Raw genomic sequence first — 40,716 nt, forward strand, 5'->3', positions numbered from 1 at the left:
GATTTGCTGCTGCTCATAAATGCAAACGCTACAAAAATCCCCAACAATCAAAAAGACGGCCCTCACCGGAGGAATACCATTGAGGTCATCTAACCCAGGAAAAATGCTGTAAGATGCACGAAGGACCGCGTGGACACGCCGCATCGCAGGCGCGGCTGGATGCCTGTAATGTGTCCATTCGCGACAGCCGCCTCTGATCACTCGACCAGATTTGCTGCGATCAGTGTAACTGCGTTAGAGAGCTCTCTTTACGGATGCTGCGCGATGCACGGATGTCTGCTATCAGGCCAAAAACTTTCAAAAACTGGCTCGTTTTGATCGGCGGTTCTGGTGGCTTCGATCAGGTTGTTTTGCGCGTGCGTCTCAAACGAAGATTTGGGAGCAGTTGGGAAACCTTTAATCTGGTGTAGAGACGCCCCTGCGTTGTTTTGCACGCACGCGCAGATTGCGAAGTCCTGGCAATATGATGAGGATCAGCGCAAGGATCAGCAGGCCCATGGTCATTGGGCGCTCCCAGATGAAGCGGATGCCATCGTAGAGTTGCATGGAGCGTGCAAAATTATCTTCCAGCATACCGCCCAATATGAACCCGATCAAAAGAGGCGGAAGCGGAAAGTCGGCAAATTTCAGGATAGTGGCGAGAACACCGAAACCCACCAGCAGCAACAGTTCGGTGGAATTGTTTTGCCCGATATAGGCCCCCATCAGTGTGAAAAACAAGATAAACGGGATCAGGAAATTGCGCGGCACAGAGAGGATCTTGGCAATGTAGGGGATCAGTGGCAGGTTCAGGAAGAGCAATACAAGGTTGCCCAGATACATCGAGATGATGACAGACCAGAAAATTTCCGGGGTATCGATCATCAGGCGCGGTCCCGGCGTGATATTCAGGGCCAGCAACGCACCAAGCAGAATAGCTGTCGTCCCTGACCCCGGTATACCAAGCGTCAGCAAAGGCACGAAAGATCCCGTAGCCGCAGCATTGTTGGCGCTTTCAGGCGCGGCCAGCCCTTTGATGGAACCCTTTCCGAACATCTTCTGATCTTCGGCAGAGGCGATATTGCGTTCGACCGCGTACCCCAAAAACGACGCAATCGTAGCACCCGCCCCCGGCAGGACGCCGATGAAAAACCCCTGGATCGACTGACGTCCGATGACGGGCGCGATCTGGCGCGCTTCGGAACGGTTGATCCTCAGGTTCGTGATCTTTCCGCTGTCTCCTGAACGTTTCGATCGTTCAGGGTCGAGAACCAGATAGAGCGCTTCCGGTAAGGCGAACATGGCCATGGCAAGCGTGATGAAGCCGATCCCAGATTGCAGCTCCATTATACCGCCCGTAAAGCGCGGTGCGTTAAACAGTGCCGATGTCCCGACCGTCGCCAGCATCAACCCAGCGACAGTCATCAACATCGCCTTGGCGACGTTTCCGGTCCCTGCAAAGGCCGCAATCGCTGAAAGTCCGACAACCATAAGCGCGAAATATTCAGCAGAATGAAAAAGCAGCGCCACCGACGCCAGCATCGGCGCGAAAATCATGAGCAGAACCGCGCCGATCGTACCGCCGGCAAAGCTGGCGATGGCCGCAATGGTCAGCGCCTTGCCGGCCATGCCCTGACGTGCCATCGGGTACCCGTCGAAACTAGACGCAACCGTGGATGCCACCCCCGGCGCATTGATCAGGATCGACGAAGTCGACCCGCCAAAGATGGCGCCGTAATAGACGCCTGCCAGCAGGATCAGCGCCGCGGCGGGATCGCCGATCGTGATCGCGATAGGGATCATGATTGCGATGATCGACATCGGACCAAGCCCGGGCAACATCCCGATGAACGTGCCGATCAGGCAACCGCCGATGACCATTGCGATATTGGTGAACGAAAAGGCGGTCGACAGACCAATAAGAAGACCTTCGAGCATTGTTTAAAATCCCATCAGTGCAGGCAGCGGACGAAGGAAGATACCGAGCACTTCCTGAACCAAATACCAGATGCCGCCGCTCGCGATGCCGGATGCAAGAATCATGGCGACCCATCGCCGCTCCCCGAGGGCAAGGCTGCCCAACATCAAAAACAGGAACGTCGAGGCGAGAAACCCGAGCGGCACCAACAAGAACGCATAGGCCACCATAAGGGCAAGCAGGCCGATTGCCTGCCCGTAGTTGTAGTCCGATATCCGCGACAGATCGATGTCGGGATCGTCCTTGGGCTTGTGCGGTGAAATCAGAACGAGGATCGAGAAAAACGCCCCACCGATTGCAAGTATCTTGGGAAAGGACGATGGCCATACCGGGTTGCGCGCCATGAAGGGCGGGATCGTCGGATCCATTACGAACCATGCCGAATAGCCATAAAGGAAGCATACCAACAGCATGAAAAGAGCGATTGAGCGATCAAGAGTCATGACTGGATGTCCTTACCGAACGTGACAGGTAAAGATCTAACCGCCCCAGCAGGGGCGGTTAGATTCAGGGTATTTTACTGGATGAAACCCATTCCGGTCATCAGTTCCTGCATCTCGGCTTCCTGATTGGTCAGGTATGCCGAGAAATCTTCACCCCGATTGAAGATGTCGATCCAGCCGTTGCGGTCACGCACGGTGGCCCAGGCTTCTGTCGTCGTCATCTCTTGAAGGAGATCGGCATAGGCCGTGCGCTGTTCTTCGGGCAGGCCGGGGGCGGCAAAGAAACCACGCCAGTTGACGAACTCGATATCGACGCCGAGTTCCTTGAAGGTCGGCACGTCCGGCACTACGTCCACGCGCTCTGGCGCAGTCACGGCGAGGATACGGACTTCGCCTGCTTCAGCCAAGGCAATCGCTTCGGACAACCCCGTGGACAGTGCGGCAATCTCTCCGGACAGAAGCCCGGCCATGGCTGTTCCACCGGCGTCATAGGCCACATAGCGCATATCAAGCGGGTCGCTGCCCGCTTCCTGCATGATCGATGCTGGTACAAGGTGATCCATGCTGCCCGGTGACGAGCCGCCGCCGATAGCAACACTGCCCGGATCGCCCTGATATGCAGCGTAAAGCTGATCCCATGTTTCGAAATCACTGTCCTTGCCGACGACAACGGCTGCATAATCGCCGATAATGCCTGCAACCGGCGTTACGTCGCGAAAGCCCATATCGACGGTCTTGTTCAGGGCCCGCACGATAATCGGTGTCGAGTGAACCATCAGCGTCCCGGCGTTGCTGGACGCGTTTTCGACGATATAGTTCAGCGCCTTGCCACCGCCGCCACCGGACATGTTCTCGAACGTAACAGTCTCAACCAAACCGGAGTTCTTCAAAGCCTCCCCGACACCGCGTGCGGTGCCGTCCCAGCCACCTCCTGCCCCGCCAGGAATCAAGAAGTGGACTTGCTCCATCATTTGCTCGCGCTCCTGCGCAAAAGCAGTCCCCACGCCGAATGAAAGAAAGGCCGCGGCTGCGGCAGCCGTAATTCTTACTAATTTCATAATTATCTCCCTTTATGAGGCAGATCATCGTCTTATGTTGACAGTTCCGCAACCAAAAACACAGCTATCATACAGCATATCTGAATGAGGCGTTTTGGCATTCCAAGTTGGACCGGTTGTTGAACGATCTCGAACGCAGACATCGGCGCAGCCGCAACGAAGGCACAATTTGTCCGCACCTTTCCAGTCTGTGGACTGCGCAGCGAACGGCGGTGTTTCCCGAACCAGCCACTCGTGACCAGCACGGCGAAAACGTCGTCAAAGCCAATCTGACTGACGAACATGTGGACGCCGATGTCCGCGCTTCGGCGCTTGACAGAAGATTGCTTCCTTTTCGATACTGCATACATATTGTCAATTTTTCGCAGGCCGTAGACCAGCCCCGTCGGCGGACTTCAGAAAGACAACGTTATTGCGCAGACCGCTAAAATAGATAGGCCTTCCATTATGTTCCGTTCCGTCTCAGTGATAGCCAGCTTGCTTTTGACCTGTCTTGCAAACCTTGCATCCGCATCGGAACTCGCCAACCCTGCCGCTACATTTTGCGCTGACCAAGGTGGCACATATAACATCGTGGATGAGGCCGATGGTCAGCGTGGTGTCTGCACGCTTGCCGACGGCAGTGAGGTCGATGCGTGGACGTATTTCCGCGAGCAACATGCCTCTGCCACCCAAAACGATGCCGGGACTGTTGTGGCCGACCGCATCTGGGTGGGTGGACCGATCCTGACGATGGTTGATGACGCGATGCGGGCCGACGCTCTGGCGGAAAAAGGCGGCGTGATCATCGCGGTGGGCGACACAGATGACGTGATGGGCTTTCAGGGCCCTCAGACCGAGGTCATTGATCTGGCAGGCCGCACCATGATCCCTAGCTTCGTGGATGCGCATGGTCATGTGTTCATGATCGGCATTCAGGCGCTTTCGGCGAACATGCTGCCCGCGCCTGATGGCGCGGTCAACGATATTCCCACCTTGCAACAGGTGCTGCGCGACTTTGCAGAGGCCCAGCCCGAGCGTGTCGGCGCGGCGGGTCTGATCCTTGGCTTTGGATATGATGATGCCCAGCTTGCCGAGCAGCGCCACCCGACGCGGGACGAGCTTGATGCGGTCTCTACCGACATCGCCGTTTATGTTGTCCACCAGTCCGGCCACCTTGGCGTGGCCAACTCAAAAGCCCTGGAACTTGCGGGTATTTCTGCCGAAACGCCAGACCCGGCAGGTGGTGTCATCCGGCGGCGCGACGGCAGCATGGAGCCCAACGGTGTGCTGGAAGAGAACGCCGCGACCATGGTGATCAGCGGCTTGCTGGGCGGGCTTGATGCACAGGCCAACCGTGCGATTTTCCGCGCGGGCGTCGAATTGATCACCTCGTTTGGATATACCACCGCGCAAGAGGGGCGATCCGTTCCCGCCGTGGCGGACCTGATGCAGGCGGTCGCCACCGAGGAAGGGTTGGACATAGATGTGGTGACCTATCCCGATGTGCTGGTGGACCGCGACTATATTCTGGCGAACCAAACCCGCAACTATACTGACCGTTTCCGCGTCGGGGGCGCAAAGCTGACCATCGACGGCTCGCCGCAGGGGTTTACCGCGCTGCGTGACCGCCCCTATTTCAACCCGCCCGAAGGCTTCCGGGCTGACTATCGAGGCTATGCGTCGGCGTCGAATGATCAGGTCTTTGACGCCGTGGATTGGGCGTTCGAAAACGAGGTGCAAATCCTCGTACATGCCAATGGCGAGGGCGCGTCCGATATTCTGATCGGTGCCATCGACACGGCAACGCAAACGCATGGGCAAGCCGACCGGCGGCCGGTTCTGATCCATGGCCAATTCATGCGAGAAGATCAGGTGGATGCCTATAACCGCCTTGATGTCTTCCCGTCCCTTTTTCCCATGCACACGTTCTACTGGGGCGACTGGCACCGTGATCGCACGGTCGGTCCTGCGGCTGCGGATAATATCTCACCCACCGGATGGGTGCGCGAACGGGGCATGATGTTCTCAAGCCACCATGACGCGCCTGTGGCTTTTCCCGACAGTATGCGCATTCTTGATGCCACGGTGACCCGTCGGTCACGCTCGAACGATATCATCGGTCCGGCGCAGCGGGTCGATGTGCTGACGGCCCTCAAATCCCTGACGATCTGGCCTGCCTATCAGCATTTTGAAGAGGATCGCAAAGGATCGCTGGAGCCGGGCAAGCTTGCCGATCTCGTGATCCTGTCCAAAGACCCCACGGCCATAGACCCCGAAACACTCGACAGCATAGTCGTGTTGGAAACGATCAAGGAAGGTCGGAGCATCTATGCGGCCAGTCATCGCGAGGGCCGTCTGAACTATCTCCCGCGCAAGGATGGCACGGACCCTTATGCCGATTTTCTCCGCTTCTTCACTGTGTCGCTGGAAACGCGGGGGGCATCAAATTCGTTCGGCGCGGGGCGTCCTGCGCTTTTCGCAAATGCACCGCATTCCAGCGCCTGTGTTGCGCGCACGCTGAGCAATATCATGACCGCCTCGCTTGTGATGGATACGCCTGGAACAGAGTAGCGAGAGAGTAATCCTCAGAGCAAAGCCAACATTGGTTGAATGTGTGGGGCGGTCCGCAAAGTCACGCAGACTGTTCGTTTGACCATTTCCCGATTTTGCACGTGCGGCGAAAGTCCGGTCTGAAGGGCCGCACCGCAGCATCTGGACAGTTTGACTAACGGCAGCTCAGCGCCTTCCACGACAGCGGCCTCGCTGCGCAACGTTTTCACGATTTCCCACAGGACCCCATGGCCATTCCGGGCCCAGTCCGCCATTACGATTTCGTGCTGCGAGCGCGCACAATTCGATGAATGCGGCATGAGCGACAAACGCCGTGCCGCCGCGCAGCGGGACAAGCGGCCATTCGTGCAAATGGCAGCATGGATCAGGAGTGGAGTTCACAAGTTGCGCTCTCAGCGGGCCTATCTGCTCCTGCGTGGTCGCATCAATGCGCGGACGTCCTTGGCCAAAAAGCACCTCAACCTGCGGTAACTTGGTCACAATATCTTCCGGCTTGTGTCGCTTGAGTCCCATATTTGAACCTTCGTTTGCTAACCAAAGGGGCGGACCAATTCAAAGGGGGAAGATCAGATCCTGACGGCGTTGTTTGGCTTTGTGATCGCACTGTCGTTTTTCTTTGTTGTGTTTCTTCGGCTCGTGGCGAAGGCGACCTGGGCGCGAACAGTGGTCCAGACATCCCTCAGCCTCATCGGATTGCTTTTTCTGACCGGCATTCCAAAATCGCAACTTCCCATAAGGCCTGCTGCAGGCGTTGCCGGAGCTTCCCCGGCCGTTTGTTGGTCCCTAACTAAATGCGTTTCAACAATCGAGATGATCAAAGAAAGGGCCGTATGGGATGACCTCTACAACATTGCCCGCGAGATGGGTGATTGGTCCAAGATCGACAGAAACCTTACCGGTTTTCACGACCGCATGCCAGGCGAAGCCCTGGTCGAGGCAATGCGCCCGTCAATTTTATCAGCCTCATGAGAGAATTGACTCCCATGCCGAAGGGGATGATCGTGCCTCCTTCCAAACTCAAACTGATCGGAACCACGGAACGTCGCAACTCCAGCATTGACATTACCGCGGCGGAAAAACGTGGGATCGTCGTTTGTGCTACCAAAAGCGATATGCCGCTACCCGCGCACCACGCGGTTGTGCTCATATTGGCCGCTTCGCGTGGTCTGATGACACAAGCGAACTTCGTTCGAAATGGCGGTTGGCAACCCGTTCAAGATCAGCTCTCGGGAAGCCAAGCCGAACGATGACGGAACCTATACCTTGCATTTCAACTGTGGTGCCGAAGCCGAAAACAATCTTCAGGCATCAGAAAACTGGAATGGATTGTTCAGATCTTATCCGCCAGTGTCGCTGAGCGGCATTATCGCCTTTGAAAAGGACTTTTTGGTGAACAGAAAGGGTGTCGCGGTCGACAAATGCCCCGCGCCTTTCTCGCCATGACAAACCAATCAAGTGACCCGTCCGGCAAAGAAGCTGCGTCTTTCAGGTGCTCGAAAAGGCAAAGCAAGGAGAAGTGAATCTTAACTTTCAGATATAGTCATGAAATACATAATCGCTTTTGCGTTTGCCCCTCAGGCGCACGCTCAGGATAGCGATGCTCAGGCAAACAACCCGCTTGCCAACACGACGGCGCTGACCTTCCAGAACCAGTACACCGGAGCGCTGACCGATAGCGATGAAGATGCCAACCAGTTCTTTCTCCGCTACGCTCGTCCGTTCGATGCCTTCGGGTGTACCTGGTTGATGCGGGCGACCGTGCCGCTCAATGCTTTCCCCACCACAGGCGGCGGTAGCAACACGGGGCTCGGAGACATCAATGTCTTCGCCGCTTACCTGCTAGATACCGCCAACCCGGCCATCAGTTTTAGCATTGGTCCACAGATCACCTTGCCGACAGCCACCGAGGACAGTTTTGGCTCCGAGAAATGGTCGCTTGGGTTTGCGAATGTACTGTTCAATGCGACGAACCCGAAGTTTCAGTGGGGGTACCTATTGACGTGGCAAGCGAGTGTGGCGGACGATGATGATCGCGCTGACGTCAACATCCGGGCCTTGCAGCCTTTCGCCTTCTATCAATTGGGCGATGGTTGGTATCTGCGGTCCGCTGCGGTCTGAACCTACGAATTTGAGACCGACAATCATGCAGTGCCAGTCGGTTTGGGTATTGGCAAGGTCACGAAACTCAATGACGCGGTGATGAACGTATTCACCGAGCCGCAGTATACGGTCGCTAACGATGGACCCGGCCAGCCTGAATGGGGGATCTTTGCGGGGGTGAACTTCCAATACTGACAGAGAAACAGAGCGATCTGCGCATCTCAACTACGTGACAGCTCCAATGATCCCCAGCCGCATTGTTTCAGGCGTTTCCAGCGCGGGTATGCGCCAGGCGCGGTAGCAGAGTTTCGATATCATTGTCGATGGATCGTCGTGAAAGCGTTGGACTACAGCGCGACAGGCCCGACAATAGCTGTGAGACACATGCCGCCTGTCTGCTCTGGTTGCAGAGTGCGGTCCAAGGCATCCCGTATCATCTTTTCCCCGGCCAAGCTGCTGACCCATCGAGGTGGGCGATTGCATCATTTTCGCAAGGCCGCCTTCTTTTGGCTTTCGCAACGGACTTGCCCTTCTCTGAGCGGAAGCGCGTCATCCCAGCAACGGGAAGCGTTCCAATTGATGAAACATGCCTGCACAGTCCTCGCCCAAAAGTGTCAATCCGGTCATGCGGTACGGCGAAAGCTCCAGTTCTGAGACAACAGATTGCAGCGCCGAATATGCCCCGGCGCGCACATCTTTTTGCAGCGGACCGGTCAACGTCATGTGAAACCGGAACTGATCCAGTACATAGGGATAGCCCCAGGTAACCAGATTGGCATCTTGTGCAGGGCTCAGGCGCGATGCGCGCCGTTTGGCCAGTTCTGCCTCATCCGCGGGGGCGCGGAAACTGTCCAGCCGTTGCACCACAGTGGATGCGACGGTGGCCAGTTCTGCGGCATCCCCAACGGGCACCAGCGCCAGAAAGCGACCCAACCGCGCCAACACCAGTCCGTCGAGCGTGACCGGCGGGGTTTCATTGCATATGGTGGCCAGCGCTTTGGTCAATGTGTCTGGATCGGCGCCATCGGCGAGCCGAAACGGTGGCTTGATCGTGCCATGAAACCCATACTTGCGGGGCGTCTTTGTAATGGCGTCGATGTCGAGACTTTCAATCTGACCGTGACGGCGCGACTGACCCGAAGCCGAGTCCCAGCCCAGCCAATTGGCGCCGAATTCGGCCAATGGCGTGCCGATGTCCGGCGTGTAATAGATCGCGTAGCGGGTGAACACAGCGCACCTTTCCATTCGACATGATTGTCACATGCCACAAGGCAGGAAAGTCGCCAATGTACAAATGCACGAAGGAACTGCCAAGGGCGTTTGCACTCCGCGCGGAGCCTGTTTCGCAAGTCTGCTTGTGCACGCGGGAGTAGCGCATGGCGCAGGCCAATGTCCCTGCGGTTTTCAGAGTGCCAGGTCGATACGCGTTCGATTCGACACTAAGCTCGGACGCACCGCGCCGAAATGCTTGAGACACGGCGTCTGACAAGGGTATGTTGACAATTTGTCGCATGAGTTGAACGGCATACTGGACCTCTAAACGCATACAATGGCATGCAATGGCATACCAATTCGTTGACTCATGACACATTTTTACTTCCTTCAACCCGCTACAATTAATTAATAAAAACCTAATCAGTAAATTTATTTACAACGAAAATCCATTTTTCCAAAAAATTATTTACTCAACTCAACTCAAGACAGCTGTAATCGCACCAAATTTCCCATGGCTGCTTTATACTCGTGACATGAGTGTTTTTGCCAATTCCGACCCGGCGAACATCATTCCGGAGGAGATTTTACAATGAACAATCCAGACAAATCGCACACCAATAGCTACCCGCCATCCGAGGAGACAGTCTCAAGGGCACATGTCACTGCCAAGGACTACTCAAAGATGTATGCCGCGTCCCTTTCGGATCCAGACGCGTTCTGGGCCAAAGAGGGCAAAAGGATCGATTGGATAAAGCCATTTACCAAGGTCAAGAACACGTCCTTTGAGCCTGGAAACATCGACATTCGCTGGTTTGAGGACGGTACGCTCAACGTCTCGGCTAACTGTATCGACCGTCACCTCGAGACACGTGGCGATCAGACCGCGATCATCTGGGAGCCTGATGACCCGGCCAAGGATGCGTCGCTGCACATCACTTATCGCGATCTGCACACGTCGGTCTGCAAGATGGCCAACGTCCTCAAGGATCTGGGCGTGACCAAAGGCGACCGGGTTGTCATCTATCTGCCCATGATCCCGGAGGCCGCCTATGCGATGCTCGCTTGCGCCCGGATCGGAGCCATTCATTCCATCGTTTTTGCCGGTTTCTCCCCGGACGCCCTAGGTGCGCGGATCAACGGATGTGACGCGAAAGTCGTCATAACCGCGGATCTGGCACCCAGAGGCGGACGAGAAACCAAGCTGAAATCAAACACGGACACCGCATTGCTGCATTGCAACGACAATGTGAAATGTCTGGTGGTCAAGCGCACCGGCGGCCAGACCACCTGGACCGATCGGGACTACGACTGCACCGCCTTGATGAATGTTGCATCGGCCGATTGTCCGCCAGAGGAAATGGCTGCGGAAGATCCGCTGTTCATCCTCTACACCTCCGGGTCAACTGGTCAGCCCAAAGGCGTTGTGCACACCAGCGGTGGCTATCTGACCTATGCTGCGATGACCCATGAGATCGTATTCGACTACCACGAGGGCGACGTGTTCTGGTGCACCGCGGATGTGGGTTGGGTCACGGGCCACAGCTATATTGTCTATGGCCCGCTGGCCAATGGTGCGACGACGATCATGTTCGAAGGGGTGCCGACGTTCCCCGATGCGGGCCGCTTCTGGGAAGTCTGTGCCAAGCACAAGGTCAACCAGTTCTATACCGCGCCCACCGCCATTCGCGCCCTCATGGGTGCCGGCAAGGAATGGGTCGAAAAGCATGATCTGTCCGATCTGCGCCTTCTGGGCTCGGTCGGTGAGCCGATCAATCCCGAAGCGTGGAACTGGTATAACGAAGTTGTCGGCAAGGGCCGTTGCCCCATCGTGGATACCTTTTGGCAGACGGAAACCGGCGGTCACATGCTGACACCCCTGCCGGGGGCCACCAATCTGAAACCCGGCGCGGCACAAATCCCCTTCTTTGGCGTAAAGCCTGTTGTTCTGGAGCCGACAACGGGTGAAGTCATCGAAGGCAACGGCGTCGAAGGCGTGTTGTGCATTGGAGACAGCTGGCCCGGGCAAATGCGCACGATCTGGGGCGACCATGACCGCTTCGAGAAAACCTATTTCGGCGACTACAAAGGCTATTACTTCTCCGGTGACGGATGTCGTCGCGACGAAGACGGCGATTACTGGATCACGGGCCGCGTCGATGACGTGATCAACGTGTCCGGCCACCGCATGGGCACCGCCGAAGTGGAAAGCGCGCTTGTGGCTCATGCCAAGGTCGCTGAAAGCGCCGTGGTCGGCTATCCGCATGACGTCAAAGGCCAGGGCATCTATGCCTACGTGACCCTTATGAACGGCGAAGAACCTACGGACGTCCTGCGCAAGGAGCTTGAAACCTGGGTGCGCACCGAAATCGGGCCGATTGCCAAGCCGGATCTGATCCAGTGGGCCCCCGGCCTGCCCAAGACCCGGTCCGGCAAGATCATGCGCCGTATTCTGCGCAAGATCGCCGAAGATGATTTCGCCGCCCTGGGCGACACCTCGACCCTCGCGGACCCTTCTGTCGTCGATGACCTTATCGACAACCGCATGAATCGGAAGAATGCGTGATGGACGGCGCGAAAATGCCGGAAACCGCCCCCGTTTTGATCTTACTTGGCCCTCCCGGGGCCGGCAAGGGCACGCAGGCCCGCATGCTGGAAGAGGCTCACGGCCTCGTACAACTCTCGACAGGTGACTTGCTGCGGGCCGCCGTCGCCGCGGGCACGCCTGCAGGCAAACAGGCCGAGGCCGTGATGAAAGCGGGCGATCTGGTCAGCGACGATATCGTCATCGCCATCCTGCGCGACCGTCTGGCCGAACCTGACGGAGCAAAGGGTGTCATCCTGGATGGCTTTCCCCGCACGACCGTGCAGGCGGAGGCGCTGGACGCATTGCTGGCCGACAGCGGCCAGCGCATCGACGCGGCGATCAGCCTCGAGGTCGAGGACGCGGCGATGGTCGAGCGGATCTCGGGCCGGTTCACCTGCGGCGGCTGTGGCGAAGGCTATCACGACAGCTTCAAACCCACGACCACGGCAGGCACATGCGACCATTGCGGCAGCACGGACATGAAACGCCGTGCGGACGACAACGCCGTAACCGTGGCGCAGCGGTTGGAGGCGTACCACGCCCAGACCGCACCGCTGATCGAGTACTACCAGGCAAAAGGGGCGCTGCATCGCGTTCCTGCCATGGGCGCGATTGACAAAATCGCCTCTGCGCTCAACGCAATCGTCGCGCAGGTCAAGGCGTAGCGAACCAAGTCGGGAGGTCTGACCGACCTCTCGGGAAATCACATGGAGGAGGATAATTCATGTCTCAAATCGATGAAGAAAATAACGCCTATTGGAGTGCCAATGTGCGTCTCATCAAGATCAGCCTTGTCATCTGGGCGCTGGTCTCATTCGGCTTCGGAATCGTTTTCCGTCCGCTGCTTTCAGGCATTCCGGTCGGTGGAACCGATCTGGGGTTCTGGTTCGCACAGCAAGGCTCGATCATCGTCTTTCTGGTGCTGATCTTCTTTTATGCCTGGCGGATGAACAAGCTCGACCAGCAATTTGGCGTGGATGAGGAATAGGAAATATGGATCAGTTTACACTTAACCTGCTGTTTGTGGGCGCGTCCTTCGCGCTTTACATCGGCATCGCGATTTGGGCCCGTGCCGGGTCTACGTCGGAATTCTACGCAGCCGGCCGCGGCGTTCATCCTGTGACGAACGGGATGGCCACGGCGGCGGACTGGATGTCTGCGGCCTCGTTCATCTCGATGGCGGGCCTCATTGCCTTCACCGGCTACGACAACTCATCCTTCCTGATGGGCTGGACAGGGGGCTATGTGCTCTTGGCGCTGTTGCTGGCACCTTACTTGCGCAAATTCGGCAAGTTCACGGTGTCCGAGTTCATCGGCGATCGGTTCTACAGCTCGACGGCGCGGATGGTTGCCGTGGTCTGTCTGCTTGTGGCCTCCATCACCTACGTGATCGGTCAGATGCAGGGCGTCGGCATCGCCTTTGGTCGCTTCCTCGAGATCGACACGACCTGGGGCCTTCTGATCGGATCCTGTGTGGTGTTTGCCTATGCGGTTTTCGGCGGCATGAAAGGTGTGACATACACCCAGGTGGCACAATACTGCGTGTTGATCATGGCCTATACGATCCCGGCGGTCTTCATCTCGTTGCAACTCACAGGCAACCCGATCCCCGCATTGGGCCTGTTTGGCACTGACATCGCATCGGGCGAGCCCCTGTTGGCGAGACTTGACCAGATCGTGCGTGACCTTGGTTTTGCCGAGTACACGGCGGCCCATGGCTCGACCATCAACATGGTGCTGTTCACCCTGACGCTGATGATCGGGACTGCCGGCTTGCCTCACGTGATCATGCGCTTCTTCACCGTTCCAAAAGTGTCCGACGCCCGCTGGTCTGCTGGCTGGACGCTGGTGTTCATCGCCTTGCTCTACCTCACCGCACCTGCGGTTGGTGCCATGGCGCGTCTGAATATCTCTGAACTGATGTGGCCGAATGGAACCAATGGCGAAGCTGTCAGTGTCGAGGCAATCGACAATGATCCGGAATATGCCTGGATGGCCACATGGCAGAAAACCGGCCTTCTCGGCTGGGAAGACAAGAACGGCGACGGCAAGATCCAGTACTACAACGATCAGAATGCCGAACTGCAAGCCAAGGCGGCGGAAAATGGCTGGGTGGGCAACGAGTTGACCAACTTCAACCGTGACATCCTCGTCCTTGCCAACCCCGAAATCGCAAGCCTTCCGGGCTGGGTTATCGGCCTTGTTGCTGCGGGCGGCCTTGCGGCGGCTCTGTCAACGGCGGCGGGTTTGCTTCTGGCGATCTCCTCGGCGGTGTCTCATGACTTGCTGAAGGGTCAGTTGGCGCCGAACATGTCGGAGAAAACCGAGCTTATGGCAGCCCGGATTTCGATGGCGGCAGCGATTGTGGTGGCGGTTATTCTGGGGCTCAATCCTCCGGGGTTCGCGGCGCAAACAGTGGCCTTGGCCTTCGGTATTGCGGCGGCCTCTATCTTTCCTGCGCTGATGATGGGTATCTTCTCCACCCGGATCAACAACACAGGTGCGGTTGCAGGGATGCTGTCGGGTCTGGTGGTCACGCTGGTCTATATCTTCCTGCACAAGGGTTGGTTCTTTATTCCGGATACCAACAGCTTCACCGACGCTAATCCGTTGCTGGGTCCGGTCCAGTCCACCTCGTTCGGTGCGATTGGCGCGATGATCAACTTTGCAGTAGCCTACTTTGTCAGTGGTATGACAAAGGAGACACCACAAGAGATCAAGGATCTCGTGCAAAGCGTCCGCATCCCCCGCGGTGCTGGCGGCGCGATCGAAGACCACTAAGAACAGTCCTGTACCGCCGCAGTTCCTGTGGCGGTACACGGCATTCTGGACTACTGTTCTGTCGGCCGTAACGTCGGCAGAACGCACCCTTCTTATAAGGCCAGCACCATGCCCATATCGGCACATTTGACCCAGTTTCTCGCCTCGGTGCACCCCTATGACAGCCTGACCGACGCAGAATTGATTGCATTGGCCAACCGCTGCGAAGTTCAAAGCAACGTCACTGGCGATCGGATATTTGGCATCGGTGACACGGCAGACAGCCTCTATATCATTGCCGACGGCGCGATCGAAATCACCGACGACACGGATGTGCAACTTTCGCTGCTTGGCCCCAGAAATTCCTTTGGCGAACGCGCCTTGCTGCGCGACGAAACAGCCACCCGCACGGCGACCGTCACCGAAAACTGCACGTTGATCGTGATGCCCGCCGCCACCCTTTTCGACTTGATCAAGACACACCCGCCCGTCGCAAAATTCTTTGACCGACGCCGCCCACAGCGCGAGGATCGCAACGATCTTGCCACCATGGCCGTGGATCAGCTGATGACGCGCAATCCGATCAGTTGCAGCCCCGATACCCCGATCCGCACTGTCGCAGGTCAGATGCATGAGCGTCGTATCTCATCCATCTGCATCACGGATGCCGATGCATTCGAAGGCATCGTGACCCTGCGCGACATGAACAGCCGCGTGGTTGTTCAGGGCGCGGACCCGCTTGCGCCCGTGTCGTCGATAATGACCCCGTCGCCACTGTCGCTCAGTCCCAAGGCGCTGGTGACCGACGTGCTGCACCTGATGGTGGAGCGGGGCATCGGACATATCCCGATCGTCGAGGGTCAAACCCTTCTGGGCATCGTGACGCAAACCGATCTGACCCGCGCGCAGGCCATGTCCTCCGCCGATCTGGTGGGCCGCGTCGCCAAGGCGCAGGACGCCACCGAAATGGCGCGCGCCACTTCCGAGATACCGCAATTGCTGGTGCAGCTTGTCGATGCGGGCAACAGGCACGAAGTTGTCACCCGCCTGATCACGGACATCGCAGATACCGCGACGCGGCGCTTGCTGGCGCTGGCCGAGGCAGCCCTTGGCGCGCCGCCGGTGCCCTATCTCTGGCTTGCTTGCGGGTCTCAGGGGCGGCAGGAACAAACCGGCGTGTCCGATCAGGACAACTGCCTGATCCTGTCAGATGACGTGACCGAGGCCGACATGCCCTATTTTGCGCAGCTTGCCAAATTCGTCAGCGACGGTTTGGACGTCTGTGGGTATTTTTATTGCCCGGGCGACATGATGGCGACCAATCCGCGCTGGTGCCAGCCGCTCAAAGTCTGGCGAGGCTACTTCGAAGGCTGGATCGCCAAACCCGACCCAGAGGCGCAAATGCTGGCCTCCGTCATGTTTGACCTGCGCCCCATCGGAGGCGACGACAGCCTGTTCGTCAATCTGCAAACGCAAACGTTAAAACGCGCGTCGAAGAACTCGATCTTTACGGCCCACATGATCTCCAATTCGCTGAAACATCAGCCGCCCATCGGCTTGCTGCGGGGCCTGGCCACGATCCGCTCGGGCGAGCACCGCAACCAGCTTGACCTCAAGCATAACGGCGTCGTGCCTGTCGTGGATCTGGGGCGGATCTATACGCTGCAAGGCCAACTAAAATCGGTCAACACCCGCGCCCGCCTTGAGGCTGCCATAGCCGCGCGTGTGCTGTCCGGAACCGGTGGTGCAGACCTGCTGGCAGCTTATGATCTGATCGCCACAACCCGGCTGGACCACCAGTCGCAACAGATCAAGGCAGGGGTGAAACCCACGAACTATCTCGATCCATCGAACCTCTCCGATTTTGAGCGCAGCCATTTGCGCGACGCCTTCGTCGTGGTCAAAACAATGCAATCCGCAGCCGGATCCGGCAAAGGCGTGTTAGGATAACCTTATGTTCGTAGAACTCATCGCCACAGTTTTTGCCGGAATCGCCTGCGCGGGCGTTGCCATGTTGCTCAACATCCTGACGGGTCGCCGCCTGCCCAAATGGATCATACCGATTGCGGCCGGGGCTGGAATGATCGGCATGACGGTGTCCAATGAATATACTTGGTTTGGCCGCACCGCAGAGCGTTTGCCCGAGGGCGTCGAGATCGCCATGACTGTCGACGAACAAAGCTGGTTACGCCCATGGACTCAAATCTGGCCGTACACAAAACGCTTTGCCGCCATCGACACAGGCACGGCGCGCACCAATGAAGCCCTGCCGGATCAACGGCTGGCCGACCTCTATTTCTTTGGGCGCTGGTCTCCGGTCAATCAGGCCCCGATGTTGTTTGATTGCGCCACGGCCCGGTCTGCCCTGCTGATTGACGGTGCCACCTTTGCGGCGGACGGCACCGTGGCCGATGCCGACTGGCAGACGATGCGTACCGATGATCCCATTCTGAAACTGGTTTGCGAGACCTGACATGTTTACCCGCCTCAGCCTGCGCCTGCGCATCTTCCTCTTTTTCTGCCTGCTGGCGGGGGGGGCGGTCGCGCTGGCGGGCGGGGCGCTTTGGTTTGGCTGGTCGCGCGGCGCGGATAGCCTGCCGTCCGCTCCCTTCCTGACCGCCTTCCTCATCTTTGCATTTCTGAACACGGGCCTTGCTGTGGCGGTCTGGCTATTGTTTGACGAACATGTCGCAAAACCCATCGGCGCGCTGGCCGCAGATTTGCGATTACGGGCGCATTCAGGCGTGGACCGTCCGGTCGATCCCCAGGTTGCGCGCTATTTGGGGGATCTGGCCCCGGCGGCACAGGCCGTCTCTCAAACCCTCAGCACATCCGTATTGGACACCGCCAGCAAGGTGGCCCGCGAAACCGAGCGGCTGAAAGCGGAAAGCGAGCGTTTGACCGCCCTGTTGACGGAAATTCCGGTCGCGACCATTCTGCTCAACCCGTCTCAGGAAATCGTGCTCTATGACGGACAGGCGGCAGATGTCTTGTCGCAAGTCGCACAACCGCGCCTCAAGGCACCGCTGGCGGATTACTTCGATCCGACCGCCTTTTTCGAAGCCGTCGGCACCCTGTCGGACGACCTGCCCGAAGCAGCATTTACTCTCACCGATCCGACCGGAGTGCATAGCTATGAGGCACGTGTGAAATCGCTGGCCCAGGACGGCCATGTGCTGCTGATTGACGTTCAGTCCGACCCGCGTCAGCCGATTGCGCCGCGCCCGCTGGTGTTTGACTTTGACCTGATCGACCCGGGCGAGCGCACAGCCATCAAGGATACAAAGCTTCGGGACCTGTGTTTCGTGGCATTCGACACCGAGACGACGGGCCTCAGCGTGGAAAAGGATGACATCGTGCAAATCGGGGCGGTCCGCGTCCTGAACGGTCGGATCGTCAAGGGCGAAAGGGTCGAGACCTACGTGAACCCCGGTCGCCCGATTCCGCCTGCCTCGACCCGCATTCACCATGTCACCGACGACCATGTCGCAGGAGCCCCGGACATCGCCCGTGCCGGAAAGGACTTGCACCACTTCTCCAGAAATGCCGTGCTGGTGGCCCATAACGCGCCCTTTGACATTGGATTGTTGCGCAAGACAGCCGTGCAGTCGGGTGTGACCTGGGATCATCCGGTGCTCGATACTGTGTTGCTGTCCGCCGTCGTTTTCGGCACCACCGAAGCGCATAGCCTCGATGCATTATGTGAACGCCTGTCGGTCACCATCCCCCCGCATCTGCGCCATACGGCTCTGGGAGATGCTCAGGCAACTGGCGAAGCGCTGGTAAAGCTCATCCCCATCCTTGAAAGCAGAGGGTTCTCCACGTTCGGAGAGGTCGTTGACGCAACGCGAAAACATGGCCGCCTGTTGCAGGATCTGAATTAGAGACCACGGAAAAGGCGCCTGTGTGAAACCCGGTCTTCGCCGCAACAACCGAATGTCACCAGTTCCGTCTGCGCGACCCTGCTGGCGACCCGGTCAGCGCCCCCGTTGAACCAGAAAAATCGTCGCCGGGCACTTCGTCTTCGAGACTTTGAAACCCGTCCTTGTAGAATTGTCCGAGCAAGTTGATTGGTCAAACCAACCCACCTGTGCCATGCAGGTCCTGCGGTCTGAGAGTGCGTCGGCAGATAGCGCGCGTCTGGCCATCCAAATGCCGTCTTGCGCTGCGGTTGCTTGACCAACTGGAAACGGGCTGCACATTGACAAGGAAAAAATCGGAGTTCGTGCATTGATCCGCTGCCTCGCAATCGCCCTTCTCGCCTTACTGCCGCTGTCAGCAGCGGCTCAGGACTGTGGTCCCGACAGCCCTTGTGAGATCGCAGGCGGCACGTATCACCTTCGACTGCCTGCGGGCGACGGACCGCACCCCGTTCTGATCTGGTACCATGGCCATCGTGGCAATGGAGCCTCCATCCATCGTGGCGGCGGCTTGCAGAACGATTTTCTCGAAAATGGCTATGCTCTTTTGGCACCGAATGGGTACCAATCCGGCGATGGGCCGCGCAGCTATCCAGCGCGGGAAGGATCGCCACGCGATGATGTCGCCTTTACCTTTGCTGCTCTCGCAGACGCCGGGCAACGCGCTTCGCTGAATACAGATCGCGTTTATGTAGGCGGTTTTTCGGCCGGAGGGTCGATGGCGTGGCTCTTGGCCTGCGCCGCCGGGGATCGTCTGTCCGGGATGGTCAGTGTTGCCGGTGCGCTGAGACGACCCAATGCGACCGATTGCGCGGGGCTGAAAGGTCTGCCGATCCTTCAGATCCATGGCTTTGGTGACGGTCAGGTTCCGTTCGAAGGGCGTGCCATTCGCAACTGGCATCAAGGCAGTGTGTGGGATGCGCTGGAGCGTGCGCGGGTTGTAAACGGGTGCCGGTCAAACCCGGATCGAGTCGAGATTGACGAAGCGTACCGGAGCCGCGTTTGGGATGTATCCTGCGACACAGGCGCTGTCCGGCTGGACGTCCATGACGGCGGACACGGGCTGCCCCGTGGCTGGACGGCACGGGCGCGCGACTTTCTGGAAGGTCGGCCAGTTGCGGAATGACCCAAACGCCCTCGCACCACATCGGACCCGACACACAAAAAGGAAACGCAATGATCGACCTTTACACCTGGACCACCCCGAATGGGCGCAAGGTCTCTATCCTGCTCGAAGAGTTGGGCGTGCCTTATACCGTCAAGCCCATCGACATCACCAAGGACGAACAGTTCGCCCCCGACTTCCTGAAGATCGCGCCGAACAACAGGATACCGGCCATCGTCGATCACGAGACCGGCCTGCACCTGATGGAAACGGGTGCCATCATGCTGTATCTGGCCAAAAAGCATGACCGGTTTCAGGCTTCGGGTGATCAGTATTGGCATATGGTCGAGTGGCTGATGTGGCAAATGGGCGGTCTTGGGCCGATGCTGGGTCAGGTCCATCACTTTGTGAAATACAATCCGGGCAAGTCACCCTATGCGGAGGAACGCTATTCCAGCGAAGCACGTCGGTTGTACTGGGTACTGAACACCCAGCTTGAGGGACGTGACTATGTTGTGGGCGAGGGAACCGGAGACTACACAATCGCGGACATGGCCATTTGGCCATGGATATCGCGCCACGACTTTCAGGGGATTGACCTTGCAGAATTTCCCAACGTCGCTGCGTGGTACGCACGATTGCTGGCCCGCCCTGCTGTGCAACGCGGGTATCACGTTCCGAAAAAAGTAAACGACATACCGGGGCTTTGACGTGGCTGACCGCCACGTCAGCAGGACGGTGTTCCCTTGGCAAGTCGGCGGATCGCAATTCCGAACGTCACGGCCGTAAACACCGCACAAATCAGCGGGAGCGTGAAACTCTGACCAAGGTCATACAAAGCTCCGCCCACCCACGGAGCCAGAAATCCGGCGAGGCCCCAAGCGGTAAAAATCACGGCAAAGCTGCGTTGGAATGACAGGCTGCCAAAGGTAATCCGTGTCAGAACCGGGACGGTCGAAGCAACAAGGCCGTATCCCATCGCCACCAGAAAGAGGCCCAGACAGACCGATGCCGGGCTGACTGGGATCAGGGCAAAGCTCAATCCGATCAACGTCAACGCCAGAGCTATACTCAAGATCTGCTCCATCTGCAGACGTTGGCTCAGCCCTGCGACGGACAACCTGCCGCCGGTGTTGCCGAGCGCAATCCCGGCCATGCCAACGCTGGCCAATCCGGCGTTTGCTCCGGCAGCATCCATCATCTTCGCCCCCAATCCGAGGACCATCAGACCGCTGAAAGAGCCCAGAGCGAAAAGTATCCAGATCAGCCGCATCATCCTTCGGGTGTACACATCCTGGCCGATGGCCGGGCCTCGGTTCTGCGCACTGACATGCTGCCGAGGTGCAGGCGTCAGCGCGGCAATCAAGGATGCCACAACAAGGACAACACCCAATGGAATCAGACCGGACAATCCCCAGCCCAAGCCATCAAGCTGGCGCCAAAGCGGGCCGAACACCGCGCCGCCCAGCCCAAAGGCTGCAACCATGGCAGGCGTTGCAACGGTGTGCCTGCGCATCCGGCCTGCGACGCCCAGTGCCGTGATATACACACCCCCACTGGCCGCGCCGAACCCGCCACTGAACCACAACAGGTAGGCCGGGAAGGACGCGGCGTGCGCGGCCCCATAAACACACAGAGCCGCAATAAACCCGTAGGCGCCCACAATCCGGGGGCGCGCAGTCTCGATCGGGATCATCGGGGTCGCGATGACTGCGAGGGTAAAGCTGACGATTGCCAGGGAAAATACCAGACCGGTCTGCGCGGTCGTGACGGCAAACGTCGCTTGCAACGGCGCGATCAATGCGCTCCACCCATAGAGTGCGCCAGCGCAAAAGCAGACGAGGCCCGATGCCAGCACAGCACGCAAGCCGATGTCAGGCTGAAGGGCAGTTTGCTTTTCGGCCAACACCAGGCCCCCACAGGCAACGCAGAAATCAACTTGTATCTACAAATATGTTAGGTCAAGATACCGGGGCAATCCAGTGAAATAATAGGATGCGCGCCAGATGCACGATGCAACAGTCACAGTGAGCGGGGCTGCGGTGACGCCTTTCAATCGTCGCCGGGATGGCACTGGTCTGCGCGACTGGGCGGCATCCGCTTTTGATGCAGCGCTGGCGATGTCTGACCTGCACCGCGGCGACATTGATGCGCTCTATGTTGCATCCGAAAGCGACTTTTTTCACCTGCAACTGAACCCTGCCTCTGTCTTGGCGACCGAGCTTGGTTTAGCCGGCGTAAGTGCGACACGCTGCGAAGGCGGTGGCGCATCCGGGCAGCTGGCGGTACATGCCGCTTTGCGCGCTGTTCAATCGGGTGCCGCACGCCACGTGGCGGTTGTGGGGGTCGATCCGTCCGCTTCGTCACTGCCCGGCGATGATATCCGCACGCTTTATGGGTTTTCATTTGATGCCTGGACGGATGGCATGACCGGGCTGACCTCCACCGCGCTCTACGCCCTGTCCTATCAGGCGTTCACAGAAAGCCATACGGTATCGGATTCTGACCTTGCAACCGTCACGATCCAAAACCGCAGCAATGCCTGTCACAATCCCGGCGCACATTTGGGCCGTACGGACAGCGCCGAGGATATCGCGAACAGCCCGGTGATCGCGCATCCCTATCGCAGACTGCATTGCTCGCCGCTCTCCGACGGGGCTGCGGCCCTGATCCTCTCGGACACAAGCCACCTGCCGACAACACGCAAGTCCGCGCCGCGTGTGGTTGGTGCGGGTGCTGCAACCGATCACATGCATCTGGGCGCGCGAGCAAAGCCCGGCCTGTTCTCCGCAAAGACACGCGCCATGCAACGGGCCTGCGCCGAGGCTGATGTGACACCCAGCGCCGTCAACTATGCCGAAATCTACGACGCATATGCGGGCGCGCAGCTTCAGGGGATCGCCGCACTCGGACTGTCAGGCGACGTCATCCGCGATTTGAGGGCCGGTCGCTTTGCTCCGAACGGGGCGTGTCCAATCAACCTGTCAGGGGGCCTTATGGGCCAAGGAGCCCCTGTGGGCGCAACCGGCGTGGCGCAAACCGCCACCTGCGCCCTGATCCTCGAAGGGCGCTATCATCCCGACCTTCAGCCACAGACCCTGCCGCAGATCGCTTTGGCGGATACCCACGGCGGTATCTGCACCACATCGGCCGTCACCCTTCTTGCGCAGGGGGCGCGGGCTGCATGATCTCCTACCCCCTCTCCCTCAACTACAGCCTCGCGCCCGGATGGCTTGAACCATTTGTCAGCGGGCTGGAAACCGGCGCGGCATTGGCACGGAAATGTGACGCCTGCGCCGCCGTCAGCTTTCCACCGCTGCGGGTCTGCCCGTGTGGCGCGACTGATGCAACGTGGGTCACCTTGCCCGGCACGGCACGGATAGAACTGCGTACATACGGGTCCGATGGGGCGTTCGGCCTGGTCAGGTTTGACGGCGCGGACACCCGAGCAACGGTCAGGCTTGTCGATATCGCGCCAGACGAGGAGACCGGCCGGATCATGGCATCTGATGCCCAACGGCCCATGCTTTGCCTGACAACCATGACCGCGAAAGAGGTTTCGCATGGATAGCACACTTAGGATCCCTGCGGACCGATTGAGCGAACTGAACCTGCGCAGAGATGGCACAGGCTATTCTATCGCGTGGGCGCAAGACGCAAACCTGTTTCACATGACGGTCGGAAAGCATCTGGGCGCGGACACACGCGACACACCGGCCATGATCTTTGAGGATTCCGCAGGTCGCATTCACGTGCAGAGCTTTGCGGAGGTCGACCGCGCGGCAACGAGCCTCGCGGCGACGCTGAAACGATTGGGATATGGGCGCGGCAGCCTGATTGGCATTCACACCGGACAGCATCCCGACACGGCTGTCGCGCATATGGCGGTGTGCAAACTGGGCGGCGTTGCCGTAACCCTGTCGCAGCTTTATGGCCCCGACACCCTCCGCCATGCGCTGAACGATTGCGACCTGCCGGTGATCCTGACCTCGCAGGACGCATGGGCCCCGATGCGAGCGACCGCGGCAGATAACTTTCCCAAGCTGCACCATGTCTTTTGTCGCGACCCGCAAGGCGATGACCATGATCTGGGTGCCGCCTTGGCGGCGGATCCTGCGGGGTTTGAACCGGATTATTCCGGAGCAGATGACCCTGCCCTTCTGATGTACACCTCCGGCTCAACCGGCAAACCCAAGGGCATCCTGCACGGGCACCGGATTTTGGCGGCCTATACGCCGTCGATCAATCTGTTCTTCAACTTGTCGGTGGAGGACCCCGACGCGGTGTATTGGTCGCCCTCTGACTGGGCGTGGGTCGGTGGGCTGCTTGACATGTTGTTTCCGGCCTGGATGGCGGGCCGCCCGATCGCGACGTCCCTGGACAGGTTTGTCGCCGAAGACGCCTATGCCTTCATCAGCCGCCACAAGGTCACGCATACCTTTCTGGCCCCGACGGCGATCAAACGGCTGGCCCAGACGCCAGATCCCCATGCGGCCTATGATCTGTCGCTCCGGGTGATCTGCACCGGGGGGGAGGCACTGGCCGCTGAAACTCTGAACTGGGCGGAAAACAACCTCCGGGTCGTGTGCAACGAATTTTACGGAATGACCGAGGTCAATCACCTCATTGGCAATTGTGCTGCGCTTTTCCCGCGCAGGCCGGGGTCGATGGGTCGCGCCTATCCAGGCCATGACGTGCATCTGGTGGACGCGGAGGGCAAGGACGTCGTGGACGGTGAGACGGGTGAGATTGTCACAACCCAAACATCACCGACCCGCTTTCTGGGGTATCTCAACAACCCGGACAAAACCGCCGAGATGCAGCTTGGCCCCTATTTGCGCACCCACGACTTGGCGGTACGCGACGAAGACGGCTATTTCTGGTACAAGGGCCGATCTGACGATCTGATCAAGTCTTCAGGGTTTCGCATCGGCCCCACGGAAGTGGAGGAATGCCTGCTGGCGCACCCCAGTGTCGCCGAGGTCGCAGTCATCGCCAAACCGGATGCGGAGCGTGGGTCAATCGTGAAGGCGGTCATAAAACTGCGCGCGGGTCATGTTGGTGACGCTGCGCTTTCAGAGGCTCTGCGCGCGCATGTGAAAGCGCGTTTGGCCGGATACAAGGCGCCCCGCGCCTTTTCTTACGTGGACCGGTTTGAAATGACCTCATCGGGCAAGATCAACCGCCGTGCCCTGCGCGCCGCCGAGGAAGAAGGAACCGTTTGAGGATGAAAAAGCATATTTTCCAAAACTATGGTCCCGCTTGTGAAGCGCACGTTACAGCAACTCCGACGCGGGTCGGGTCGGCTGGGGAAAGAGGGTAGCATGCCATCAGAGGATCAGCCAAAATATGAACGCGCCTATCAGGTGATCGTGCAGCGCCTGAAATCCGGCCGCTACCCTGTTGGCGGGCGGATGCCGACGGAAAGCGAACTGGCAGCCCATTTCGATGTCAGTCGCGTCACGATCCGGCGCGCGCTCGATATGCTGGTGCAGGATGGCTATGTCGAAAGCAAGCAGGGCAGCGGGTATCGTGTATTGACACTATCGCCTGCGTCGGACACCTGCCTCACGTCCTTTACCGATGCGATGCTGCGGGCCGGGCACGATCCGTCGTCGCGCTTCATGGCGCTGGATCATTTCGAGGCAGGCGCAGACGCACTCGCACATCTGCCCCCTGAAATGCAGGGTGTCGAGGTCAGCCGCATCGTTCGACTGCGCCTTGTGGATGGGAAACCCAGCATGTTGGTCATGACCTACGCGCCGCGCAGCTTGCTCAAAGACGCCCGGCCCGAAGATTTCCCCGAACGCGGGCCGGGTCAGTCCATCCTGCGCATTCTCAGCGACCGGTTTCAACTCGACTGGTCTGCCGCCTGCGAAGACATCAGCCCCATTCTGGCGGACGACGCCATGGCCGAAACCTTTGAGATCGAAAAGGGGCAGCCATTGTTGAAACAGGCCTGTTCCGCCTTTGATGATGCCGGGCGCATCGTCTTTCACGAAGACGTCTACCGGGCGGGATCGGTCAGCTTCAACCTGTCGCAAACCGCCAGAACACCCCGCCATGTTTAGGACCCAAAACCATGACATTTGACCAATTGCCCCCCGAGCTGATGACCGAACGCCTCGCGCTGCCCACGGGCGACGGCCCTGTCCGATTGCTGATCGACACGGATGCGGCGAACGAAATCGACGATCAGTACGCTATCGCATGGGCGCTGTTGTCGCCTGAACATATGACTGTCGAGGCTGTGACGGCCGTCCCGTTCTCCTTTGCGCATCACCAGCCGGAATTGCTGGCCGCAGAAAAAGCACTCGAAGAAGGATCCGCGCACAAGGAACATCTGGTGGGCGGTTTTCAGGGCTGGCTCGACCGGCTGCATGCGCAGGGACGACGTGCCGCTGAGTTGAACTTTGTCGGCCCGGCAGAAGGTATGGCCCTGAGCTACACAGAGATCTGCACGATCTATGACAAACTGGGCATGCCCCGTGACGGGCGCGTCTTCGAAGGCGCGACCCGCTATATGCAAAGCACGGACGACATCGTGGAGTCCGAAGCGGTCGATACGATCATCCGACTGGCGCGTGACGGAGATGCACCTCTGTATATTGCCGCGATGGGATGCGTCACGAACATTGCCAGCGCGCTGCTGAAAGCGCCGGACATCATCGACCGCATCGTGGTGATCTGGACTTCGGCCTATCCATCATCTGCACCGCATTGCAACCGCCCGTCACTGAACCTCGTCCAGGACGTGCACGCCTCCCGGCTGATCTTTGACAGCGGTGTGCCGCATATCTATCTGCCGGGCTATCACGTGGGCGCGCAACTCAAGATATCAGAGCCGGAAATGGCCGCTTTTGTCAAAGGTCGGGGGGCCATTGGAGACTACCTTTATCATCTTTATACCAACAACCCGCTGCATGACATGTTCGCCATTACCAACCGCGACCAGCGCACGTGGGTGATCTGGGACATCATCAACATTGCGTGGCTGATCAATCCGGCATGGGTACCGACGCATCTGACCACGTCACCGGTTCTTGGTCAGGATCTGTATTGGGAGCACCTCGGCAACCGGCATCAGATGCGGGAAGCGCATGACGTGCAACGCGATGAGATCTTTCTGGACCTGTATGCCAAACTGGCCCGCGCCGCTAGGTGAAGTCGCGGGCGTCGAGATGATCCGACATCGGAACACAGCCCAGTATATCCATGCCGGTCCACGATGCGAATTCCTGGAGGATGCCGCTGACATCACCCGGCACCAGCACGAAATGATGCTCCAGCCCATGTGCCATGACGGTCGCAACGACGTCTTCGAGCGATGCGTCCGTGCCGTCGATCCTGAAGGTGTCCAGCCAACCGCGACATCCGGTAAACCCGCTGGGATCGCGCCCCGCCACCACGGCGGTCATGCCAAAGTATGCGCCTCCATTGCGCGCCACGCGGAACACACTGCACGGGCCATCGCGGAATACCAGATCGCTGATCGCGCCATAGATCGGTCCCGCTTCGGTGCCGCGTCCGATCATCGGGTGATTGATCCATTTCGCGCCGCTTTCATCGGCCAGATACAGCGGCCCGCCGCCGCCGTGCCACATCAGCAACTGTCCGGCGTCCAGATCGGGTTCTGTCATATCCAGAAGATAGCCCACCTGACCAGTCACGGACCGCGCCACCAGTTGCGTCACGGCTCCCAGAACATCGCCCTCGGACGCCAAAGGCAGGGCATGTTTTTCCTCAAGCCAGGTAAAGGCCGCGCCCGGATGCATGCCCGGATTTTCCTGCAAGGCTGGCCAGTCGCTGACGGCGAGCGCTGCATAATCGCCGGCTTCCGCCATATCCGCCAAGGCAAGCGCCGCCTGCGCCGTCAGCGCCATTTGCGCATCTGAAACACCGTCGATTTGCGCCGCGGCTGCCATTGCCGCGACTTCCTGCGACACGCGAGCAGCATCAAGCCTCGCCATCCGCTGCGTCAATTCGTGAATGTCGTGGTGCGTCACCTCCACGCCAAGGCGCTTGCGCAAGGCTGACGTTGACACTTCCATGTTGTAAAAGGTCATGGCCAGCCCGCCAATGACCCCGATCCGGGCCCCGCGCAACGAAACGACCGCCCTGATCGCCTGAAGGGTGCTGCGCAACCGGGCTTGCAGCGCCGGGCTGTCAGGCGCGCCGTGATACCATTGCACCGGATCGCGTTTCAGGTCACGGACCTGCCGTGCAATGGACATCGACATGTTCAACGAAACGAAGTTGTTCAGCTGCACGTCGCCCGTGCGCACCGGCTCCGGCACGGACCAGAACCCGCAGCGAAACGGCGACGCAGCCACGGTTCGCGCCACGTCTCCCATCGTAAAACCACCATGCAGCAGCAGAACAAAGTCAACGCCCTGAGCGGTGAAATCATCCAGAACGGTTTGTGTCTCTGCTCCATTCATCGGAATGTTCGGGCTGACATACAGCTCCGTATTGGTTTCCTCGCAGAGGCCAGCCAGAGCCGCTTCGGCCTTATCCCATACGCTGTGTTTTTCAGGGAAATAACTGGGCAGTGACGCCCGGATCAATCCAGCTTTCATGGCAGGTCCTCCCTCAAATCCGCAGATAGCCGCCATCGACAATCAGCGACGTGCCCATCACATATTTTGCCAGATCGGAAGCCAGGTAGATGCATGCGTCCGCCACCTCTTCGGGTTCACCCCAACGGCGGGCCGGGATCATATCGAGATATCCCTCGCCGGTTTCGGTGCCGATGACGGGGTCATCCTCGATGTTCATCTGGGTGCGCATGATGCCGGGATTGACGTTGTTGACACGAATGCCCATCGGCCCCAACTCATCGGCCAGCGAATAGGTCAGCAGCCGCACCGCGCCTTTGGACATGTTGTAATGGCAAAACCCGCCCGTGCCGCGCATTCCGGCGATGGAGCACATGTTGATGATCACGCCGCTTTTGCGTTTCGCCATGGCCCGCGCGGCCATTTGCGCGCCGAAGAAAACGCTTTTGACGTTCACGTCCTGCATTCGGTGATAGGTTTCTTCGGTGGCTTCCAGAAATGGTTCCTTTTGCAGGATACCCGCGTTGTTCACCATGATGTCCAGCCCGCCCCAGTCTTCGGCTTCGGCGACGAGCGCTTGCAATTCCGTGATCTGACTGACATCGCATTTTACGAACCTGGCCATGCCTGGAGAATTCTCGTTGATCGCCTCCGCCGTCGGCACGCCGCCTTCACGGCCCATTTCTGACAGATCGGCCACGATCACCTTGGCCCCGTGTTTGACAAAGCCTTCGGCGATGGCCCGCCCGTTTCCGCTGGACCCGCCGGTGACGATGGCAATCTTGTCTTTCAAGAGCATGGAAGCCTCCTAGTTCAAAGTTGCGATCAGCCGCGCCAAACGTGTCCTGCCGGTGTCGGCCAACCATGCGCGCAACGCCTTTTCTCCCTGTGCGCCGAACACGTCTACACCGTCTGACCAGATTGCGCGGCCACACATGAAGCCCGCAAAATCAACGCCCGCGTCGCCTGCCATTTTCAATGAGGCTTCAAACCATTCGAAGGCCACACCTGCACTCAGATAGACCAAATCAATCCCATCGGCCTCCGCCGCCGCCGCGCGGAAAGCGTCCAGCGCATCCGCGTGGCTCATCTGCGGCGTGCCGAAGCCTTCGACATATCCAAGATCGACAGGTATTTCGACTTTCAGAACATCCACCTGAAAGCGCGGATCGGCAAAAACGGCTGTGGCGCGGCGCACCAGATCGGGTTTGAGCGCAGCGTAATCCGGCCCACCAGACGCGACCGTCGGGTGATAGACAAGCGGCTCCATCAGATAACGGATACCGACCTCGCGACATTTCTTGCCAATATCCACAACCAGATCCTGTTTTTGCGCATTAAGGGACGGATCATCATCCGGGGCGTAGTACATAAAGAACTTCAGCTGTTTGACGCCCATATCGGGGTAGTCATGAATGGTGAAGTTCTCCGGCAATACGGTGATCCGATCATCAGCCGAGATGTGATAGGTATCCGCCTCGAAGGCGAGCATGCGGTCGCAGCCCTCAGGGTAGGCGGACAACAGTTCCGGGCCACAATTCGCATCCAGCAACACGGTACTCGCGCCGGGTCCGAGCGTTTCCAGAACCGCCCGCTTGAACGTAACCAGATCATCCGGCTGTGCCCGTGGCCCCCGCGCCGTGCGGATACTGTCCGCAAGCCCGCTGCCTGCATCAACCGCAACACCATGCATTTTGCCTGTCATCACCTACACCCCCTGTGCGCTGATATGGGGAAAATGGGGTGCTTTGTGCGGCGCACGCCAAAGATCCAGCATTTGCTGGGTAGGTGTGAACAACGAAATGGAAAACCCGCCCATTTCCTGCGTGGTGGAATAGGACCCGATCATCGGCGCAACGGGATTGATGCCCAACGCCCCGAGTTGCTGTGCAACCTCGCCGTACACCGTCAAAAGCTCCATCATTGTGGTGCCACCACTGCCGTTGACCAACACGACGGTTGGTGTGCCAGACGCGATGGGCCCATCCTCCAGCAATGCGCCCAGCATATAGGACACAAGCTCTTTGACCGGTCCGACCTTGCGCCGTCCGACGCCAGGCTCGCCATGCACACCCATGCCAATGAAAATCTCGTCATCGGGCAGCGTGAACATCAATTCACCGGTCAGCGGGGATACGCCCGGAGACACCGCGGCGCCCAACGTTCGCGTCGCAGACCGCACGTCGACCCCCAGCGCCATCAGGTCGTCAATCCCCATGCCCTGTTCGGCCGCCGCCCCCAGAATCTTGTAAATGAACATGGTGCCCGCCGCACCGCGCCGATCTTCTTCCTCGACCTTCGGCGCCGAGGATATGTCGTCATACATCAACAAGGGCTGCACATTCAGCCCATTGTCCTGCGCCATCATCGCTGCACCATTGCCGTTGATCACGTCGCCTTCGTGTCGCGAGATCAGCAAAATGGCGCCGGCGTCGCCGCAGACCTCTTCGATGCCTTCGAGGATGGCATCAGATGCGGGTGCCGCAAACACGTCGCCCACAACGTTCGCGTCCAACAGCCCTTCGCCGACAAAGCCCATCGCAATCGGTTCATGACCGCAGCCATTGCCGATCAGCAAGGCAACCTTGCCGTCTTTGGTGCGCAAGGTCTTGCGGCGCACTACCCGTGGTGAAGCGCCCCGCATCACGATATCCGGATAGGCCGCAACAAAGCCGTCGATCATGTCGTCCGGCATTGTTTCTTTGCTGTTATACAGTTTTTTCATCTGTCTCTCCAATCGGCATAGAGGGCCAAAAGTTCTGCTACGGATGTTGCTCCGGCATCCACATGGCCGACACCTGCCCCTTCGACATACCGCGCGCGTCCGCGTTTCGCGGCCATGTCACGCGTGGCGTCACGCCCCTGCGCGGCGGCAGTCGCTGCGGCCTGCGCCGTCGTCTCGGCGGCAGCCGGGATCAATGCATCGAGCATCGTCTTGTCTCCCGCCTTTGCCTGCCCCAGTTGCGCGATCTTGGCAGCGGCTTCCATTAATGCCTTATCAAGCGCACTGCCCCTCGAAGCCTGACCAAGCGCCCCGATCAATTGTGCAAATAGTGATCCCGAGGCCCCACCTGCAGTCTTGCGAAACGCTTTTTCCGGTGCGTCCTCTGCCGTGGCCGCCGCACGCAACCCTTTGAGGATCGTGGTCCCGTGGTCTCCGTCACCGGTGGCCGCATCCAGCGCGTTCAACTCTGCTTCCAGAGCCTCGAACCGTGTGACGCAAAGGGTGAGAAAGTCCTTCATCCAAACGTCTTTTTCATAAAGGCAAGCGCCCGTTTTGCGGCATCGGTCGGGTCGGGTTCTATGTTGCGCCAGATATTGAGGTCGGCACTTGCAGGATTGCCGCCGATCACGAACATCTCCGCCACGATCCAGCCGTCATAGTGCGCATCTTCAAGCCCGGCCTTGACGTCATCCCAAGGCAGATGGCCCGATCCCGGCACACCGCGATCATTGTCAGAGACATGAAAATGGGAGAGCTTGCCTTTGGCAGAACCGATGGCTGCGCGGATATCCTTTTCCTCGATGTTGAGATGGAACGTATCCAGCAGTACGCCGATGCGTTCGGATTCTGCCGCGGTCGAAATCGCCACCGCCTCGGCCGCCGTATTCACCAGATCGGTTTCAAACCGGTTGAGCATCTCGATCCCCAAGGTCACCTCATGGGCCGTCAACGTGTCGTGCAACTGCGCCAAAGATGCAGCCGAGCGTTCGGCACGGGCCGGTTTGTTCAGCGGATCAAACTGACCCCAAGGGGCAAAAACCACACCCGCGAGGCCGCGCGATCCAATCCGCGCGGTCGTCGCGATGGCCCATTCGAGGTATGCGACGCCTGCGGCGCGGACATCGGGATCGGTTGAGGTAATGTCCTTGTCCGGGGCGAGCCCGTCAGAACATGTCACTGCCAACCCGTGATCGCGCACCGCCTTGCCCAACGCCGCAGCCTTTTCATCGCTCATGCCAAGCAACGACACCTCGACCCCGTCAAACCCCAGATCGGCCACGGTCTTCAGGATCGGCGTAATCTCGTCGGTCCACCGCGCCTGCCAAAGCCCGGCATGTATCCCGTATTTCATATGATCTCCTCCGTCAGGGTCAGGGCGGTGGCAAAGACCGCTTCGTTGCTGATCTCAAGTTCCGCCAGCCCCTCGGGCGACATCGGGTCCATGAAGCGCCGACCTGCCGTCAATTCATCCCAGACCACCAGCATCGACACCCCCGGCACACCGTATCTGGCCGCCGCCGCGAGTGTCGTTGCCGTTTCCATATCCACGCTCAGCAAGCCATCCTTGTGCCAGGCCTCATACATCTCGGTGGTCTCTGCAAAGAGCGATGAAAAGGTCACGTGCGGGCCGACATGGACTGTTCGATTGCGTGCGTTCAATGCATCTTTGGCGCGCGCTCTCCACGCGGGATCGGCGCGCACCAGATTGTCGATGACATAATGATGCGCGACGCCATCCTTGCACCAGATCTTGTTCGGAAGGACGATATCGCCCGGTGCCAGATACGATTGCAGCCCCCCACATGTTCCGATCTGGATGACCAGTTTGCAGCCCAGCTGCGCGAAGATCTGTGATATTTCAACCGCGCGCGGCGCGCCGTAGGCCATGCAGAACACGACTTGCTTGTCCCCATGCCTGCCCCAGAAAATGTCGGGGAACCCAAGTTCGCGCACGTCGGTCAGCGCGCTGAGCCGGAGCGCCTGCCGCTCTGCCCGCCACCATGACCCTTCGAGGATCACGACGTCGGGAACTTCATCCTCGGTCAGGTTCAAGCCGGATAACCATTCGGCGCGGGTCACATCAAAAATGGATCGGAAGTTGATACCCATCAGATCACCCACAAGGTCGTGCGCGGCAAATGGACCGGCAGCGTGTCGCCAACTCCATAGCTTTCGATCTCGTTCGGATTGACGACGGCTTCAACTTCGGTATCGCAGACGATCAGTTTCAGCCGGGTTTGCGTGCCCAGATAGATGATATCGGCAATCTGAGCCGTCAGCAGGTTTTCCTGCTCCTGCCCGGATCCGATCCGCACGTTTTCAGGGCGGAACGTCAGCCTTCCGGTTCCGCTGACTGCGCCCGCCGGCAAAGCGAGTTTACCCAGAGCACACTCGAAACTGTGTCCGTCTGACGTGCCGGGAATAAAGTTATGGCCCCCAAAGAACCGCGCTGTCGCTTCGTCCACGGGGCGTTTGTAAAAGACATCGGCCCGGTCATATTGCTTCATCTGACCATCAAGGATCAGGGCGACGCGGTCGGCAAGCACGACGGCCTCTTCCTGATCGTGTGTGACAAAGATTGTGGTAATTCCCATCTCTTGCTGCAAGGAGCGGATCAGATCCCGCATCTCGAATCGCAGATGCGCGTCCAGATTGGACAGTGGTTCATCCAGCAAAAGCACATTGGGCTGAACGATCAAAGCGCGGGCCAGTGCAACACGCTGCTGTTGTCCGCCCGACAAGGCTGAAGGTTTGCGATCCCCCAGATGGGGCAGTTTGACCAGTTCCAGCATCTCGCCGACGCGGCGGCTGATCTCGGCAGGATCGATCTTGCGCATCTTCAGGCCGAAACCGACATTCTCCGCAACGCTCATATACGGGAACAGCAGATAGTTCTGAAACACCATGACGACCCCGCGGTTCTCGGGCTTGTCGCGCAGCACAGACCGGCCATCGAACATCACGTCGCCGGACGTCGGCTCCAGCAACCCCGCGATCATCTTCATCGTTGTTGTCTTGCCGCAGCCGGATGGCCCCAGCAACGCGGTCAACTCACCGGTAGGAATTTCAAGCGACAGTCGATCCAGCGCGGGTGCCTCTGCGCCGGGATACACCTTGGTCAGCTCTTTGATGGATACATGGGTCAAATCTGGCCAAAGCCTCCGACTGCGCCCGAGCGACCCGACAAGTGCTTGGCTGTGAGTAACAGAATGATGATTCCGGGCAGGATATAGATCATACCAATGGCGCCTGTGATGTCGTTTCGCCCGGACGTTGCGAAGTTGAACAGAAGCAGCGGCAGCGTCTCGACCCTCCCGCCCCCGATGAGCAACGTGAGGATGTACTGGCTCCAGGAGACAAGAAAGGCAAAGAGCCCACCCACGATAATGCCCGGCCGGATTGCGGGGAGAGTCACATACCAGAATGTCTTGAGCGGCGATGCGCCAAGGCTGCGCGCCTGTGCCTCGAAGGCGGGGTCATAGTTGGAAAATATCCCCGCCATCACCAGAACCATATATGGCAACGTCGGGATCAGGTGCACCAAGATCACGCCATGGACCGTGTTATTCAGGCCCATCGAGATAAAGACCGAATGGATGCCGAGGACGACGGCGATGCCCGGAACGATCGTCGGGGCAAGGATCATCAGCTCGACGATTTCCTTGCCCCTGAATTTATACATGCCCAGCGCACGACCGGCAGGCACGCCCACGAGGATCGACAAAAACGTCGCCACCAGCGAAATCCAGATCGTCAGCCACAGGCTATCCAACACGCCGGCGGTATCTGACATCGCGTATTCCCAGGCCCGCATGGACCAGTTGCGCGGCAGCAGATCGGGATAGAACCAGCCTTTGGCAAAGGACCAGATGGCCAGCGGGATCAGCGGCAATATCAGCCAAGTGATCAGAACCGCGCCGGTCAGGACACGAAAGCTGCGCATGCCAAGGCTTTCTTGGGTTGCCATGTGTTATCCCCTGATCCGGCGGCGCGAATAGCGCACGTAAAAATAAATCATCACCGCGCTCAGCAAGGCGATCACGATAGCCATGGCTATGGCTTCGGGGCGCGCGGCCAGATCAACGTCGGTGTATTTGCGGTAGGCCAGCACCGGCAACGCGGCGGGGAAATTCGCTCCCAGAATGGCGGGTATTTCATAGGCGCCAAATGTGAAGGCGAAGACCATGACGCTGGCCGACAACACACCCGGAAAGATCAGCGGCAATAGGACATAGCGGAAGGTCTGCCATTTGCTCGCGCCCAGCGACCGCGCCACGCTTTCGTAATCCTCGCCAATCGACTGCATATTCGCCAGAACGATTACGCCGATGAATGGAATCTCTTTCCATACGTATTGCAGAATGATGCCAATGGCATAGGGATCAAAAACCAGCGCCGGAAAGTCGGCCGGACTCGCGATCAGATTGAATTCGGCGGCCAGCCGGGCAAAGCTGCCCGATTGCGAAAACAGATAGAGCATGCCGATGGCACCGACCAGATGCGGCACGGTGAGGTTGATCTGGAACAGGAAATTCACCAAACCGCGCCCGATGAAACTGCGGCGCAACAACAGCGCCGCCCCGATGGCAAGCACCGAGGAAATCACGGTCGAGGTAAAGGCAATGTGGAACGTCAGCGCGAAGGAGAGATAAAACTCCCGGTCAGTAAAGACCGAGATATAGGCGTCAAAATTCGGCTGGGTCAGGCCGATGACCGGCATATAGTTGAAGCTGCGCATCGCTCCGATGGCGAGACCACCAAAGAACAGCACGACGATAATGAACATGGCCGGCAGCAGCAGCAAAAAGATCTTCATGCGGTCCGACATAGCGCCTGACACCTCATCAGATATGCGGGGGAGTATGTGTCCACGGCACCCCGAATTTGGGCGCCGCGGACAGGGTCAGCGGGAGGAGGAGTTACTGACCCACGTTCTCAAGCCAGCCTTTTTCGATGGCTGAAATCCAGGACGCCTGCAATTCCGGCAGGGCGGCCTTGGACAGTTCTTCGGCCGGTACGACGTTTGGATGCGACACGATGGTGGCAAAGTCGGCCTGCACTTCGGGGCTTGTGCGGCTCACCTCGATCGCAGGGGCAGCGCCCCAAACGGTTGGCAAGGCTTTCTGGTACTGGGCCTCACCGGACAAGAGCACGTTTTGCAAGACCAGTGCGGCCGCCTTGTTGGGCGAATTGAACGGAATGATCGTATAGTTCGTGTTCCCGATCGTGCCGTCCGTCAGGCCGTACCCCTGCGTGGTTGGGGGGAACACACCGTTTTCAATGTTCAGACCCACGCCCGAAGGTTCGTAGTTGAACGTCAGGTCAACTTCAGAGTTGGCATAAAGCTGCTCCATCGCAGAGATTGACGCAGGATAGGTTGCGCCCTCGCGCCACAGATAGGGCTCCATATCATTCAGGATTTGCCAGGTTTTCGCAGCGACCTCGTCGTACTTCGCCTGATCGAAATCTCCCAGCAAGCCGTCGACCCCGCCCGCTGCATGATAGAACACATGGCGGACAAAGACCGACCCATTGAAATCCGGTGGCGCCGGATAGGTGAATTTACCCGGATTTTCCCGAACCCAGTCAAGCAACTCCGCAATCGAGCGCGGCGGCTCAGACGTCCGGTTGGTGTCATAGGCAAACGCAAACTGGGCCTTGGACCAGGGCACCTCGCAGCCATCGACCGGCACGCCAAAATCGTTTGCAATGGCCGGGTTGTCCCAGTCGATCAGCGCATTGTTCGGCAGAATGTCGGTATAGCCGCAATAAGCGAGCCCACCTTGCTTCATCGTGCGGAAGTTTTCGCCGTTGATCCAGATCATATCGACGGACCCGGCATCCGTCACTCCGGATTCCTTTTCGCCCAGCACGATATTCACGGCCTCGACAGTGTCGCTCAGGCCGACGCGGTTCAGGGTAATGTCATATTCATCCGACAAGATCCCACCGATAAATTCCGTCACATATTGGTTGATGTTGTCCGAGCCGCCCCACAGGAACCAGTTCACCTCGCCGCCACGGGCCAGTTCAACCACTTCGTCCCATGACATGTTGTTCAGCGCATCACCGTCGGCAGTGTCCGCGAACGTGGCCGCCGGAGCCATCATGACGGTCGATGCCAAAAGGCACTTCATTAGTAAGTGTCGCATTTTTCCTCCCTGAATTCATGTGATGCTGTCGCTGATCCCAAAGGTCCGTCATCCGGACAGTTGAGACTCTTCAACCAAGACAAACGGCACCAGAAAACGCCGTTCATTGCCAACCGAAACCAAACAACAGCGTATCTGCTTCCTCCAAAGCAAATTTGTATCTACAATTTGATATTAATGATTTTCACCTGTCAAGCATGACTTTTCGAAATCAAGCGATGCTCGGCTCGACAAACAGGACATTTTTTGGATGTCTGCCAGCGCGATGCACAAAAAAGGCCAGCATCTTCGGGAGGAGGTGAAGATGCTGGCCCTTTGCAGCGGCGTAATTCGTTGATGTGTCGCCGCTGGATGCGCTGGTTTACTCTGGGAGGAGCGAGATCCAGCGCATGTCTTTTATTCGTTTAGCGGCCGTCACGCGCCATAAGCGTGTCTGCGTGGCGCCGGATATCGGCCCGCGAGGTGCCACATTCTGCAAGTTGCTGATCGCTCATGGCGGACAGCGTGGAGACCATGCGCGCGGTCTGGAGTGACCGCACAACGGAGTTAACCCGTCCAAACGCGCGCGCCCCGAAATGCATCAGGCCGGCGACAAGGCTGTGTCCTCGATCTGAAGCCGTTGAAAGCGGCTCAGATGCGTGCGAATTAACAGCCATATGCAGCCTCACGCGCAAGTCTGTTGATATCGCCACGCAAGATACCCAAGTCTTGGAGATCGCGGTCGGACAGCGCCGACAATTCGCCATGCGTGGCGTTGTAGACCTTGCGTTTGGCAAGCGCAGTTTGAATTTGAGTGCGCTTTTGGTTAAAAAATGTGCGGCCAGCATCGAGAACGACGTCTAGCACAGTGCTTGATTGTGTAATTGCCATAGTTATATCCCGTCTATTGCTGCAGTGCAGTATTTGTGCTGCACAAGACAGGTAGGTCTGTTTGGTAGCGCTCACAATTTGCGGATTTGGCATAGGACCCATGCCAGTTTGGAACACGGGACAGGTGACATGGATATTTCTGCGCAAATGTTGATCTTTGCCACTGTCGTGGAACAGGGCAGTATTTCCGCGGCGGCGCGCTCAATGGGCCAGACACCGTCGGCGGTCAGCAAGCAGATCGGCTTGCTGGAAGATCATGTAAATTACCGATTACTGAACCGCACCAGAACAGGCATTTCGCCCACGCAGGAAGGGCAGGAATTCTATGAAAAATGCAAGGCGATGGCCGAAAAATTCAAGGAAGCCGAAGCGCTGATCCTGAACTTCGACGGCACCCCGCGGGGCCAACTCAAGGTTGCGTGTACTGTCGCCTTCGGAAAATCGCAACTGATCCCTGCCCTGCCGAAATTCATGGAAGAGTTTCCGGAGGTGCGGGTTTCCCTGAACCTGACGGATCGCGAGGTCGATCTGCAAAGCGAAGGCTTTGACGCGGCCGTGTGCTTTGCCGAACAGCGCACCCATCCCGATACGGTCATGCGCCGCGTTATGAAAAGCCGCCGGGTCCTGTGTGCCTCCCCTGCCTATCTTGAACGCAGGGGTACGCCCACGGATTTCGCCGCATTGGCCAAACACAATTGCCTCAGGTTCGCTGGAAACAGCCAGCGAAACTGGTGGAAAAACGATGACCCTGCTGCCAAGCACAGCTTTGAAGCGCAAGGGAATTTCGAGGGAAACAGCACCGACGTCATCCTGCGCGCCACGCTTGCGGGCGTGGGGATTGCGCGCCTGCCCCGGTATATGACGGAACAGAAATTCCAGACCGGAGAACTGGTCCATGTCATGCCAGAATATGCGCCGCCGAGCACCGATATCGTCGTCATGTTCGCGGACAAACGCAATCTGGCCCCGAAGACGCGCGCCTTCATTGATTTTCTGGTGCGTCAGTTTCGCGACACGCCAAACCTGAAAATGACCGGCTCATAGCGCCCCCGACGTTCCCGGTCAGGACAGACGGGCATGGTCCGGCCAGCTTCGCCATATGGTCAATTCGGATACCCTAGAACACGCCCCCATGCGATCTTTGACCAGGCCACCTCGTGGAGAAAATACGACACGAACCCGGCGATGGCCCCGGACAGAGCGATGCCGCCGCCCGCTGCGATCGATCCAGTAAACACAAAACCGATGGCCGTCATGGTGATCAGTCCAGCAACCTGCCAGGTCAAGGCTTTGGTGATCAGTCGTAGGGTGGTATCCATCTGCGCCATCTCCGGGCTGTTTTGAGTTTCCACCGAATTATCCCGGATCAAAGCGCATGGACATTCTGCAAATTTGCTGCACAAACTCTATTATGCAGGATAAAAACAACAAAGTGCAAAATAATGGACAAACGTGATCGTGCATTGATCTTTCGCAAGCGGCTTGAGGAAGCGATGTCCCTCAAAGGCGTGACGCGCAGCGGCCTTTCGAGAAAAACACGGGTCGATCGCTCGACCATCGGTCAATTGTTGAAAGATGACCAACCCAGGCTGCCCAACGCGCAACTGGCGGCCGACGTCGCCGATGCATTGAGCGTCAGTACCGATTGGCTTCTTGGACTGACAAACAGGCCCGAAACCCCCGGCGACATCGTGGCAGCCGCCCTGTCACTCAGCCCCGCGGAACGCACATCGGCGGACGAACAATTGCTGGAATGGCATCACGAAGCTGCCGGTTTCAAGGTGCGTCACGTTCCGGCGACATTGCCCGATATTCTCAAGACGGAACGGATGTTGGATTGGGAATATGCGTCCTTTCGCGCACGCCGTTCAGCAGAGGCGTTTTCAGCAATGCAAGATCAGCTGGAATGGCTCTCTTCCGGCGTGTCGGACTACGAAATCGCGTTGCCGGTCCACGAAATCGAGGCCTGCGCGGACGGAACAGCCTATTACAAGGGGGTCACTCAAGACGTGCGATACGAGCAATTGGGTTTTATCGCCGATCAATGCGAGGAAATGTTCCCGCGTTTGCGGATATTCCTGTTTGATGCCCACAAGGTCTACAGCGCACCGGTGACGATTTTTGGACCGAATCTGGCAGTGATTTATGTCGGTCAGTGCTATCTGGCATTTCGCGAAGCGGAACGCGTGAAATCATTGACGCATCACTTTGATTGGCTGGTCCGTGAGGCCACGGTCGACGCGCGCCATGTGGCCGCGCATATCCGGTCGCTCATGATCCCGTGACATCGGCAAGCAGGGTTTCCTCAGGACCCGCGCCTTTAGATTTGTCATCAATGCGTTGATGTTTTTGTGCAGATCATTGTTTTGCATGCATTCATCAGAGCGTGTCAGGCGAGGGACCAGTCGTCTGACAAAGTGGCTCTCGGGAATTCATTTGATTTCGGTCATGACAAACCCGCCCGAATTTCCCAGTTGATGATTTGCGGCAACCAGTTTGGATAGCATGCTGAGGTGAAAACACCCTTGCATGGCTTGACTGATTTCATCGTTTGACGCGACCAGTTTGCGCAGCACATCGCTGGGTATCGTCCAATAATGTATAGGGCCCATTGCAGTCGCTGTTCCCGTTGCCGGATTGATTGAGCAACCCCACGTCTGGAAATTCGGATTTGGCATGATCACGCATCCTGGCATTCCCATTTGATATAGGCCTT

Annotated in this window: 39 protein-coding genes; 21 read left to right on the plus strand and 18 right to left on the minus strand. The window is 58.4% G+C overall.

From position 1 onward, the window contains the following. Positions 1–396 precede the first annotated feature (396 nt). The 3 genes from LC354_RS13025 to LC354_RS13035 form a co-directional block, all read right to left on the minus strand. Positions 397–1,917, minus strand: a complete 1,521-nt coding sequence (locus tag LC354_RS13025) for a tripartite tricarboxylate transporter permease (protein WP_223424478.1) — start codon at positions 1,915–1,917, stop codon at positions 397–399. Positions 1,918–1,920: 3 nt separating this feature from the next. Continuing rightward, positions 1,921–2,400 carry a tripartite tricarboxylate transporter TctB family protein gene (locus tag LC354_RS13030; RefSeq protein WP_223424480.1) on the minus strand — a complete coding sequence of 160 codons (480 nt, stop codon included), beginning with the start codon at positions 2,398–2,400 and terminating at the stop codon, positions 1,921–1,923. Between the two features lie 74 nt (positions 2,401–2,474). Next, positions 2,475–3,458: a tripartite tricarboxylate transporter substrate binding protein gene (locus LC354_RS13035; RefSeq protein ID WP_223424483.1), complete on the minus strand. Its 984-nt coding sequence runs from the start codon at positions 3,456–3,458 to the stop codon at positions 2,475–2,477. A 447-nt stretch (positions 3,459–3,905) separates the two neighbouring features. Between LC354_RS13035 and LC354_RS13040 the strand changes: the two genes are divergently transcribed. The 5 genes from LC354_RS13040 to LC354_RS13060 all read left to right on the plus strand — a co-directional run bounded on the left by LC354_RS13040 (position 3,906) and on the right by LC354_RS13060 (position 8,129). Further along, positions 3,906–6,011: an amidohydrolase family protein gene (locus LC354_RS13040; RefSeq protein ID WP_223424486.1), complete on the plus strand. Its 2,106-nt coding sequence runs from the start codon at positions 3,906–3,908 to the stop codon at positions 6,009–6,011. Between the two features lie 297 nt (positions 6,012–6,308). Then, complete coding sequence (locus LC354_RS13045; RefSeq protein ID WP_223424563.1) at positions 6,309–6,482, plus strand: hypothetical protein; 174 nt, start codon at positions 6,309–6,311, stop codon at positions 6,480–6,482. Between the two features lie 111 nt (positions 6,483–6,593). Beyond that, a complete protein-coding gene (locus LC354_RS13050) occupies positions 6,594–6,980 on the plus strand; it encodes a hypothetical protein (RefSeq protein ID WP_223424489.1) in 387 nt (128 codons plus the stop codon). A 14-nt stretch (positions 6,981–6,994) separates the two neighbouring features. After that, entirely contained in the window at positions 6,995–7,261 is a 267-nt protein-coding gene (locus LC354_RS13055) for a Rossmann-fold NAD(P)-binding domain-containing protein (RefSeq protein ID WP_223424492.1), read from the plus strand. A gap of 292 nt (positions 7,262–7,553) precedes the next feature. After that, on the plus strand, positions 7,554–8,129 hold the full coding sequence (locus LC354_RS13060; RefSeq protein ID WP_223424494.1) for a hypothetical protein: 576 nt from the start codon (positions 7,554–7,556) through the stop codon (positions 8,127–8,129). 531 nt (positions 8,130–8,660) lie between these two features. Here the strand turns inward: LC354_RS13060 and LC354_RS13065 are convergent. Then, complete coding sequence (locus tag LC354_RS13065) at positions 8,661–9,341, minus strand: DUF1045 domain-containing protein (protein WP_223424510.1); 681 nt, start codon at positions 9,339–9,341, stop codon at positions 8,661–8,663. A gap of 574 nt (positions 9,342–9,915) precedes the next feature. Here LC354_RS13065 and acs point away from each other — a divergent pair. From acs to LC354_RS13110, 9 genes are all read left to right on the plus strand, one after another. Beyond that, on the plus strand, positions 9,916–11,889 hold the full coding sequence (gene acs, locus LC354_RS13070; protein ID WP_223424512.1) for an acetate--CoA ligase: 1,974 nt from the start codon (positions 9,916–9,918) through the stop codon (positions 11,887–11,889). Beyond that, positions 11,889–12,575 (plus strand): adenylate kinase, encoded by a 687-nt coding sequence (locus tag LC354_RS13075; RefSeq protein WP_223424513.1) that lies wholly within the window; start codon positions 11,889–11,891, stop codon positions 12,573–12,575. The genes acs and LC354_RS13075 overlap by 1 nt, the downstream gene beginning before the upstream one ends. A gap of 59 nt (positions 12,576–12,634) precedes the next feature. Continuing rightward, complete coding sequence (locus LC354_RS13080; RefSeq protein WP_223424514.1) at positions 12,635–12,898, plus strand: DUF4212 domain-containing protein; 264 nt, start codon at positions 12,635–12,637, stop codon at positions 12,896–12,898. Between the two features lie 5 nt (positions 12,899–12,903). After that, positions 12,904–14,691, plus strand: a complete 1,788-nt coding sequence (locus LC354_RS13085) for a sodium:solute symporter family protein (RefSeq protein WP_223424515.1) — start codon at positions 12,904–12,906, stop codon at positions 14,689–14,691. 108 nt (positions 14,692–14,799) lie between these two features. Next, complete coding sequence (locus tag LC354_RS13090; RefSeq protein WP_223424516.1) at positions 14,800–16,620, plus strand: DUF294 nucleotidyltransferase-like domain-containing protein; 1,821 nt, start codon at positions 14,800–14,802, stop codon at positions 16,618–16,620. 4 nt (positions 16,621–16,624) lie between these two features. After that, complete coding sequence (locus tag LC354_RS13095; RefSeq protein ID WP_223424517.1) at positions 16,625–17,143, plus strand: hypothetical protein; 519 nt, start codon at positions 16,625–16,627, stop codon at positions 17,141–17,143. A 1-nt stretch (position 17,144) separates the two neighbouring features. Continuing rightward, the gene (locus tag LC354_RS13100; protein WP_223424518.1) at positions 17,145–18,554 is read left to right on the plus strand and encodes a 3'-5' exonuclease; all 1,410 of its coding nucleotides are present in this window, start codon (positions 17,145–17,147) and stop codon (positions 18,552–18,554) included. Positions 18,555–18,900: 346 nt separating this feature from the next. Further along, positions 18,901–19,716: an alpha/beta hydrolase family esterase gene (locus LC354_RS13105; RefSeq protein ID WP_223424519.1), complete on the plus strand. Its 816-nt coding sequence runs from the start codon at positions 18,901–18,903 to the stop codon at positions 19,714–19,716. Between the two features lie 50 nt (positions 19,717–19,766). After that, positions 19,767–20,405: a glutathione S-transferase family protein gene (locus LC354_RS13110; protein ID WP_223424521.1), complete on the plus strand. Its 639-nt coding sequence runs from the start codon at positions 19,767–19,769 to the stop codon at positions 20,403–20,405. 17 nt (positions 20,406–20,422) lie between these two features. Here LC354_RS13110 and LC354_RS13115 read toward each other — a convergent pair whose 3' ends face one another. Continuing rightward, positions 20,423–21,601 (minus strand): MFS transporter, encoded by a 1,179-nt coding sequence (locus tag LC354_RS13115; protein ID WP_223424522.1) that lies wholly within the window; start codon positions 21,599–21,601, stop codon positions 20,423–20,425. Between the two features lie 100 nt (positions 21,602–21,701). Between LC354_RS13115 and LC354_RS13120 the strand changes: the two genes are divergently transcribed. The 5 genes from LC354_RS13120 (at position 21,702) to LC354_RS13140 (ending at position 26,860) form a co-directional block, all read left to right on the plus strand. Then, positions 21,702–22,883, plus strand: coding sequence for a thiolase family protein (locus LC354_RS13120; protein WP_223424523.1), 1,182 nt, complete (start codon positions 21,702–21,704; stop codon positions 22,881–22,883). Next, entirely contained in the window at positions 22,880–23,266 is a 387-nt protein-coding gene (locus tag LC354_RS13125) for a Zn-ribbon domain-containing OB-fold protein (RefSeq protein ID WP_223424524.1), read from the plus strand. Before LC354_RS13120 ends, LC354_RS13125 begins: the two co-directional genes overlap by 4 nt. Beyond that, positions 23,259–24,920 carry an acyl-CoA synthetase gene (locus LC354_RS13130; protein WP_223424525.1) on the plus strand — a complete coding sequence of 554 codons (1,662 nt, stop codon included), beginning with the start codon at positions 23,259–23,261 and terminating at the stop codon, positions 24,918–24,920. The genes LC354_RS13125 and LC354_RS13130 overlap by 8 nt, the downstream gene beginning before the upstream one ends. A 99-nt stretch (positions 24,921–25,019) precedes the next feature. After that, on the plus strand, positions 25,020–25,766 hold the full coding sequence (locus tag LC354_RS13135; RefSeq protein WP_223424527.1) for a GntR family transcriptional regulator: 747 nt from the start codon (positions 25,020–25,022) through the stop codon (positions 25,764–25,766). Between the two features lie 11 nt (positions 25,767–25,777). Next, positions 25,778–26,860, plus strand: a complete 1,083-nt coding sequence (locus tag LC354_RS13140; protein ID WP_223424528.1) for a nucleoside hydrolase — start codon at positions 25,778–25,780, stop codon at positions 26,858–26,860. Here LC354_RS13140 and LC354_RS13145 read toward each other — a convergent pair. From LC354_RS13145 to LC354_RS13200, 12 genes are all read right to left on the minus strand, one after another. Next, entirely contained in the window at positions 26,853–28,274 is a 1,422-nt protein-coding gene (locus LC354_RS13145; protein WP_223424530.1) for an L-fucose/L-arabinose isomerase family protein, read from the minus strand. The two genes, LC354_RS13140 and LC354_RS13145, sit on opposite strands and share 8 nt — an antisense overlap. A 13-nt stretch (positions 28,275–28,287) precedes the next feature. After that, positions 28,288–29,052, minus strand: coding sequence for an SDR family oxidoreductase (locus tag LC354_RS13150; protein ID WP_223424531.1), 765 nt, complete (start codon positions 29,050–29,052; stop codon positions 28,288–28,290). 9 nt (positions 29,053–29,061) lie between these two features. Next, the gene (locus LC354_RS13155; RefSeq protein ID WP_223424532.1) at positions 29,062–29,958 is read right to left on the minus strand and encodes a tagatose 1,6-diphosphate aldolase; all 897 of its coding nucleotides are present in this window, start codon (positions 29,956–29,958) and stop codon (positions 29,062–29,064) included. A gap of 3 nt (positions 29,959–29,961) precedes the next feature. Beyond that, a complete protein-coding gene (locus tag LC354_RS13160) occupies positions 29,962–30,978 on the minus strand; it encodes a dihydroxyacetone kinase subunit DhaK (RefSeq protein WP_223424534.1) in 1,017 nt (338 codons plus the stop codon). Then, positions 30,975–31,496: a DAK2 domain-containing protein gene (locus tag LC354_RS13165; RefSeq protein ID WP_223424536.1), complete on the minus strand. Its 522-nt coding sequence runs from the start codon at positions 31,494–31,496 to the stop codon at positions 30,975–30,977. The genes LC354_RS13160 and LC354_RS13165 overlap by 4 nt, the downstream gene beginning before the upstream one ends. Continuing rightward, positions 31,493–32,329, minus strand: coding sequence for a sugar phosphate isomerase/epimerase family protein (locus tag LC354_RS13170; RefSeq protein WP_223424538.1), 837 nt, complete (start codon positions 32,327–32,329; stop codon positions 31,493–31,495). The genes LC354_RS13165 and LC354_RS13170 overlap by 4 nt, the downstream gene beginning before the upstream one ends. Then, on the minus strand, positions 32,326–33,087 hold the full coding sequence (locus tag LC354_RS13175; RefSeq protein WP_223424541.1) for a phosphorylase family protein: 762 nt from the start codon (positions 33,085–33,087) through the stop codon (positions 32,326–32,328). The genes LC354_RS13170 and LC354_RS13175 overlap by 4 nt, the downstream gene beginning before the upstream one ends. Then, positions 33,087–34,124, minus strand: a complete 1,038-nt coding sequence (locus LC354_RS13180) for an ABC transporter ATP-binding protein (RefSeq protein WP_223424544.1) — start codon at positions 34,122–34,124, stop codon at positions 33,087–33,089. Before LC354_RS13180 ends, LC354_RS13175 begins: the two co-directional genes overlap by 1 nt. After that, positions 34,121–34,945 (minus strand): ABC transporter permease, encoded by an 825-nt coding sequence (locus tag LC354_RS13185; RefSeq protein ID WP_223424546.1) that lies wholly within the window; start codon positions 34,943–34,945, stop codon positions 34,121–34,123. Before LC354_RS13185 ends, LC354_RS13180 begins: the two co-directional genes overlap by 4 nt. 3 nt (positions 34,946–34,948) lie before the next feature. After that, positions 34,949–35,794, minus strand: a complete 846-nt coding sequence (locus LC354_RS13190; RefSeq protein ID WP_223424549.1) for an ABC transporter permease — start codon at positions 35,792–35,794, stop codon at positions 34,949–34,951. Positions 35,795–35,897: 103 nt separating this feature from the next. Further along, entirely contained in the window at positions 35,898–37,130 is a 1,233-nt protein-coding gene (locus tag LC354_RS13195) for an ABC transporter substrate-binding protein (protein ID WP_223424551.1), read from the minus strand. Positions 37,131–37,775: 645 nt separating this feature from the next. Continuing rightward, positions 37,776–38,000, minus strand: coding sequence for a DUF1127 domain-containing protein (locus LC354_RS13200; RefSeq protein WP_223424554.1), 225 nt, complete (start codon positions 37,998–38,000; stop codon positions 37,776–37,778). 129 nt (positions 38,001–38,129) lie between these two features. Between LC354_RS13200 and LC354_RS13205 the strand changes: the two genes are divergently transcribed. Then, positions 38,130–39,044, plus strand: coding sequence for a LysR family transcriptional regulator (locus tag LC354_RS13205; RefSeq protein ID WP_223424557.1), 915 nt, complete (start codon positions 38,130–38,132; stop codon positions 39,042–39,044). A gap of 59 nt (positions 39,045–39,103) precedes the next feature. Here LC354_RS13205 and LC354_RS13210 read toward each other — a convergent pair whose 3' ends face one another. Continuing rightward, positions 39,104–39,319 carry a DUF2061 domain-containing protein gene (locus LC354_RS13210; RefSeq protein ID WP_223424558.1) on the minus strand — a complete coding sequence of 72 codons (216 nt, stop codon included), beginning with the start codon at positions 39,317–39,319 and terminating at the stop codon, positions 39,104–39,106. A 123-nt stretch (positions 39,320–39,442) separates the two neighbouring features. Between LC354_RS13210 and LC354_RS13215 the strand changes: the two genes are divergently transcribed. Continuing rightward, complete coding sequence (locus LC354_RS13215) at positions 39,443–40,285, plus strand: helix-turn-helix domain-containing protein (protein WP_223424561.1); 843 nt, start codon at positions 39,443–39,445, stop codon at positions 40,283–40,285. Positions 40,286–40,716 lie beyond the last annotated feature (431 nt).

The organism is Tateyamaria pelophila (genome assembly GCF_019966495.1).
Taxonomy (GTDB): Bacteria; Pseudomonadota; Alphaproteobacteria; order Rhodobacterales; family Rhodobacteraceae; genus Tateyamaria; species Tateyamaria pelophila.

What these genes read in the sequence shown, in the direction of transcription:
- LC354_RS13025 (WP_223424478.1), bottom strand. Translation starts at nt 1,917, where the DNA reads ATGCTCGAAGGTCTTCTTATTGGTCTGTCGACCGCCTTTTCGTTCACC.
- LC354_RS13190 (WP_223424549.1), bottom strand. Translation starts at nt 35,794, where the DNA reads ATGAAGATCTTTTTGCTGCTGCTGCCGGCCATGTTCATTATCGTCGTG.
- LC354_RS13080 (WP_223424514.1), top strand. Translation starts at nt 12,635, where the DNA reads ATGTCTCAAATCGATGAAGAAAATAACGCCTATTGGAGTGCCAATGTG.
- LC354_RS13200 (WP_223424554.1), bottom strand. Translation starts at nt 38,000, where the DNA reads ATGGCAATTACACAATCAAGCACTGTGCTAGACGTCGTTCTCGATGCT.
- LC354_RS13185 (WP_223424546.1), bottom strand. Translation starts at nt 34,945, where the DNA reads ATGGCAACCCAAGAAAGCCTTGGCATGCGCAGCTTTCGTGTCCTGACC.
- LC354_RS13110 (WP_223424521.1), top strand. Translation starts at nt 19,767, where the DNA reads ATGATCGACCTTTACACCTGGACCACCCCGAATGGGCGCAAGGTCTCT.
- LC354_RS13060 (WP_223424494.1), top strand. Translation starts at nt 7,554, where the DNA reads ATGAAATACATAATCGCTTTTGCGTTTGCCCCTCAGGCGCACGCTCAG.
- LC354_RS13045 (WP_223424563.1), top strand. Translation starts at nt 6,309, where the DNA reads ATGAGCGACAAACGCCGTGCCGCCGCGCAGCGGGACAAGCGGCCATTC.
- LC354_RS13120 (WP_223424523.1), top strand. Translation starts at nt 21,702, where the DNA reads ATGCACGATGCAACAGTCACAGTGAGCGGGGCTGCGGTGACGCCTTTC.
- LC354_RS13215 (WP_223424561.1), top strand. Translation starts at nt 39,443, where the DNA reads ATGGACAAACGTGATCGTGCATTGATCTTTCGCAAGCGGCTTGAGGAA.
- LC354_RS13145 (WP_223424530.1), bottom strand. Translation starts at nt 28,274, where the DNA reads ATGAAAGCTGGATTGATCCGGGCGTCACTGCCCAGTTATTTCCCTGAA.
- LC354_RS13165 (WP_223424536.1), bottom strand. Translation starts at nt 31,496, where the DNA reads ATGAAGGACTTTCTCACCCTTTGCGTCACACGGTTCGAGGCTCTGGAA.
- LC354_RS13135 (WP_223424527.1), top strand. Translation starts at nt 25,020, where the DNA reads ATGCCATCAGAGGATCAGCCAAAATATGAACGCGCCTATCAGGTGATC.
- LC354_RS13100 (WP_223424518.1), top strand. Translation starts at nt 17,145, where the DNA reads ATGTTTACCCGCCTCAGCCTGCGCCTGCGCATCTTCCTCTTTTTCTGC.
- LC354_RS13075 (WP_223424513.1), top strand. Translation starts at nt 11,889, where the DNA reads ATGGACGGCGCGAAAATGCCGGAAACCGCCCCCGTTTTGATCTTACTT.
- LC354_RS13030 (WP_223424480.1), bottom strand. Translation starts at nt 2,400, where the DNA reads ATGACTCTTGATCGCTCAATCGCTCTTTTCATGCTGTTGGTATGCTTC.
- LC354_RS13095 (WP_223424517.1), top strand. Translation starts at nt 16,625, where the DNA reads ATGTTCGTAGAACTCATCGCCACAGTTTTTGCCGGAATCGCCTGCGCG.
- LC354_RS13140 (WP_223424528.1), top strand. Translation starts at nt 25,778, where the DNA reads ATGACATTTGACCAATTGCCCCCCGAGCTGATGACCGAACGCCTCGCG.
- LC354_RS13085 (WP_223424515.1), top strand. Translation starts at nt 12,904, where the DNA reads ATGGATCAGTTTACACTTAACCTGCTGTTTGTGGGCGCGTCCTTCGCG.
- LC354_RS13170 (WP_223424538.1), bottom strand. Translation starts at nt 32,329, where the DNA reads ATGAAATACGGGATACATGCCGGGCTTTGGCAGGCGCGGTGGACCGAC.
- LC354_RS13130 (WP_223424525.1), top strand. Translation starts at nt 23,259, where the DNA reads ATGGATAGCACACTTAGGATCCCTGCGGACCGATTGAGCGAACTGAAC.
- LC354_RS13195 (WP_223424551.1), bottom strand. Translation starts at nt 37,130, where the DNA reads ATGCGACACTTACTAATGAAGTGCCTTTTGGCATCGACCGTCATGATG.
- acs (WP_223424512.1), top strand. Translation starts at nt 9,916, where the DNA reads ATGAACAATCCAGACAAATCGCACACCAATAGCTACCCGCCATCCGAG.
- LC354_RS13160 (WP_223424534.1), bottom strand. Translation starts at nt 30,978, where the DNA reads ATGAAAAAACTGTATAACAGCAAAGAAACAATGCCGGACGACATGATC.
- LC354_RS13205 (WP_223424557.1), top strand. Translation starts at nt 38,130, where the DNA reads ATGGATATTTCTGCGCAAATGTTGATCTTTGCCACTGTCGTGGAACAG.
- LC354_RS13175 (WP_223424541.1), bottom strand. Translation starts at nt 33,087, where the DNA reads ATGGGTATCAACTTCCGATCCATTTTTGATGTGACCCGCGCCGAATGG.
- LC354_RS13210 (WP_223424558.1), bottom strand. Translation starts at nt 39,319, where the DNA reads ATGGATACCACCCTACGACTGATCACCAAAGCCTTGACCTGGCAGGTT.
- LC354_RS13040 (WP_223424486.1), top strand. Translation starts at nt 3,906, where the DNA reads ATGTTCCGTTCCGTCTCAGTGATAGCCAGCTTGCTTTTGACCTGTCTT.
- LC354_RS13055 (WP_223424492.1), top strand. Translation starts at nt 6,995, where the DNA reads ATGCCGAAGGGGATGATCGTGCCTCCTTCCAAACTCAAACTGATCGGA.
- LC354_RS13150 (WP_223424531.1), bottom strand. Translation starts at nt 29,052, where the DNA reads ATGCTCTTGAAAGACAAGATTGCCATCGTCACCGGCGGGTCCAGCGGA.
- LC354_RS13090 (WP_223424516.1), top strand. Translation starts at nt 14,800, where the DNA reads ATGCCCATATCGGCACATTTGACCCAGTTTCTCGCCTCGGTGCACCCC.
- LC354_RS13035 (WP_223424483.1), bottom strand. Translation starts at nt 3,458, where the DNA reads ATGAAATTAGTAAGAATTACGGCTGCCGCAGCCGCGGCCTTTCTTTCA.
- LC354_RS13125 (WP_223424524.1), top strand. Translation starts at nt 22,880, where the DNA reads ATGATCTCCTACCCCCTCTCCCTCAACTACAGCCTCGCGCCCGGATGG.
- LC354_RS13155 (WP_223424532.1), bottom strand. Translation starts at nt 29,958, where the DNA reads ATGACAGGCAAAATGCATGGTGTTGCGGTTGATGCAGGCAGCGGGCTT.